The 55,997-nt window shown below is 65.5% G+C and carries 49 protein-coding genes (1 of these 49 only partly in view); 26 read left to right on the top strand and 23 right to left on the bottom strand.

Annotated features, from left to right (window positions below; all coding sequences use genetic code 11):
- From ptsP to ABDB87_RS01950, 6 genes are all read left to right on the top strand, one after another.
- A protein-coding gene (gene ptsP, locus ABDB87_RS01975) for a phosphoenolpyruvate--protein phosphotransferase (protein WP_345923620.1) crosses the window boundary here: on the top strand, positions 1–493 show its 3' end. 1,982 nt of this gene lie to the left of the window's left edge; 493 of the gene's 2,475 nt are visible here — the last part of the coding sequence; its start codon lies beyond the left edge, outside the window; the stop codon is at positions 491–493.
- Positions 494–504: 11 nt separating this feature from the next.
- Positions 505–1,488 (top strand): 1-phosphofructokinase, encoded by a 984-nt coding sequence (gene pfkB, locus ABDB87_RS01970; RefSeq protein WP_345923618.1) that lies wholly within the window; start codon positions 505–507, stop codon positions 1,486–1,488.
- 29 nt (positions 1,489–1,517) lie between these two features.
- Entirely contained in the window at positions 1,518–2,930 is a 1,413-nt protein-coding gene (locus ABDB87_RS01965) for a PTS fructose transporter subunit IIC (RefSeq protein WP_345923616.1), read from the top strand.
- Positions 2,931–4,039: 1,109 nt separating this feature from the next.
- Positions 4,040–4,456: a hypothetical protein gene (locus tag ABDB87_RS01960; protein ID WP_345923614.1), complete on the top strand. Its 417-nt coding sequence runs from the start codon at positions 4,040–4,042 to the stop codon at positions 4,454–4,456.
- Between the two features lie 76 nt (positions 4,457–4,532).
- Positions 4,533–5,654, top strand: a complete 1,122-nt coding sequence (locus ABDB87_RS01955; protein ID WP_345923612.1) for a GGDEF domain-containing protein — start codon at positions 4,533–4,535, stop codon at positions 5,652–5,654.
- 173 nt (positions 5,655–5,827) lie between these two features.
- Positions 5,828–7,414 (top strand): cellulase family glycosylhydrolase, encoded by a 1,587-nt coding sequence (locus ABDB87_RS01950; RefSeq protein WP_345923610.1) that lies wholly within the window; start codon positions 5,828–5,830, stop codon positions 7,412–7,414.
- A 134-nt stretch (positions 7,415–7,548) separates the two neighbouring features.
- Here ABDB87_RS01950 and ABDB87_RS01945 read toward each other — a convergent pair whose 3' ends face one another.
- Entirely contained in the window at positions 7,549–8,904 is a 1,356-nt protein-coding gene (locus ABDB87_RS01945; protein WP_345923608.1) for a DUF1501 domain-containing protein, read from the bottom strand.
- A complete protein-coding gene (locus tag ABDB87_RS01940; protein WP_345923606.1) occupies positions 8,901–10,685 on the bottom strand; it encodes a DUF1800 domain-containing protein in 1,785 nt (594 codons plus the stop codon). Before ABDB87_RS01940 ends, ABDB87_RS01945 begins: the two co-directional genes overlap by 4 nt.
- Before the next feature lie 359 nt (positions 10,686–11,044).
- Here ABDB87_RS01940 and ABDB87_RS01935 point away from each other — a divergent pair, with 359 nt between their 5' ends.
- The gene (locus ABDB87_RS01935; protein WP_345923604.1) at positions 11,045–11,995 is read left to right on the top strand and encodes an MBL fold metallo-hydrolase; all 951 of its coding nucleotides are present in this window, start codon (positions 11,045–11,047) and stop codon (positions 11,993–11,995) included.
- 205 nt (positions 11,996–12,200) lie between these two features.
- Here the strand turns inward: ABDB87_RS01935 and tehA are convergent, their stop codons facing one another.
- Complete coding sequence (tehA, locus tag ABDB87_RS01930; RefSeq protein ID WP_345923602.1) at positions 12,201–13,163, bottom strand: dicarboxylate transporter/tellurite-resistance protein TehA; 963 nt, start codon at positions 13,161–13,163, stop codon at positions 12,201–12,203.
- Between the two features lie 275 nt (positions 13,164–13,438).
- Between tehA and ABDB87_RS01925 the strand changes: the two genes are divergently transcribed.
- From ABDB87_RS01925 to ABDB87_RS01910, 4 genes are all read left to right on the top strand, one after another.
- Positions 13,439–14,029, top strand: coding sequence for a YqaA family protein (locus ABDB87_RS01925; protein WP_345923600.1), 591 nt, complete (start codon positions 13,439–13,441; stop codon positions 14,027–14,029).
- Positions 14,030–14,202: 173 nt separating this feature from the next.
- A complete protein-coding gene (locus tag ABDB87_RS01920) occupies positions 14,203–14,442 on the top strand; it encodes a hypothetical protein (protein WP_345923598.1) in 240 nt (79 codons plus the stop codon).
- Between the two features lie 534 nt (positions 14,443–14,976).
- A complete protein-coding gene (locus ABDB87_RS01915; protein ID WP_345923596.1) occupies positions 14,977–15,351 on the top strand; it encodes an autonomous glycyl radical cofactor GrcA in 375 nt (124 codons plus the stop codon).
- Between the two features lie 646 nt (positions 15,352–15,997).
- Positions 15,998–16,135 (top strand): hypothetical protein, encoded by a 138-nt coding sequence (locus ABDB87_RS01910; protein WP_345923594.1) that lies wholly within the window; start codon positions 15,998–16,000, stop codon positions 16,133–16,135.
- Between the two features lie 126 nt (positions 16,136–16,261).
- On the opposite strand, the gene ABDB87_RS01905 is transcribed toward ABDB87_RS01910, so the two are convergent.
- Positions 16,262–18,331, bottom strand: coding sequence for a cellulose binding domain-containing protein (locus ABDB87_RS01905; protein WP_345923591.1), 2,070 nt, complete (start codon positions 18,329–18,331; stop codon positions 16,262–16,264).
- A 281-nt stretch (positions 18,332–18,612) separates the two neighbouring features.
- Positions 18,613–19,959: an esterase-like activity of phytase family protein gene (locus tag ABDB87_RS01900; protein ID WP_345923589.1), complete on the bottom strand. Its 1,347-nt coding sequence runs from the start codon at positions 19,957–19,959 to the stop codon at positions 18,613–18,615.
- A 207-nt stretch (positions 19,960–20,166) separates the two neighbouring features.
- On the opposite strand from ABDB87_RS01900, the gene ABDB87_RS01895 reads away from it, so the two are divergent.
- Positions 20,167–22,767, top strand: coding sequence for a diguanylate cyclase domain-containing protein (locus ABDB87_RS01895; RefSeq protein ID WP_345923588.1), 2,601 nt, complete (start codon positions 20,167–20,169; stop codon positions 22,765–22,767).
- Between the two features lie 25 nt (positions 22,768–22,792).
- Here ABDB87_RS01895 and ABDB87_RS01890 read toward each other — a convergent pair whose 3' ends face one another.
- Together ABDB87_RS01890 and ABDB87_RS01885 are read right to left on the bottom strand one after the other, a co-directional pair.
- Positions 22,793–24,208, bottom strand: coding sequence for a hypothetical protein (locus ABDB87_RS01890; RefSeq protein ID WP_345923586.1), 1,416 nt, complete (start codon positions 24,206–24,208; stop codon positions 22,793–22,795).
- 134 nt (positions 24,209–24,342) lie between these two features.
- On the bottom strand, positions 24,343–24,726 hold the full coding sequence (locus tag ABDB87_RS01885) for an EthD domain-containing protein (protein ID WP_345923584.1): 384 nt from the start codon (positions 24,724–24,726) through the stop codon (positions 24,343–24,345).
- Between the two features lie 29 nt (positions 24,727–24,755).
- On the opposite strand from ABDB87_RS01885, the gene ABDB87_RS01880 reads away from it, so the two are divergent.
- The 8 genes from ABDB87_RS01880 (at position 24,756) to ABDB87_RS01845 (ending at position 34,373) form a co-directional block, all read left to right on the top strand.
- Positions 24,756–25,172, top strand: a complete 417-nt coding sequence (locus ABDB87_RS01880; protein WP_345923582.1) for a MerR family DNA-binding transcriptional regulator — start codon at positions 24,756–24,758, stop codon at positions 25,170–25,172.
- A gap of 94 nt (positions 25,173–25,266) precedes the next feature.
- Positions 25,267–25,452: a hypothetical protein gene (locus ABDB87_RS01875; RefSeq protein WP_345923580.1), complete on the top strand. Its 186-nt coding sequence runs from the start codon at positions 25,267–25,269 to the stop codon at positions 25,450–25,452.
- Positions 25,453–25,747: 295 nt separating this feature from the next.
- Positions 25,748–27,166 carry a cytochrome ubiquinol oxidase subunit I gene (locus tag ABDB87_RS01870; RefSeq protein WP_345923578.1) on the top strand — a complete coding sequence of 473 codons (1,419 nt, stop codon included), beginning with the start codon at positions 25,748–25,750 and terminating at the stop codon, positions 27,164–27,166.
- A complete protein-coding gene (cydB, locus tag ABDB87_RS01865) occupies positions 27,159–28,160 on the top strand; it encodes a cytochrome d ubiquinol oxidase subunit II (RefSeq protein WP_345923576.1) in 1,002 nt (333 codons plus the stop codon). Before ABDB87_RS01870 ends, cydB begins: the two co-directional genes overlap by 8 nt.
- A gap of 366 nt (positions 28,161–28,526) precedes the next feature.
- The gene (locus ABDB87_RS01860) at positions 28,527–29,762 is read left to right on the top strand and encodes a pectate lyase (RefSeq protein WP_345923574.1); all 1,236 of its coding nucleotides are present in this window, start codon (positions 28,527–28,529) and stop codon (positions 29,760–29,762) included.
- A 165-nt stretch (positions 29,763–29,927) separates the two neighbouring features.
- Positions 29,928–31,616, top strand: a complete 1,689-nt coding sequence (locus tag ABDB87_RS01855; protein WP_345923572.1) for a methyl-accepting chemotaxis protein — start codon at positions 29,928–29,930, stop codon at positions 31,614–31,616.
- 37 nt (positions 31,617–31,653) lie between these two features.
- Positions 31,654–32,841 carry a serine hydrolase domain-containing protein gene (locus ABDB87_RS01850; RefSeq protein ID WP_345923569.1) on the top strand — a complete coding sequence of 396 codons (1,188 nt, stop codon included), beginning with the start codon at positions 31,654–31,656 and terminating at the stop codon, positions 32,839–32,841.
- A 323-nt stretch (positions 32,842–33,164) separates the two neighbouring features.
- Positions 33,165–34,373 (top strand): RtcB family protein, encoded by a 1,209-nt coding sequence (locus tag ABDB87_RS01845; protein WP_345923567.1) that lies wholly within the window; start codon positions 33,165–33,167, stop codon positions 34,371–34,373.
- Between the two features lie 55 nt (positions 34,374–34,428).
- On the opposite strand, the gene ABDB87_RS01840 is transcribed toward ABDB87_RS01845, so the two are convergent.
- Positions 34,429–35,172 (bottom strand): pectate lyase, encoded by a 744-nt coding sequence (locus tag ABDB87_RS01840; protein WP_345923565.1) that lies wholly within the window; start codon positions 35,170–35,172, stop codon positions 34,429–34,431.
- Between the two features lie 243 nt (positions 35,173–35,415).
- Here ABDB87_RS01840 and ABDB87_RS01835 point away from each other — a divergent pair, with 243 nt between their 5' ends.
- Positions 35,416–35,550: a ubiquitin family protein gene (locus tag ABDB87_RS01835; protein ID WP_345923563.1), complete on the top strand. Its 135-nt coding sequence runs from the start codon at positions 35,416–35,418 to the stop codon at positions 35,548–35,550.
- Positions 35,551–35,707: 157 nt separating this feature from the next.
- On the opposite strand, the gene ABDB87_RS01830 is transcribed toward ABDB87_RS01835, so the two are convergent.
- The 12 genes from ABDB87_RS01830 to ABDB87_RS01775 form a co-directional block, all read right to left on the bottom strand.
- Positions 35,708–36,436, bottom strand: coding sequence for a hypothetical protein (locus ABDB87_RS01830; protein WP_345923561.1), 729 nt, complete (start codon positions 36,434–36,436; stop codon positions 35,708–35,710).
- Between the two features lie 96 nt (positions 36,437–36,532).
- Positions 36,533–38,197: an energy-dependent translational throttle protein EttA gene (ettA, locus tag ABDB87_RS01825; protein ID WP_345923559.1), complete on the bottom strand. Its 1,665-nt coding sequence runs from the start codon at positions 38,195–38,197 to the stop codon at positions 36,533–36,535.
- 73 nt (positions 38,198–38,270) lie between these two features.
- Positions 38,271–38,819, bottom strand: a complete 549-nt coding sequence (locus ABDB87_RS01820) for a hypothetical protein (RefSeq protein ID WP_345923557.1) — start codon at positions 38,817–38,819, stop codon at positions 38,271–38,273.
- Between the two features lie 45 nt (positions 38,820–38,864).
- On the bottom strand, positions 38,865–39,920 hold the full coding sequence (locus tag ABDB87_RS01815) for a hypothetical protein (protein WP_345923556.1): 1,056 nt from the start codon (positions 39,918–39,920) through the stop codon (positions 38,865–38,867).
- Between the two features lie 89 nt (positions 39,921–40,009).
- Complete coding sequence (locus tag ABDB87_RS01810) at positions 40,010–40,276, bottom strand: hypothetical protein (RefSeq protein WP_345923554.1); 267 nt, start codon at positions 40,274–40,276, stop codon at positions 40,010–40,012.
- The gene (locus tag ABDB87_RS01805; protein WP_345923552.1) at positions 40,273–40,605 is read right to left on the bottom strand and encodes a GIY-YIG nuclease family protein; all 333 of its coding nucleotides are present in this window, start codon (positions 40,603–40,605) and stop codon (positions 40,273–40,275) included. Before ABDB87_RS01805 ends, ABDB87_RS01810 begins: the two co-directional genes overlap by 4 nt.
- Positions 40,606–40,643: 38 nt before the next feature.
- Positions 40,644–40,796 (bottom strand): hypothetical protein, encoded by a 153-nt coding sequence (locus tag ABDB87_RS01800; RefSeq protein WP_345923550.1) that lies wholly within the window; start codon positions 40,794–40,796, stop codon positions 40,644–40,646.
- Between the two features lie 169 nt (positions 40,797–40,965).
- Positions 40,966–41,283: a hypothetical protein gene (locus tag ABDB87_RS01795; protein ID WP_345923548.1), complete on the bottom strand. Its 318-nt coding sequence runs from the start codon at positions 41,281–41,283 to the stop codon at positions 40,966–40,968.
- A 598-nt stretch (positions 41,284–41,881) separates the two neighbouring features.
- Complete coding sequence (locus ABDB87_RS01790) at positions 41,882–42,502, bottom strand: bactofilin family protein (protein WP_345923547.1); 621 nt, start codon at positions 42,500–42,502, stop codon at positions 41,882–41,884.
- Between the two features lie 300 nt (positions 42,503–42,802).
- On the bottom strand, positions 42,803–44,176 hold the full coding sequence (locus ABDB87_RS01785; protein WP_345923545.1) for a sigma 54-interacting transcriptional regulator: 1,374 nt from the start codon (positions 44,174–44,176) through the stop codon (positions 42,803–42,805).
- Entirely contained in the window at positions 44,173–44,700 is a 528-nt protein-coding gene (locus ABDB87_RS01780; protein WP_345923543.1) for a hypothetical protein, read from the bottom strand. The genes ABDB87_RS01785 and ABDB87_RS01780 overlap by 4 nt, the downstream gene beginning before the upstream one ends.
- Positions 44,697–46,151 carry a sensor histidine kinase gene (locus tag ABDB87_RS01775; RefSeq protein WP_345923541.1) on the bottom strand — a complete coding sequence of 485 codons (1,455 nt, stop codon included), beginning with the start codon at positions 46,149–46,151 and terminating at the stop codon, positions 44,697–44,699. Before ABDB87_RS01775 ends, ABDB87_RS01780 begins: the two co-directional genes overlap by 4 nt.
- Before the next feature lie 208 nt (positions 46,152–46,359).
- Here ABDB87_RS01775 and ABDB87_RS01770 point away from each other — a divergent pair, with 208 nt between their 5' ends.
- The 3 genes from ABDB87_RS01770 to ABDB87_RS01760 are packed head-to-tail and all read left to right on the top strand — an operon-like array spanning position 46,360 to position 50,175.
- On the top strand, positions 46,360–47,625 hold the full coding sequence (locus tag ABDB87_RS01770; protein ID WP_345923539.1) for an RsmB/NOP family class I SAM-dependent RNA methyltransferase: 1,266 nt from the start codon (positions 46,360–46,362) through the stop codon (positions 47,623–47,625).
- A gap of 17 nt (positions 47,626–47,642) precedes the next feature.
- The gene (locus ABDB87_RS01765) at positions 47,643–48,890 is read left to right on the top strand and encodes a mechanosensitive ion channel family protein (RefSeq protein WP_345923537.1); all 1,248 of its coding nucleotides are present in this window, start codon (positions 47,643–47,645) and stop codon (positions 48,888–48,890) included.
- Positions 48,891–48,924: 34 nt separating this feature from the next.
- A complete protein-coding gene (locus ABDB87_RS01760) occupies positions 48,925–50,175 on the top strand; it encodes a diguanylate cyclase domain-containing protein (RefSeq protein WP_345923535.1) in 1,251 nt (416 codons plus the stop codon).
- Between the two features lie 5 nt (positions 50,176–50,180).
- Here ABDB87_RS01760 and leuA read toward each other — a convergent pair whose 3' ends face one another.
- Together leuA and ABDB87_RS01750 are read right to left on the bottom strand one after the other, a co-directional pair.
- Positions 50,181–51,824 carry a 2-isopropylmalate synthase gene (gene leuA / locus ABDB87_RS01755; RefSeq protein WP_345924663.1) on the bottom strand — a complete coding sequence of 548 codons (1,644 nt, stop codon included), beginning with the start codon at positions 51,822–51,824 and terminating at the stop codon, positions 50,181–50,183.
- A 219-nt stretch (positions 51,825–52,043) separates the two neighbouring features.
- On the bottom strand, positions 52,044–52,196 hold the full coding sequence (locus tag ABDB87_RS01750) for a hypothetical protein (protein ID WP_345923533.1): 153 nt from the start codon (positions 52,194–52,196) through the stop codon (positions 52,044–52,046).
- A 188-nt stretch (positions 52,197–52,384) separates the two neighbouring features.
- Between ABDB87_RS01750 and ABDB87_RS01745 the strand changes: the two genes are divergently transcribed.
- Positions 52,385–53,797, top strand: a complete 1,413-nt coding sequence (locus ABDB87_RS01745) for an MBOAT family O-acyltransferase (protein WP_345923531.1) — start codon at positions 52,385–52,387, stop codon at positions 53,795–53,797.
- Positions 53,798–53,801: 4 nt separating this feature from the next.
- A complete protein-coding gene (locus ABDB87_RS01740; protein ID WP_345923530.1) occupies positions 53,802–54,887 on the top strand; it encodes an SGNH/GDSL hydrolase family protein in 1,086 nt (361 codons plus the stop codon).
- A gap of 5 nt (positions 54,888–54,892) precedes the next feature.
- Here the strand turns inward: ABDB87_RS01740 and ABDB87_RS01735 are convergent, their stop codons facing one another.
- On the bottom strand, positions 54,893–55,939 hold the full coding sequence (locus ABDB87_RS01735; protein ID WP_345923528.1) for a dienelactone hydrolase family protein: 1,047 nt from the start codon (positions 55,937–55,939) through the stop codon (positions 54,893–54,895).
- Positions 55,940–55,997: the final 58 nt, after the last annotated feature.

Genomic DNA, 55,997 nt, shown 5'->3' with positions numbered 1-55,997 from the left:
TCTGGCCGAAGTCGAGATGCTGCGTGCAGAGTGCGAACTGGTGCGCAAGCAGCTGGGCGCGCCTGCCGTGCCGCTGGGCATCATGGTGGAAGTGCCGGCGGTGGCGGTGATGGCGGACCGTTTCGCGAAGGTGGTCGACTTCTTCTCCATCGGCACGAATGACCTCACGCAATATGTGCTGGCCATGGATCGCCAGCATCCGCAACTCGCCGCCCAGGCTGATCCGCTGCATCCGGCGGTGCTCGCCCTGATCGGCATGACGGCGCGTGCGGCGAATGCAGCAGGCATACACGCCGGGGTGTGTGGGGGCCTCGCCGGCGACCCGCTGGGCGCGCGCATCCTGACCGGTCTGGGCGTGCATGAGCTGTCGATGAGCGCGCAGGACGTGGCCGCGGTGAAAACCGCGATCCGCGCCGAGCCGCTCAGCGCGATGCAGGCGCTGGCCGAGCGGGCGCTGGCTGCCGGCAGCGCGGCCGAGGTGAGGGCATTGTGAGCGCGGCCGGCATGACTCCTAGCCCCCGCTGCCGCGTGCTGTGCGTGGCGCTCAATCCGGCGATCGATCAGACGATCACCGTGCCCGGCTTTCAGTCCGGCACGGTCAACCGCGCCGCGTCCTCGCGCCAGGATGCTGGCGGCAAGGGCGTGAACGTGGCTTCCTGCCTGGCCGATTACGGCGTGCCGACAGCCGTGGCCGCACTGCTGGGCCGGGAGAATCCGGCGCTGTTCCAGACGCTCTTCGAGGCGAAGCAGATCGCTGATTACAGCCTTTATCTCGACGGTGCCACACGCACCAACATCAAGCTGGTGGATCCGGAGCAGGGCGACACCACCGACGTGAATCTGCCCGGCCCGGCATTCGACGCCGCCAGCGTGGAGTCCTGCATCGCGCGCCTCCTGACCGCGATCACGAAGCAGGCCGATGCGCTCGAGTGGCTGGTGCTCTCGGGCAGCCTGCCGCCCGGCTGGCCGGTAGACGTCTATGCCATTTTCATCCGGCTCGCACGCGAGCTGGGCCTGCGCGTGCTGCTCGATACCAGTGGTGCCCCTTTCGCTGCCGCGCTGGCCGCGGGGCCGGATCTGGTCAAGCCGAATCGCGACGAACTCGCGGCGCACCTGGGCCGCCCGCTGCCGGATCTCGCCGCCACGCTCGCGGGCGCCCGCGAGCTGCTCGCAACGCACGCCGGGATCGCCCGCGTGGTGGTGTCGATGGGCAGCGAAGGCGCGGTGTTCGTTTCGCGCGACAAGGCCGTTCTGGCGCAGCCGCTGAAGGTGGCGGTGACGAGTTCGGTCGGCGCCGGCGACGCGATGGTCGCCGGTCTGGTCGCCGCCGCGCTGGCCTCCCTGCCGCTGGGCAATACCGCGCGTCTCGCCACCGCATTTGCCGCGGGCAAGCTCCAGCGCCCCGGCCCCCATCTGCCTGCGGCTGCCGAAGTACAGGCGCTGGCACAACAGGTCGGTCTTGTTCCCCTGAACAACCCGCCGGAATAACAAGCACTTCATCCGCAAAGGAGACTGACATGGCAAACATCGTTGCGATCACCTCGTGCCCGACGGGGATCGCTCACACTTTCATGGCGGCCGAGGGCCTGGAGCAGGGGGCCGGCAAGCTGGGCCACGGCATCAAGGTCGAGACCCAGGGCTCGGTGGGCGCGCAGAACACCCTGACCGATGCCGACATCGCGGCAGCCGAGATCGTCGTGATCGCGGCCGATACCTCGGTGGATCTCGCGCGCTTCGAAGGCAAGCGCGTTTATGAAACCAGTACCAAGGACGCGATCAATGACGGCGCCGCGGTGATCCAGACCGCGTTCGAGCGCGCAGCCATCAAGGGTGCGGCGCCGCTTGCCGCTGCGGCCGCACCGGCGAAGGCTGCGTCTGATCAGTTGCTGGACGCCAAGGCCCAGAGCAGCGCCTCGCGCACCGGCTTCTACAAGCATCTGATGACCGGTGTGTCCTTCATGATTCCCTTCGTGGTCGTGGGTGGCCTGCTGATTGCGCTGGGCTTCGCCCTGGGCGGCATCTATGCCTATGACGACGCGCACAAGGGCACACTCGCCGGCAATCTGTTCTGGATCGGCAAGGCCGCGTTCCAGCTGATGGTGCCGGTGCTGGCGGGCTACATCGCCTTCTCGATTTCGGACCGGCCCGGCATCGCGCCGGGCATGGTCGCCGGCGTGATTGCCGACACGGTCGGTGCGGGTTTTCTGGGCGGCATCATCGGTGGCTTCATCGCCGGCTACACGGTCCGCGGCCTGAACCAGACCATCACGCTGCCGCGCACCTTTGACGGCCTCAAGCCGGTGCTGATCCTGCCGCTCTTCGGCGCGGCGATCACCGGCCTGCTGATGTACTTCGTGATTGCGAGCCCGGTGGCGGCCGCGCTGGCGAGTCTGTCGGAGATGCTCAAGTCGATGCAGGGCAGCAGCGCGATCCTGCTCGGCGCGCTGCTGGGCGGCATGATGGCCTTCGACATGGGCGGCCCGGTCAACAAGGCGGCCTACACCTTCGGCACCGGCTTGCTCGCAAGCCAGGTGTTCGAGCCGATGGCGGCGGTGATGGCCGGCGGCATGACCCCGCCGCTGGGCATCGCACTGGCCACCCTGCTGTTCCGCAACCGCTTCTCGGCAGACGAACGCGAAGCCGGCAAGGCCGCGGCGGCGCTGGGCATTTCCTTCATCACCGAAGGCGCGATTCCCTTTGCCGCCAAAGACCCCTTCCGTGTGATTCCGGCGCTGATGCTGGGCTCGGCCGTGGCCGGTGCGATCTCGATGTATGTGGGCGTGCAGCTGCATGTGCCGCACGGCGGCATCTTCGTGCTGCCGATGCCGAACGTGGTCTCGCATGTCATGGCCTATGCCTTCGCGATTGCGGTGGGCACGGTGCTGACCGCCCTGGCGCTGTTCGCGCTGAAGAAGCCGGTCAAGGCCTGAGTCTCCAGGCGGTATCAAGCAAACAGGCGGCCTGCGGGCCGCCTGTTTTCGTTTGGGCGCTGCGGAGGTCCTCGCCTCCCGGCGGCCCCTGACGCATCGCCCGGCGAGGCTGCGGATTCGCCGATCAAACCGGGCGCGGATGGGCGCGCGGCCATGAACGCTGCGGTTCCGGGGCCGGCGTTTGCGCGCTTCCTGATCCGCGCGCGATGCTCTCCTTGCCGGCAGGAGTCGGGCTCATGGCCCCCGCATGCCGGTACGCCCGTGTGAGCTCAGGGCTGCTCCCGGTCGCCCGGCACCGGCCGCAGCCGGTGCTGCCGCCTGCCGCGCGCCCCCCCCGCGGATTGAACCTTGCGGACTTTCCATTGTCATGTCCCTGCCCTTGGCTCCGGTTGCCCCGTGGACGATTTTCGCCGGATTTTCCGGCGGCTGATCTGCTGCCCGGTTTCTGAGTCGCCCTTTTTTTATTCTCGTGCAGCCCGGGGTGATCGAATGATCCGGGGCCGGATTTTGATTTCATTTTTATCCGGTTTCATGTGAAAGATGCCGGTTATGACCTGATTTTCCGGATGGAAATAATAATTTCCTGTTTATGAATTCAAGTCCGGCATGCCGGATTCCATACGCATGCGAATGCTTTGGAATAAACGAAAGTGATAATTTGTGGAATGCCACAAACCGGACAAATGCAACAAGCATTAAATCGCCGTAAACGAAAAAATCGCAAAATCTGTCACGTCCTGGTGTTGGTAGCCGTTTGCATTCCCGCTTCCAGCGTAGCAACATCAAATCACCCCGACCCCTTGAGGAGAGCCCCATGCCCTGCAATCTGTTTGTTGTCGTCGAACTCAATGACGGGAAAAAGGAAACCTTTTCGATTCCCGTGAATATGGACAGCGCAATTTACGAGAAAAAAAGAATGCAGGAGTTATTCAAAAGCAATTACGTCATATTTTCGACCGACGACGATATTCTTGCCTATCCCTCCACTTCGATCCGGAGTATCCGGATGTCGAAATTCCTGAATTCCATTGAATCAAAGGAAATAGACACATTCCTGCCTCTCTCGTCATTCAAGAACGTGCATCAACATTGACGGCGGAGGTGATGTCATGCAACAGATCAATGGCTTCCAGTCGGACAGCGTTTTCGGCAGTTTCTTCTCCGGCGGGGTCCTGTCCCTCTTCTATCAGCTGGGGGTGTCACCGCCCGCGCCGCAGGATGTGTTCGTGGTCCGCTATGTGTGCGACATCGTGTCGGTCGAGATCACCCGCTGGAAAACCGGCGCGGTGGAAACGGCCAGGTTCCTTCGCCAGGGCGAAGGTTTCGAGCAGTTGAGACCTTTTGATCCGAAGAGCATGCCCAAGGGCAATCGCAACTTCCTGATCCGGAAACTCTATGCCAGCGATCTGAGCCAGAAGGAGATCGCGGACCTCATGAAGGTGACGCAGCAGACCGTATCGAATGTCTGCAAGCCGGACACGCCGCCGCTGCCGATCAGCCTGCGCAGCAGCCAGGGCAGCCATTGAGCATGGCACGCGCTGCGGTCGCTTCGCTTCTTCCCGGGCCGGGATCCCTGCAGGCATGACGCATCTGATGACAGGCATGAGTGCGCTCGCATTCGGCACGGTGGCCGCGCTGGCGATCCGGGCCGGGAAAGCGGACGGGCTGAAGGCGCTCACCGCGGGCCTGCTGCTGAAGTCCGCAGGCCACTTCCTGCTGGCCGGGCTGGGGGAGGATTGGCCACGCCTGGCCGTGGTGGCCAGCGGCTGCTCCGAAGCGCTGTTCTTCTCCTGCCTCATGCTGGCAGTGGCTGGTCTTCGGCAGGAGCGCCCCGGCGTGTTCTGGATCGGCTATCCGGTGGCGGCCGTCGGCCTGGTTCATCTCATCTTGCCGGGGCTGCCCGGGCTGCTCGTCGAGCATGCGGTGCTGATCCTTCAGGGACGCGTCCTGCTGCATGTATTGATTCGCCACGCCGCGCGGCGGCGCGGCAGGGGGCACTACCTTGTCATGGCCGGTGTGAGTCTGAACGTGCTGCTGGTTGCGGTCCGCGGGACGCTGGGCTTCAAGGGCTGGATGGAAGGGAGCGCTGCGGTGAGTGATCTTTCCCTGCTTCAGGACATCGGTTCGCTGGGACTCGTCTGCCTGTGTCTGATCGTCAGCGGCTTCCTGCTCTGTGCGCGCGAAGCGGCAGAGGAGCAAGCCCGTCGCGACGTGGATTCCGATCCGCTGACCGGCTGCCTGAGCCGGCCGAAGATTCTGGAGCGGGCGCTGGGCGAGACGCGGCGCTGGCAGCGCTACGGACAGGCGTTTTCGCTGGTGGTGATCGACCTCGACCACTTCCGCGCGATCAATGACACGCGTGGCCATGCCGGCGGCGACGAGATCCTGCGCGAATTTGCGCAGCGGCTCCGGCAGGGCATCCGCGAAACCGATGTACTGGGTCGTTGGGGGAACGACGAGTTCGTGCTGGTGCTGCCGGCAACTACCGCTGCCGAGGCCTGTCTGCTGGCGGAGCGGATTCGCGATGCCATCGTGGGGCGTCCGCTCTGCGGCCTGCGGGTGACGGCCAGCATCGGGGTGACGGCCTGCCGGCCCGGGGAGAGTTTCTATGAGTGCTTCCTGCGTGCCGATCTGGCGGCTTTTCGCGCCCGCACACAGGGGCCGGGGAGGGTGGTGCTGGCCGACGAGGCCAATGATCCGGCCGGGGTGCCGGCGGCAGGCTGAAGCGCGCGGCGCCCGCCCGTGCGGCCTTTCCGGCGCTCCGTCGCCGCGTGCGGCCGGTCGTCGGTCATGCTCTTGTGGCGGATCTCTCATGCGTCGAGCATATGTCCGCAAAGATGTCGCGCCTTCCTCGGGAGGGCTCGATCAGAAGCTTTCACGCACCCGGGAGACCCGACTTGAAGACACCCCTGAAATACATCGCGCTGGCGACGGCACTGATGCTGTCGGTTGGCGCACAGGCCGCCTCGACGCCCTTCCAGATCACCGACAACATGATGCCCGGCTGGAACCTCGGCAATGCGCTCGACTCCATCGGCGGCGAGACCAACTGGGGCAACCCGAAGACCACCCAGGCCATGATCGATGCAGTGGCCAAGGCCGGCTTCAAGACCATCCGCGTGCCGGTGTCCTGGGACGACTATGTCAGCGGCTCTGGCTACACGATCAGCACGACCTGGCTCAATCGCGTGGAGGAAGTGGTCAATTACGGCCTCAAGAACAACCTCTATGTGATCATCAACGTGCATCACACCCAGAATGGCTGGCTCAACACCACCTCGGCCAACGAGGCGGCTGCCAAGGATCGCTTGAGCAAGTACTGGCAGCAGATCGCGACGCGCTTCAAGGGCTATGGCGACAAGCTGATCTTCGAAACCATGAACGAGCCGCGCAACGGTGACGACTGGTGGGGTACGGCCGAGACCTTCTCGGTGATCAACAGTCTCAACAAGGCTGCGCTGACAACCATCCGCGCGACCGGTGGCAACAACGCCACGCGTCTGGTGATGCTGCCGACCTATGCGGCTTCGGCCTATGACTGGCAGCTCGATTCCTACACGCTGCCGTCCGACTCGATGATCGCCGTCTCGGTGCACGGCTATCTGCCTTTCGCCTTCGCGATGGAAGTGCCAGGCACCTCGACCTTTACCGACACCGCCGCCATCGATGGCCTCTTCTCGCGCATCAACACGCGCTATGTGGCCAAGGGCATTCCGGTGGTGATGGGCGAGTGGGCGACGACGGACAAGAACAACCTCTCCGAGCGCATCAAGCACGCCGAGTACTACATGAAGGCGGCTGCCAAGGCCCGCGTGCCGGCAGTGGTGTGGGACAACAACGTGTTCTACACCAATAGCGGCACCACCGACGTGATGGGCCTGCTCAACCGCAGTACGATCACCTGGGCCTATCCGGAGCTGATGACGTCCATCATGCGTGGTGCTTCGACCTGGTCGTGGAGCAGCTCGTCGTCCTCTTCATCATCGGCGGCGTCCTCGGCTGTATCGTCAGCCGCCTCGTCTTCGTCGAGCAAGTCTTCCTCGTCTGCCAGCAGTTCGGCTGCCGCATCGAGCTCCGCCGCATCGAGCAAGTCGAGTGCTTCCTCGAGCGTGGCAAGCTCCTCATCGAGCAAGTCGAGCAGTGCTTCGAGTGCCAGCAGCGCTTCGTCGAGCAAGGCGTCGTCGTCCAGCTCGGCCGCGAGCAGCTCCAGTGCCGCGAGTTCCGCGGCCGGTGGCGTGACCGCCAGCTATGTCATCAACAACGACTGGGGCGCGGGCTATTGCGCCAACATCACGGTGCGCAACGGTACATCGGCCGCGGTGACCTGGAACGCCAGCCTCACAGTGAGCGGCAAGGTGAATCAGCTGTGGAATGCCACCTGGTCGCAGAGCGGCAGCATGCTGGCTCTGAGCGGCGCGGGCTGGAACAACACGCTGGCTGCCGGGGCGAGCGCCGGTTCGATCGGCTTCTGTGCCACCCGCTGAGCGCAGCAGTCTACGCCACGGATAAGCCGCCTTCGGGCGGCTTTTTCATGGGCATCGCGGGGGCTGAACACCCGTCAAAAAAATGCCCGCAGCATGCTGCGGGCCAACCCTTGGGGAAGGGGAGTGTGGAGAAATCAGAGAAAGCCGAGCTTGCGGGTGGAGAACTGCGCGAGCTGCGGCAGCATGGTGAGGATCTGGCTGTCGCTGAGCCCCATCCAGCTCGCCAGCGTGGCGACATACTGGTCGACCGAGGTGGTCGGAATGAAGCGCCCCTGCCATTCCCAGCTGTTCACGCCGTAGTCGTCCGCGCCGCCGAGCACATGGCTGGGGAAACTGCCGTAGGTGGCGCCGCCCTTGACCGCGGCACCCAGCACGAAATGGTTGTTGCCCCAGCCGTGGTCGGTGCCGGCGCTGGCATTGGGTTTGAGCGTGCGGCCGAAGTCCGACAGGGTGAAGCAGGTCACGCTGTCTTCCAGGCCCAGCTGCGCCAGCGCGGTCTGGAAGGCCACCAGCGCCGGTGCCAGTTGCGCGAAGAGCGTGTTCTGGCGGGCGAGGTGATCGTTGTGGGTGTCATATCCGGTTTGCGATACCACATACACATGGCGTGAGCCGCCCACGGTGGCGCGCTCGCGCAGCATCTTGGCGACCTGGTAGAGCTGCTTGGCGATGGGCGTGTTGTAGTCGCCGGTGAGGTTGCCGAAAATCGTGTTCAGCGGATCGGCCGGTGTATTGGCCGGGCTGATCTTGATGATGTTGCCCAGCGAGCTGCTGCGCGCCAGGGCGGTTTTCTGGATGTTGGCGAAGGCCGATACCAGCTGGTTGCTGCGCGCGGTGTTGGCCATCGTGTCGAGCGCGCTGCGGCGCTTGGCGTGCGTGCCGGTAAACGTGCCCTGCGGCGCGAAGGTCGAGCCGGGGCCGGGCAGGGCGAGGGTGCTGCGGGTCGGGCCGATGCCGATCCGGCCGGCGTCACCGAAGGCGATCACCGGGTCGCTGCCCAGGCTCTCCATCAGGCGGCCACCCCAGCCGGTGCGGCCCAGCACCGAGGCGCCGCCGGATTCCCACAGGTTCTGCTGGTCGGAGTGGGAGAAGAGGTTGTCCGGCAGCGTGGCGCTGCCCGCGGCGAGCTGGGCCCGGGTGGTCGGTTTCGCAAGCGGGCCCACATTGAACACCGGGGCGAGCCGGCCCTTGCTCCAGTATTGCGCCAGCGGGGCGAGCGCGGGGTGCAGGCCGAAGTTCGAACCGATGGGCGCCAGGCTGGCTTTCGGGATCGCGAGGCTGCCGCGCACGGCGGCATAGGCGTCGTAGGCCGCGTCGATCGGCACGATCATGTTGTTGCCGTCATTCCCGCCATAGAGCGCGATGCAGACCAGCGCGCGATAGCCGCTGGTGGTCTGTGCATGCGCCGGGCTGGCAAGCAGCATCTCGAGGCCGCCGAGCGCAGTCAATGCACTGCCGCCGGCGAGGGACTTGAGGATCTGGCGTCTGTTCATCGTTGCACCTGGTATTCGGGGCTGGCAAGGATCAGGTAGAAAGCGGCGCGGACGCGGTCGGTGCGCCAGCTGCTCGAAGTGGTGCTGACCGGCCAGGCCGAGACCGCATCGACGATGGCGGCACGGATATCGGCGGGCAGGCCGCCGGTCACGAGCAGCTTTTCGATGTCGGTGACCAGCGTGGTCGCGTTGTCGGCCTTGGCGAGCCAGCCGCTGATGTCGGCCTGGGTGCCGGTGGCGCCGGGGAAACTGCCCGCACCCAGCCCGCCCCAGTAGAGCAGCGAGTTGGAGAGGTTGTAGCGGGCCAGCGTGCTGTTCGGGTTCTCGATCGCGAAGGCCGGGCCGACGAGGCTGGTACCGGCGAGCGGGAAGTCGGGCGGATAGAAGTTGAACACCGAGTTCGCATTGAAGATGGACTGCCCGAACTCGTCGCCCCACCAGTAGAAGAAGCCGGCGCCGTCGGTGCTGGTATTGAGCGCCCGCATCATGCCGCCGATGAACTGGGCGGGCTCGCGCAGGCGACCGTAGTCGGCCGCGCTCTTGCTGTCACCGCGGGCTTCGCTGTCGAGCAGGATCGCCGCGAGCAGGGCTTTCATGTCACCACGCTGACCCGTACCGATGCCGTAGGCGGTGCCGCTGGCGAAGGCTTGCGATACGCGGGCGACATAGGCCGGCGAGGGATTGCTGGTGACCAGATGCTGGATCAGCTGCTTGCCGAGGAAGGGCGCGATGTTCGGGTGCCGGAAGAGCGCATCGAGCACCGCGTCCATCGCCTGGTCCGGCGTGTGGCCGGCGGCGAGCTCGCCGCCGCCGGGCAGGCTGCGCTTGGCATTGTCATGTTGCGCCGGCACAGCCAGCAGCTGGCCGCGGTAATAGGTCGGATTCTTCCAGCCGGAGCTGCCCCAGGGGCTCACGCCGCCTGCGGGATAGGTCCAGCCGGTCAGCGCGAAGGCGACTTCGCGCACGCCGTTGTTGTCATAGGTGGCCTTGCAGCTGCCACCGACCAGCGAGCCATCGGCATTGAGTTCGCAGAGACCGATGGAGAAGAGCTGCATCAGCTCGCGCGCGAAGTTCTCGTTGGGCGCAGTCTTGTCGTTGTTGGCGAGGTTCAGGTAGTCGGCCATTGCCGGGTTGCGGGCCACCGCGCCGAGCAGGCTGCGCACATTGCCGAAGGCGTTGTCGAGCAGCATCTGGTGGTAGTCGCGCAGGCCGTAGGTGCCGCTCACTTCCGCGTTCGAGATCACGAAGATCTGGCCGAGGGCGAGCCCCACGCGCTGGCGCAGCTGGTCCTTGCCGTACACCGCATTGCGGTAGAACTCGCGCGAGATCGGCTCGGCGGAGTAGTACTCGGTCCAGCAGTTCTTCTGGTAGTACTCGCTGGGGAAGCTGTACTCGGCGCAGAAGTCCTTGAGGCCCCTGGTATGGACGTCGGTGGAGTAGCCGGTGGAATAGTTCGGCCCGGCGGCCATCATCTGGGCGACCAGCCAGTTGCGGAAGCCGCTGCCGCGCACGGTGGCGAGATCGGTGGCCGTGGGGCCGAAGGTGGCCTGGGAGAGGAAGCGCACGGCGTCGGCTTCGGTCGGCGCGGTTTCGCCGGCCGGCAGCGGTGCCGGCTCGGGCAGGGTGCCACCGGAGGAGGATGAAGACGATGACGAAGACGTCACCGGACTGCTGCCCGAGGCACTGCCACCACTGCTGCCACCGCCGCCACCGCCACAGGCAGCGAGCAGGCTCAGGACCAGCAGGGGCACGCTCAGGCGGAGGATTTTTTCCGCATTCATGGATCTTGCTCCAGACAAATTCCGGCCAGAGCGTAAATGCAAAAACGCGTAAAAAATGCGCAAGAAATCGCATTCCGGATCGATGGTGAACGCTTCGTGATGAACGCCGCTAAAGCCGGCGCGAGCGGTGTACAGCAGACAGCCCCCTGAGCTGCCTGTCCGGTTCAAGGCACGATTGCTTCGCTGCATGAGCACGATGCGTGAATCCGTGCGGCCGCCTGCACTACACTGCCGGACGGTCTGGGCGGATGCCTCAAGACCCTGAAATTGAAAAGGTTTTGCAGCGTCGCCCGGTTCCGGGCGGGCTTCACCGGGCGCCCCTTGAAGCGGCGCGCCCCTTACCTCGAGGAGAGCAAGGCATGACAATGATGCGCAGCACAGGTCTGGCGAAATGGGGTTTCATCGGGGCCGTCGTGACGGCACTCATGGCGGGCTGTGCCAGCGCGCCGCGCGCCACGCCGGTGGCCGAGGGTGTGTCCCGGGTGGAACTGGGCAAGGCCAGCGTCACGATGATCAGCGATGGTCATGGCTCGCGTGCGCTGGACGACAAGTTCGTGCGCAATGCGACCCTGGCCGATGTGCAGGCCACGCTGAAGGAAATGGGCCGGCCGACCGACCAGCTCTCCATCGACTACAACACGCTACTGGTCGACATTGGCGGCCAGCGTGTGCTCTTCGATACCGGCAACGGCGAGTTCGGTGGCGCGGGCAGTGGCAAGCTGCTGGAAAACATGAAGCGCGCCGGGATTGATCCGGCCTCGGTCAATGCCGTCGTGATTTCGCACTTCCATGGCGACCACATCAACGGCCTGCGCAACAAGGCGGGCCAGGTGGTGTTCCCCAACGCGAAGATCTATGTGCCGGCGCCGGAATGGGCCTGGTGGATGGACGATGCGCGCTATGCCGCCACGCCCGAAGCCGGGCGCGGTGGTCTGAACACCGCCCGCCGTGTCTTCGCGCCGCTGGCCGCAAGCGCGATCCGTTTCGAACCGGGCCAGGAAGTGCTGCCGGGCGTGCGCTCGATCGCGGCCTATGGTCACACCCCGGGCCACACGGCCTTCCTGATCGACGGTGGCGAGCGCAAGCTGCTCTACTGGGCCGACACCACCAACGTCGATCTCTTCGTGCGCCGGCCTGATTACGCTGTCATGTTCGACATGGATGCCGACATGGCCCGCGCCACGCGCTATCGCATGGCCGACATGGCCATCGCCGAGAACCTGCTGGTGGCCGGTTACCACCTGACCGGCCCGGGCGTCGGAACGCTGAAGAAACTCGACAAGGGCTACGACTTCACGCCGCTGCACTGAGCCTGCAGCACGCTGTCCGAAAGCCCCGTCACACCCGGTGTGGCGGGGGACGCCACTCAGTCAGGCAAGAATCGCCCTTCGCCCTTTTCCCTGAGTTCGTCGAAGGGCTGAACGGCGATTTTTGCGATGGGCCTCCGCCGTTCAGGCTTCGACAAGCTCACCCCGAACGGCTTTGCTGACGGGCATTGATGCGGCGGGGATTTTTTTATCCGCGTGGCAGCAGCCGGCCGCTCGCCAGCAGGTGCAGGGTGCGCAGCAGGAGCAGTGCGATCAGCAGATTGGCCAGCCAGAAGAGCCCGAGGGCGAGCAGCCGCACCAGATCGTCAGTCGTGGCTATCGCCAGATGCAGACCGGTGGTGGCCATCGCGGTAATGCCGAATGAATAGGCCCAGTAGCCGGGCGAGAAGGGCTGCTGCATCACCCAGGGCAGCAGCCGGGCGAGAAAGAGGAGCTGCAGCACGCCATAACCGAAGAGCAGGTGCGCGAAGACATCGATCTGTCCGCCATTGACGGCCAGCCAGGCCAGGCAGGCGACAAAGGCCGGCGCGAGCTGGATGCCGATCACCGGGCGCTGCGGGGCCGGCAGCTCCGCCTCGTTGCGCAGGCGGTGCAGGATCAGCGGCTCCAGCATCAGCCAGGAAAAGAGCCCGGCGCCAAGGAACAGCATGCCGAGTTCGCGATGACCATAGCTTGCCAGGCCGATCGCGCTGATGAAGTTGCTCGCCACCGTGGGCAGATAGAAGCCCGGCGTGGTCGCGGTGGACACATGCCGGCCGCGCCACAGCCCGGCGTTGCCCCAGGCCGCAATCCCGAGCTGCAGCAGCACGCCGCCCACCAGCAGCACGCGCCCGACCTCAGGCAACCAGGGCAGCAGGCCGATGGCGACCAGGATGGTGGTGGCCGGGAAGAGGCTCACGAAGCTGCCGGCATGCGGATCATCGAGTTCGCCCCGGGCGAGGCCGGTGTGGCGCAGCCACTTGTAGCCGAACGCCAGGCTCAGCAGCAGCCACACGCCGATCGCCAGCCCGACGATCAGGTCTCCCGCGAGGCTCGGGATCTGCCACAGGCTGGCGGCGTGCCGCCAGGCATTACCGATGCCGAAGATGCCCAGCACCATGCCGAAGAATGCGGCGGGAATCCGTTCGGGGCGAAAGCGCGACTGCGTCATGACGGGGAGGCCTTGAAGTGGGAGGGAAAGAGGGCGCCATGATGCATGAGCCGTCCGGATGCGCGAAGCGCGCAGATCAAGAAGCCGGCGCACCGACTTTTTTACCCCGTTGTCCAGGTGCCGGCGACGAGGCTGCAGGGCTTGCAGGCTTGCGCGGGGCGGGCGGCAGACAAGGGGCTGCGCGGCCCCGCGGAATCTTTTGCGTGCCTGCCGGTCGAATGCGCCCGGACATGCGGCACAGGCCGCGTGTGCTTGCGGTCTTTCCAGGTATCCGAATGAAACTCTTCTCCCCCCTTTATCGGCGCGCCATGGCCTGGTCGCGTCATCGCCACGCCCGCTGGTATCTCGGCACACTGAGCTTTGCCGAATCCTCCTTCTTTCCGGTGCCACCGGACGTGATGCTGGCGCCGATGTGCCTGGCTGCTCCGCAGCGCGCCTGGCAACTGGCCTTGCTGACGACACTCACCTCGGTGGCAGGCGGCCTGCTCGGCTATGCCATCGGTCACTTCGCGACCGACGCGATCCTGCCCTGGCTGGAGCAGAGCCGTTACTGGCCGGCCTATCAGACCGCGGTGGAATGGTTCAGCCGCTGGGGCGTGTGGGCGGTGTTCGTGGCGGGCTTCTCGCCGATTCCCTACAAGGTCTTCACCGTGGCGGCAGGCGCCCTGTCGATGGCGCTGCTGCCCTTCACGCTGGCCTCGCTGGTCGGACGCGGCCTGCGCTTCTTCCTGGTCGCCGCGCTGATGGCCTGGGGCGGGCCGCGCATGGAAGCCTTCCTGCACCGCTATGTGGATCGCATCGGCTGGGCCACGGTGGCGCTGATCGCCTCGGGCGCCGCGCTCTGGTCGCTGGGTGCTCAGGCCTGAGCCGGCTTGGTGTAATCCCCCATGCCCGCTCCGGGCCGGTCTTTGCGTGAGCGCAAAGCCCTTGCCGGGCAGGGCTTGCATGATCGCTTCATCGACCGCTCGCGGGCCGGATCGGCAGGGGCCGGTCGGCAGACGCGCCGGCGCACCGGCGAGGCGATCGCAAGGAGGCAGGCATGGCAGACGAAGTGCTGACGAAGCTTCGCGGGGGAATGCTGCATTACCGCTATGTGCGGGATGACGATGTGGCTACCGTGATCGAGAGCCACTTGCTGGCGGAGATCGCTGCGCCTTACCGGCAGCGCTTCCGCGACGAGATTGCAGAGCAGAACTGGATCGTGGAATACGGCCGCAAGCTGGCCGATGCGCCCTTCACCGCGGATTTCGTGATCTGCACCGCAGACGCAGCGATCTGAAAAGAAAAAAAACGGGCATGCCACCGCGGCGCATGCCCGTTGCCACAAAAGGTGGCTACCCTCTTAAAGTGTTGGCCAGGCGTTGCGCACCCGTATCATGAACGGGCCATGAAACCTGTGCCCGGCAGGCGGTGCGCCTTGCAGCGCAGCCAGGGCAAGCCTGGCGGGGAACACGCTTTTCATGTCGAGGTCCTTGATCGGGGAGTCTGGTGCGGATTCGTTCCTGATGCGAGTGTCATTCGATGAACTGCGGTTTAGCGGGGGCTGAATGGCTCTAAGGCTTCCCGGCGGATTTGAGTTTTCTTGACCGGACGGTCGCTTGCGCGGGATGCGCGGAAAGGGTGCTCACCTGTCGTGGAAGGACCACTGTCGGGCCGGGCGGTGGCGCGCGCTGCGGATTTTCTGCGCTGGGTCATGTGAAGGCGTCGCGCGCGTTGTCCCGCGCGGCACGCTCTGTCAGGATCAAGACTGCGGCAGGGCGCTTCCCCGGCGCCGGCTGCGCGAGAAAAACCGCTTCCTGATGGAGAAAAAACAATGCAGGGCTTCCAGATTCTGGCTTCCGCCAAACCTCATCTCGTCAATTCGATCTGGCTGTCTGACGGCATCCAGGCGCGTTGTGTCACGATCCGCGAGAACGCATTCATCGCGGCGGACGACGTGCTGCCGGTCAGCGAGCTGGACATCCAGCAGCGCCGCATGGTCGGCGTGGAAGGCGAGGGCATCAAGCACGGCGGCTTCCATGTGAACATCAATGTGCTGACCGAGGAGACGCTGCGCGACGCGATGGCGCATCCCGAGCAGTATCCGCAGCTCACGATCCGCGTTTCCGGTTATGCGGTGAACTTCATCAAGCTCACCCGGGAGCAGCAGCTCGACGTGATCAACCGTACTTTCCATTCGGCGCTCTGATTGCGTCGCAGCGCCTGCCGGGGTGGATCCGGCAAGCTGACAGGCCCGCCTCGTGCGGGCTTTTTCATGCCCGGGCGCAGCATCGGCGTGCGCCGAAGCAGATTGCAACGATTCGATCTGGCAGGCGGGCGGTGGCGGTCTGCCGGGGCGCAATCCCTTGCGGCGCCGCGGCCTGGCGGCCGCCCGGGAGCCGCTCGTTCTGTCTGCCGGGTCGTCCGGTTCTGATCTCCGGCATTGCATCCTCCGGCGTCGAGGCATAGGCTCTTTCCTGCCTGCAGCGAGACCTGACACGCCGCACTGCAGGCGCTGTCCAGTTTTCAGGAATCATTGTCAGGATCATGCCAGTTTGTTCCGGAATGACGATCGCCAACTCGCAGGCGGTTTGTCCGGATGTCTTTCCCAGCGCGCCGTCTGTGCCCTTTCCCGGCGTAGCAGAACTCTGCAGGCCGTCGCCTGCCGCCCGGCTGTGCCGGCCCCACGCGTCTTTCGCAAGCTCCTCCTGTCTTCCCCGTTTTCCGGCTTCATGCTTTCGGCATGTCGCTGTCTGTCTTCGTTTCCGGTGTGGCCCTCATGCTCCGGCATGTGTGCCCATCCATCTTCTGGCGCCTGTTGCGCCAGTCTTCTCACCTTGTTCAAGGAGAACATCATGAATGCCGACAAGAACCAGAGCCGTCAGGCCCGTTCGATTTCCGCCGCCGAAGTGGGCCGCATGATTCACGACCAGTGGGTGCAACATCGTCTGGCCGAGCTGCGTCGCCGCCAGGAGCAGGATCGCAAGCACTGATCCGGGATTCGCGGATGAGGGCGTGCCTGCACGCTGCCCGCGAAAACGGATGGAAAAAGCCCGCCGAACGGCGGGCTTGTCATGTCTGCGGCCGGATGGCTGAACCCGGCCGCGGATCAGGCGGTGTTACTGGTAGTACTTGTCGTAGAGCGGGGCGGTGCCGCTCACGCCTTCGAGCAGATGCACGCGGTAGTCGTACTTCGCCTTGCGCGTGGTCTCGCCGTTGTAGACGTAGTCCGTACTGGTCGCGATACCGACGACCACGCCGTTCTTCGGCGCCTTGCTGAGATCGAGGCAGGATTCGCCGCTTTCCACCGGTTCGCTGTAGACCGCCGTGCCGTCTGCCGCGCGGTAGGCCAGCTGGAAGCGCATGTTGTTGCCCAGCGGCTGGAAGTTCACCCGCACCTTGTTGCCACTCACCTTCAGCGGAATCTGATTGGCACCGGTCCAGCCCGGCAGTGTGTCGGTGGCCGGGATCAGCGTGTTGCCGTTCTGCGTGGTGGCGGCGTAGAAGCTCAGCTTGTGCGAGGTGGCGCGATAGATGCCGCCGCCCGAGCCTTCCGAGCTGATGGTGCGGCCCCAGTTGTCGTTGATGGGTACCTTGAAGCCATTGGTCCATTCACCGAAATCCACCATCGCTTCACGCGCGCGGTACTCGGTCACCAGGCGGCGGGTCTGGGCGTCACCCAGGCCTTCGGAGAGCGAACGCACCACATGGTTCTGCGTGCCCTTCTTCCAGATCCAGGCGTTCGAACCCTTCGAGAGGTAGAGCGCGATGAAGTGCGAGAAGGCCGCGTTGTACTGGTTGCCGCCGAGATACTCGCGCCAGGTGCCGATCTGCTGGCCGCTTGCATTTGTCATGTTCACGCCCTCGGCATTCGGGCCGCCGAAGCTGCCGTCCTGCAGCCAGCCGCTGTAGCTTTCGATCGGCATGTGCGGGGCGAGGAAGGAGGTGGCATCCAGGAAGCCCACGCCGCGCGAGCCGGTGCGGTTGCCCGTCATCGTCATCTGCAGCCAGGTGTTGGAGCCTTCGTTGAACCAGGCGGCCTTGTTGCCCATGCTGGCCATGATCGCGTGGATGTATTCATGCGTCACGCCGTTGTACTCGCTCGCGCTCACGACCGGGTAGTAGGACAGCAGCACCATCGGATAGCCGCCCAGGCCGCTCTGCCAGCCACCCTTTTCGGTGTTGCTGGCGCTGTCGGTGCACAGGCCCGAACCGTAGAGATAGATGTTGCTGAAGTAGCCGTTCTGCTGGAGCTTGTCGACCGGCCAGCCCATCACGTTGTGGATGTAGTCGGCATCGGTGTTCATGTGTTTGAGCAGGGCGTCGATATGCGCATCGGTGATCGCCGGGTTGCGGTTCTTGCCCCAGATGAAGGCGAAGCGGCCCGAGGTGCGATAGCCGGCGACCTGGCTTGCGTTGCAGCCGAGGAAGACCTTGAAGGTGGCGGGATTCACCGTGGCATTGGTGGTGTCCGTCTTCATGTCGTAGTTCAGGTCCGGCGTGTACTTCGGCCAGGTGTAGGCGTTGCAGCTTGCGGTGCTGCTTGACGCTGCGGACGAGGCAGCCGAGGAACTGGCGGCGGACGACGCGGTGGAAGACGACACGCTGGCGCGCGAGGACGAAGCAAGCGACGAAGACGCCAGCGAGGACGAAGACGCGCGGCTCGAGGCCGCAGCACTGCTGGCCACCGAGCTGCTGCGCGAAGAGGCCACGCTGGAGGCGGCCGAGGAACGTGCGGACGACGCGCTGCTGGCGACCGAGGCGCTTGACGACGACGCCCGTGCCGACGATGTGGCAGAGGACGAGGCGCGCGACGCGCTGGAGGATGCGCTTGATGCGGAGGCGCCACGCGTGGCGCAGAAGCCGGGCGAGCTGATGCTGCTGTTGGCCGGGATGCTCTGGTTCCAGCCCATCCCGGTGAGGCTCACCGTGCTGCCGCTTTGCGACCAGCTGGCGTTCCAGAGCTGGTTCACACGGCTGTCGGGCAGCGTGAAGCTGCCGCTCCAGCCATCGATGCGGCGGGTGCCGGGGTTGCGGACGGTGATCTCGCCGCAGAAGCCGCTGCTCCAGTCACTGGTAATGCGGTAGCTCACTTCGACGGCGCTGGTCTGTGCCCAGGCGCTGCCGGCCGATGCCAGGCCCAGCGCGAGCGCGCCGAGCGCAGTCTTGACTGCGATTCTGATGGTCATGTTCTCTCGATCTCCAGGAATCTCCCGGTCAGCGCTCCGGTGTGTCGTGTTGCACACCTGTGACGCGCCATGCGTTGGTCCGGGCGTGGCGGTATCCTGGGGGCTGGCGCCGGTAATCCCGTGTGACAGCCGATGCATCCGGCATAGCGGCGGACGAGTGGCAAGCGGATCGGCAGAAATGACAGAAGCTTGAAAAGTGAGTCCCGCCCTTTGAGGCAGGGCAGGCGTTTCGTGCAGCAGGCCCCCAGCTGCCATGTTGGCGGCCGGGGGCTGACACCCGCTCAGCGCGCGCGCAGGAAGTCCTTCGCCTCGATCAGCACGAACTCGTTGTCATCCGCCCTGTTCGGCTCGCGGCTGCTGGAGAAGGGCAGGTTGTTGTCGTTGCCGACGATGAGGTGATCGGCATCCACCACGTCCACGTTCTCGATCGTGAAGAAGGGGAAGCTCAGCACGCCGCTATCGAGCGGCTTGCGCGCCAGATGCTTCGGGTCCGCAATCGCCATCAGGTCGAGGTAGCCGATCTTGCGCACCGGGCCGCCGGCGTTCGCGTCAGTGAGCTCGATCTTGTAGACACGCTTGAACTTCGCCGGCTCCCTGAAGCACCGGCTGGTGTCTGTCGCATCCGCCGGGCAGGCGCGGGTGAGCGTGCCTTCGGCGTTGTCGCGCTCGATGACGAGGCCGGTCGTAGCGTCGATCATGTTGAAGTCACCGATCGCGAAACCGTTCTGTTCCAGCGGATATTTCCAGTGGCGGCCCGTCCAGCGTTCGCTTGCCACATCGAACTCCAGGATGCGCAGGTACTCGCGGCCCTCAAGTTTCTCGTAGTCCTTCGCCTCGGCATTCCACAGCGCGCCTTCCAGCAGCGCGTAGAGCTTCGAGCCATCGGGCGAGGACGCCATGCCTTCGAAGCCCTTGGAGCGTCGCACCTCGAAGCTCGGGGTCTGGTTCGGCGCTCCGGGCGAGCTGACTGCGGGATTGTCGGGCGAGCGCACCGGCTTGCCCTCGACCAGGGTGTCGAACACCGCCAGCACCCTGCCGGAGAGATCGGCCTTCACCAGCCAGGGCCCGAATTCGTCGCCGATCCACAAGGCGCCACCGGCGAACTGGAAGCTTTCGGTATCCAGATCGGAGCCGGTGAGGTAACGCGTCTTCGTGTCTTCATGCACGATGCGGAAGGGGATTCGCCGGTCCGGGTCGTGCAGGAATACCGTCTTGAGATGCACGGCCTTGTTGGCGGCAAAGTCGAAGCGGTAGTGATTGAGGTAGAGCATGCTGTCGGGCGAGTTGGCCTTTGCGCCGAAGCCGTTGTCGGTCAGCACCCAGTAGCTGCCATCCTTCATGTGGCGGATGCCGGAATGCCCCTGCACCGGCTGGCCCTTGAAGGGCAGGGAGACGCCGGTCGGGCGGCCACCGGATTTGCCCTCCACGCTGCCAGGCTTTTCGACGCGCACGCCGGTGGTGAATTTGCCGCTGACGCGAAGGTCGGCCGGTGCATCGGCCGGTGCCGCGATGAAACGCTGCGCCGGCATGACCAGGTGACCGGCAAGCGTGGCCGGGTAGGCCACCGGCTCATCGGCACAGGCAGGCAGCGCGAGGCCGGCCAGGATCAGGAACAGGGCGGAACGCATCACGGATTCTCCTCGTAGTGGAAAACCCGTCCTTTTACGCGAGCGTCATGACAGCCAGATGATCGGGCTGTCTGCAGGGGCGTTTGCGGCCGGCTCAGTGCTGCCGGACCGGCCCGGACCAGGCATGCCCCGGCAAACCCCGACTCAAGTCCGGCGCCGGAAATCCGAAGAATCCCGCAATGTCTGCCTCCTGCGCCTGCTGTGCCCATGTCCGCGCCCCCGAAGCCCATCCGCCGCCTGCTGTCCGCCCGTCTGGCGCCTGCCGGCGTGCTCTCGCTCGTCATGGGCCTCGGGATTGCCTGCCTGATCCTGCAGAGCGTGGTGCATCTGTGGTCATCGCATGAGCATGCGCTGGAAGAGGCGGCCGACAGCCTGAGCGGCCTGTCGGCAACGCTGGCTTCCCGGCTGGACGCGACCCTGCGCCCGATTGACGCCTGCACCCGCAGCACGCGCCAGAGCCTGCAGGGTGTGGGGCCGGTGCTGCCGCGTCTCGCGGATCGCACTGACCACAGCCTGAGCCTGCAGGAATGGGCACGCACCGGTCTTGCCCAGTGCGTGGCTTCCTTCGACGAACTTGCCGACATGATGGTGACCGATGCGAAGGGCGAGCCTCTGGTGCGCGTGCGCGGAGAGGCTGTCGGCCAGGCCGTTGGTGAGGTGCTACGGAAACTCGGAGAATCGCCGGACGATGTGCTGTGGTTTTCCGGCGTGCTGATGACCCGGGACCAGCCGATGCTGGTGGCTGCCTTGCCGGTGCGCGCGGCCGATGGCGAAGTGATTGCGCAGGTGGCCGCGGTGATCCGGCTCGATCGGGTGGCCGGGCTGTTCGAAGCGGTGCGCCCGGCCGACGGCAGCGTGATTGCCCTGCGCCGCAGCGACGACACCCGGTTGCTCGTGCGCGTGCCGCCCCAGGAGGGCACGCTGGATCGTGGCGTTGCCTACCGGCTGGCGGACGAGCTTCGGGCGGGCAGTCGCAAGGGCTTGCTGCCCGAACTGCGTTCGCCGGTCGATGGGGTCACGCGGGTGACGGCCTATCACCGGCTGGAAACCTATCCCTTCTATGTGGCGGCCTCGCGCTCGCGTGCCGAGATTCTCGATCGCTGGTTGTGGCATGCGATGGCCGACAGCGGCATCAACATCCTGCTGATCGCGATGCTGTCTTTCGGTGCGCATGCGCTGGGCCGCCGCGAGCGGAACTTCCGCGCGCTCTTCGACGCGGTCAGTGACTTCCTGTTCGTGCTCGATGATCAGGGTCGGGTCATTCACTTCAACCGGAGTGCGCGGCACCGCCTCGGCATGCGGGCCAGCACCCTCCTGCAGCAGCCCTTTGCCTCCCTGCTTGATGACGCGGACGCCGGCGTGCTGGAACGCGCTGCGGCGCTGGCGCAGGATACCGGCTGCCCTTGCGCGCTGAAAAGCGACCACGACGAGATGCTGCCGGTCGAGCTCCGCCTCATGGCCGGCAAGTGGAATGGCCTGCCGGCCCGCTTCGTGCTGTGCCGTGACGTGTCCGAACTCATGCAGCAGCAGAAGCTGCTGGAGCGGGAGGTGGAGCGCTACCAGCTGGCGCTGGAGCGCACGCGTGACGGCATTTTCCTGATGCGGCTCAACGGTGACCTGATCGAATACAACTCCGCCTTTCGCGACATGCTGGGCTACAGCGACGAAGAAATGCTGCGCCTCAACGTGACGGACTGGGATGCGCGTTTTCCGCCAGAGGAGCTGCGGCGCATTGTCGGCGCGGGCGGGGCGGATCATCTGCTGATCGAGTCCCGTCACCGGCGGCGCGACGGCAGCGAGTTCGACGTGGAGATCGGGGCCTGTGGCGTAGCGTGGAGCGGCGAGAAGTTCCGCTTCGGCACGGTGCGCGACATCTCCGGGCGCAAGCGCGCCGAAGCCCGCCTGCGGCTCTATTCGGAAGCTTTTCATCATGCCGCCGAGGGCATTGCGATCACCACGCCCGACGGCACGGTGCAGGAAGTCAATGACGCGCTCTGCGAGATCATGGGTTACCGGCGCGCCGAGCTCATCGGTCGCAATGACCGCCTCTTCTCGGCGGAGGACACCAGCGATGCGCGTTTTGCCGAGATCATCCGTACGCTTCACCGGCATGGATTCTGGCGCGACCAGATCATGGTCCGCCATCGCGACGGCAGACGCTATCCCCAGCAGCTCACGCTCAGCGTGGTGCGCGACGAGGCGGGCAAGGTGACTCACCACGTCGCGCTCTTCTCGGATATTTCCTCGCTCAAGGAAAACGAGCGCGCGCTGCAGGACCTGGCGAATACCGACAGCCTCACCGGGCTGCCGAACCGCGCGCTGCTTGCCACCCGGCTCGCGGCGGCGATGGCGGAAGCGCGCCAGCGCGGGCGCGCGCTCGCCCTGGCCTATCTCGATCTGGATGGCTTCAAGGCGGTCAATGACCGGCACGGCCATGCGATGGGCGACCGGCTGCTGGTGAGCATGGCGTCGCGGCTTGCGCAGGTGCTGCGTCAGGGCGATACCCTGGCGCGTCTGGGTGGGGACGAGTTCGTGATCCTGCTGCCGGATCAGGCGAAGCAGGCCGACATCCTGCATGTGCTCGAACGTGTGCTGGCCGAAGCCTCGCGCCCCTTTCTGATTGACGACATCCTGCTCCAGGTGTCGGCCAGCATCGGCGTCAGCCTTTTTCCGCAGGACGAAGTCGAAGATGCTGAAGGCCTGCTCGCCGGGGCCGACCAGGCCATGTACAGGGCCAAGCGCAGCGGCAAGAACCGCCTGGTGTTTCTCGACCGGGGCGGGCAGATGCGTGACCCCGAGGGCGGCTGAGCGCCGCGTCGCGGGCCCGGTCCGCTCAGCGATCGAGTGCCCGGATCAGCGCGTACTTGTGCAGGTTCACGCTGCGCGCGGCTTCTGTCAGCGCCGGGTAGGGCCGGTAGGCCAGGTCGAAGAAACCCTTGTTGGCATCCAGGTTCGAGGGCTCGGCCTTCGGGTCGGCGGGGTCATTGTCGAGGTAGCGGAACCAGTGCCAGCCCACCACCATGCGGCTGGCCATCAGATGCAGGGCGAAGTGCTGGTAGAAGGCGCCGCGGGCGGCCTGGTCCGGCACCACCCAGCCGGCGCCGGTGGAGTTGGGCAGCCCGCTGTCCTCGCCTTTCACATACCACTCGGTGATCAGCAGCGGCCGGCCCGACCATGCCGCCCAGTTCGCCATGAGGGCCGCGTCCGGCGTCCAGGTGCGGTAGTAGTTGATCGAGATCGCGTCCAGATGCCGGCCGGCGGCTTCGAATACATGCGGATTGCGCAGCTCGGCGCCATGAAAGCGCGAGCCGAGGTAGAGGTGATTCGGGTCGGCATGGCGGATCGCCCGGCTGACGATGCCGGCATAGGTGTCATATACATGACCCGCCCAGCGCAGGCGGTCTTCCTGCGTGATCGCGGAGAGGTCCGGCTCGCGCCGCTGCTGGCGCGCGGCCAGCCAGGCGCGGGCGGCGGCAAGGTTCGGGTCGCCGGCGGGCAGCTTCAGGAAGTTGTCGAGCGTGCGTTCGCCCAGTGGCAACTCGTTGTCGGAAAACCAGCCCAGCACGGCGGGGTTGTCCGCCTCCGGGCTCAACCGGCGGGCATAGTCGTTGGCGAAGGTTTCGAAGCCCGGATCGAATACCGGAATCGCGTCCGAGCGGTAAGCGGTGTGGCCCGGTACCACATGCGTACTGCCTTGTGATTTGGCGAAGTCGCTCATGAAATTCACGATCCGCGCCTGCGCGAGTTTCGGTCCGCTGCGGCCCAGCTGCGTGCTGTCTGACCAGGCGCCGGTGCCGTTGAAGCCCTGATCGCGCAGCCATTGCGCACTCTGCTGCGCCCAGGTCTGCATCGAGTCGAAGCGATTGGCGAAGGCCGCGCGGGCCGCCTCCGATGTGCCGGGGCGCACATCCACCACGCCGACATGGATGAAAGGCTGACCCTGCGGATCGATCAGCCACCAGCGCGCGCCGGTCTTCTGCAGGCGGAAGAATCCGCTACTCCGCTCGGCCGGCAGCTCCAGCGTCCCGCCCCATTCGTCAACACGGTCGGCGGGCAGACGGGGCACGCGAGCCGGGTCCAGCACATCGGCAGTTTGCAGGCTGACCGGGCCGCCGGGGCGCTGACGCACTTCGACCCGGGTGGCCAGCGTACCGGGCAGGCTGCCGGCGGGACGGGGTGCCGGGCGCGGCAGGCTGGCACAGGCGCCGAGGGCAAGTGTCACGAGCCAGAGTGAGCATCGGTTCATCATGCGGCCTTTGCTGAGGAGTCGGGGATGGCTGCATGATAGGTCGGCCGCCGCCCGGCGCTGTCAGCCGCTGCTGACGTCTGGCTGCCTGCGCCGCCCGACCGGTGGCCTGCCGTGTCAGCCATGCTGTGGCGGGCTCATGACGCCGGAATGATTTCGCGCTCGGTGGCATACCACAGCAGCGAGCGAGAGAGGTCGACGAAGCGGCGTTCGTCGTCCATCAGCACGGGCAGGGCGGCCGCGCCTTCCGGGCTTTGCCGCAGCGCGGCAAGTTCTTCGAGCGAGCATGCCCACCACAGCTCGCCGAAGCCGTCGAAGTCCGCCGGCAGCGTGCCCCGCGCGCTCTGCAGGGCCTGCTGCACTTCGGGCCGGGGCAGGGGCGGATTCTGCACATAGCGCACGATGCGCAGGGTGGCGGCATGCTGGCGGACCAGGCCGGCATGCGTGCCGATCCAGTACTGGTCGAAGGCTTCGCGGCTCAGTTGAGGCTGGCGGCGGACACACATCACGAGTTTGATCATTGGCGTGGCTCCTGCGAGGAAGAGCGTGCATGCTGGAGCCTGACACCGGTGTGAGGGTCAAGCCCGCGCCGGCAGGAGGACAGGGGGAGGGGCGGGAGATGAGGATCGGGGAGTTGTCGAAGCGCACCGGGGTGAGCGTCCGCATGCTCCGACATTACGAGTCGCTCGGTCTGCTCGCGCCGGCCCGGACCGCAGCGGGTTACCGCTGCTATGGCGAAGATGCTGGCGTCATCGTGCGCCGCATCCTCGCCCTGAACGCGGCCGGCTTGCGGCTCGATCGCCTTGCGACCCTGCTGCCCTGTGCCGAGGGGAGTACGACCGCCTTCAGGGCCTGCCCGGCGCTGCGCGAGCGCCTGCAGCAGACACTCACCGAACTCGATGAACGCATTGCCCGGCTCGGTGACAGCCGCGAGGCCCTGGTCGCGCTGCTTGCCGCACTGCGCTGAAGGCGCCGGATCCGCTGGCGCAGCCGTCCGGCCGGACCGCTATGCTGAAAGATCCCGCTGGTCCGGCGGGGCCTGCGGACACCAAGGAGCCGACATGACACATTCACCACCCCGCCCCGAATCCACGCCCCGCCCCGGCCGGCAACACGACACCGGCAAGCCGCCGGCCAGCGAAGACCCCATCGATCTGGCGACCGAGTCGGTGGCGGGCGAAGAAGATCCTGGCGCCGCACTGGCTCCCGAGCCGGTCGGCACACCCGCCCCGGCCAAACCCGCCTGAAGCGCAGGCGGCGCGATCCTGAACGCGCTGCCGGTGCCGCCAGAATCATCGGCCGGGCGATCTGTCCTCCCTTTCCTCGTCGCCTGGCGCTGCACCTCACCTGATGGCAGACGGGGCTGCCCGGCTGCCGGCGGGCACGCGGCTTGCCGGCCCCGGGGCGTCAGGCACGCTGCCCAGCGGATGCCTGATGCCTGCCCGGTGCCCCGGGCGCGCGGCCCCGGGCAGAGGAGTTTGCGGTGAGCCTTTCACAGTGTGCGCCCTGGTGCGCCGAGCCCGCCACGCGGAGCGCGCGGTGATGGATTTCTCCACGCTTGATCTCGCGCGGATCCAGTTCGCCTTCACGGTGTCCTTCCACATCGTTTTTCCGGCGATCACGATCGGGCTCGCGAGCTTCATCGCGGTGCTCGAAGGGCTGTGGCTCAAGACCGGAGACCCGGTGTATCTCGCGCTCTGCCGCTACTGGACCCGCGTGTTCGCGCTGTGCTTCGCGATGGGCGTGGTGTCGGGCGTGGTGATGAGTTATCAGTTCGGCACCAACTGGAGCGCGTTCTCTAACTTTGCCGGCAGCATCACCGGCCCGCTGCTCACCTACGAGGTGCTGAGCGCCTTCTTCCTCGAGGCCGGGTTTCTGGGCGTGATGCTGTTCGGCTGGCAGCGGGTTGGCGCGCGTGCACATTTTGCGGCGACGCTGGCGGTCGCCGCGGGCACGGTGATCTCGATGTTCTGGATCCTGTCGTCCAACAGCTGGATGCAGACGCCCGCGGGCTACCGCATCGAGGCGGGCCGCGTGGTGCCGGAGGACTGGATGGCCATCGTGTTCAACCCCTCGTTTCCGCACCGCTTCCTGCATATGGCGCTCGCCGTGTTCATCGCGTCGATGCTGCTGGTGGCGGCCACATCAGCCTGGCATCTGCTGCGCCAGCGCGAGCACCGGCCGATGCGGATCTCGCTGCGGATGGCGATCATCGCACTGTGCGCACTCGCTCCGATGCAGGCTTTGGTGGGCGATGCGCTGGGGCTTAATACCCTGACGCATCAGCCGGCAAAGATCGCGGCGATCGAGGGGCTTTGGGAGACCGAGCGGGGCGGCACCGGGCTCACGCTCTTCGGCTGGCCCGACATGCAGGCGGAAACCACCCGTCATGCGATACGCATACCGCATCTGGGCAGCCTGATCCTCACCCACAGCTGGGAGGGCGAAATTCCGGGCCTCAAGCAGTTCGCTCCGGAAGACCGGCCGAACTCGACCATCGTGTTCTGGAGCTTCCGGGTAATGGTGGGGCTCGGCATCCTGATGATCCTCCTGGCCTTCGCCGGGCTGTGGCTGATCCAGCGCGGTCGCATCCATGTGTCGAGACCCTTTCTGCGCTGTGCGGTGGCGATGGGACCGGCGGGGCTGGTGGCCTTGCTGGCGGGCTGGATCACGACCGAAGTCGGCCGCCAGCCCTGGGTCGTCTACGGGCTGATGCGCACGGCCAACGGCATCTCGCCAGTCACGCACCAGCAGGTGAGCGTGTCGCTGTTTCTGTTCGTGATGGTGTACTGCGTGGTGTTCGGTACCGGCATCTACTACCTGCTGAAGCTGCTGCATGCCGGTCCGCAGCATGACGAAACCCCTGCTGCGCCTTCGAGCGAGCCGGCGGTGGCAGGGCGTCATCCGCTGCAGGGCGCGGCGCTCGAGAAGGACGCGTCGCAAGGAGACGGACATGCTTGATCTGCCACTGATCTGGGCCGCCATCATCGCGCTGGGCGTATGGATGTATGTGGTGCTCGACGGATTCGATCTGGGCGTCGGCATCATTTTTCCCTTCTTCCCCGACGACACGGACCGGCAGGTGATGATGAACTCGGTGGCGCCGGTATGGGACGGCAATGAAACCTGGATGGTGCTGGGCGGCGCGGGGCTCTTTGCCGCGTTTCCGGTGGTGTATTCAGCGGTGTTCCCCGCGCTCTACCTGCCGCTGGTGCTGATGCTGGTGGGCCTGATCCTGCGGGGCGTGGCTTTCGAGATCCGGGCGCGTTCGCGTCGCAGCCGCCCGCTCTGGGATCTGGCTTTCAGCGGCGGCTCCATTCTCGCCACCTTCTGCCAGGGTGTGGCACTGGGGGCCTTCATCCAGGGGATCCGGGTGGTGGACCGCGAGTTCGCCGGCGGGCCGTTCGACTGGCTCACCGCGTTCAGCCTCTTTACCGGCTTCGGCCTGCTCGCCACCTTCGCGATGCTCGGCTGCGGCTGGCTGGTGTTCAAGACCGAGGGTGAGCTGCAGCGCCGGATGCGTCGCCTGATGCCGGCATTCAACCTGGTGCTGCTGGCGGTGATTGCGGGCGTGAGCCTGTGGACGCCGCTCATTCAGCCCACGATTGCCGAGCGCTGGTTCGGCCCGGCACTGGCCTGGCTCTGGCCGGTGCCGCTCGCGGTGCTGGCCTGTGCCTGGGGACTGCATCGGGCGCTGAGCGGGGGCGCGGAGCGCAGGCCCTATCTCCTCACGCTGGCGCTGGTTACGCTGGGCTATGCGGGCTTGCTGATCAGCATCTGGCCCAACCTGATCCCGCCGACGATCAGCCTCTGGGAGGCCGCCGCGCCCGAGAGCAGCCTGCGCTTCACGCTGGTCGGCGCGCTGGTGATCCTGCCCCTGATCCTCGCCTACACCGCCTGGGCCTACCGGGTGTTTCGCGGCAAGGTCAGGGCAGGGGATGCGGGCTACCACTGATGCGCGAGCACAAACGCATCATGCGCATGGCATGGTTCGCCGGGCTCTGGCTGCTGGGTGTGCTGTCGATGGGCCTGCTCACCGGTCTTATCCGCCTCGCGATGCAGGCGATGCGCTAACCAGGCCAGCTCCTGGGGCGGACCGACAGGCTTCTCTCCGCGTTCCGATCTGTTGTTACGCGGTGTCCTGAGAATCGGATGTCATATGACGTCCGCCCGGCGGCTGTCGCCTGCGCTTTTGGTCAGTCTGTCTGGCATGCCTGCGATCAGGGTCATAGGCTTCTGCCGGGGCCGCGCATTGCACGGCTCCTGACAAGAAGAGACCGTCCTGTCCGGACGGCCATTCCATTCCAGGAAGGAGACAGACATGCACTACAGCAAACTCGCCCTGCTGGCCCTGATGGCAGGCATGGCGTTCAGCGCTTCGGCGGCCAACCGGCCATCCGGCTACACCACGATCTGCACCGAAGGCAAAACCTGCAGCGTGGCAGCCAATACCACCGTGGCCTATGGCCGCGCCGACAGCTTCACCTACAAGGTGCTCTCCGGCAGCTTTGTCTGCAGCGAAGCGACCTTCGGCAGCGGCACCAAGGTAGCGGGTGGCACCAACGAGTGCTCGATTCCGAGCGGCAGCACCTCGTCCAGCGCGGCGTCTTCATCGTCTGCCGCAGCCAGCAGCAGCTCATCGAGCAAGGCTTCCTCGTCTTCGAGTGCCGCGGCTTCCAGCAGCTCCAGGGCCTCCAGCGCCAGCTCTTCGGTGACCGGCACGGTCACGCTACCGGCCTGGCCCGGCTGCCCCGCCTATGTGAATGCGAGCGCGGCCGACACCGTGCCGCTCACCACCAGCATCACCGTGCCTGCCGGCACGACCTACGATGCGGGCGGCAAGCGCTATCAGCTCTCCGATGGCGGCCAGGCCGAAGGTCAGCCACCGGTCTTCCTGCTCGAAGAGGGCGCCTCGCTGCGCAACGCGGTGATCGGCAACCTCGCGGCCGATGGCGTGCATTGCAAGGGCAATTGCTCGGTCTACAACGTGTGGTGGGAAGACGTGGGTGAAGACGCCGCCACCGCACTGGGCGGCCCCGGCACCACGATGCGGGTCGACTGCGGCGGCTCATTCCTCGGCACCGACAAGACCTTCCAGCATAACGGTCAGGGCACGCTCTACATCACCCGCTTCGTGGCCGACAACTGGAAGAGCAAGGGTGGCAAGTTCTACCGATCCTGCGGTGACTGTACCGGCAACAAGGGTCCGCGCACCGTCATCATCGAGAATTCGCGCATCCACAACCACCAGACCATCGTGGGCGTGAACAGCGCCTATTCCAACGGCTCGCCTGCCGACAAGGCCACCCTGCGCAATGTGCTGCTGCTGCGCTGGAACGGCGAAATCGAGGTCTGCTCCACCTTCACCGGCGTGGAAAAGGGCTCGGGTTCGTCGAGCGAGAAAGGCGCGGAGTGGAACACCACGACCTGCAATGTGAGTGCCACCGACGTGACTGCCATCGACAAGACCGGCGGCAGCAAGAAAACCGGCATCGCCCCTGGAAACGGCCCCGACCCGGCACCGGTCAACCGCATCCAGGAAAGCTGGACTTACTGAGCCGGTCTGCTGTCCTGACAGGCACACGAGCCCGCCGCCCAGGCGGGCTTTTTGTTTCGGGCCGGGTGTCCGGCCCGAGATCATCAAGTTTGCCGACGCTGCATCCGATATTCCTGTCTGGGCACGGGGTCGTCCGTTACCGGCTGAGAAGCCAGGGAGTCCGGCATGCAAGGCAAGAGTGTGTGGGTGACATACGGCGTGGTGTTGGCCGTGATGGTGACGCTGGCCGGCTGGCTCGCGCATGGCGGGCTGGATGGGCGTTTCCCACTGGCCGGTGCGGTGGTGGGCGCGCTCGGGGCCTGGGGCGCACGCCGTTTTTCGCGCACCCTGGGGCGCAGTGGCGCCATTGCCACGGTGCTGGATGCGATGAGTGCGGATGGAGATCTGACCCGCCGGGTGGCCGAGGGCGAAGGTGAGTCCGGCCGGGCAGCCGCGGCGGTCAATCGCTTCGTGATGGCCATGCAGGGCGTGCTCGGCAAGATCGTTCAGGATGCCCAGCGCGTCAGCGATTCATGCTCCGTACTGCGCAAGGAAACCGACGGCGTGCTGGCTGCCGGTGTGGCACAGTCCGCTGCCGCGCAGACGACCAGCCAGGCGATCCTGCACATGCGCGAGCAGGTCCGGGCGGCCAGCAGCGAGGTGGCTGCGGCCGGTGTGCTGGCCGAGCAGGCCTGCTCGCTGGCGGAGGAGGGCGACCGCACGGTGCGCGAAGCGCAGGCAAAGATCGAATCGCTCGCGCAGACCGCGGTCAGCTCGGCCGAGCGGGTGAGCCGTCTGGGGGAGCGCAGCAAGCAGATCGCCAGCATGATCGCCGAGATCCATGAAATCGCAGACCAGACCAATCTGCTCGCACTCAATGCGGCCATCGAGGCTGCGCGTGCCGGTGAGCAGGGGCGTGGCTTCGCGGTGGTGGCGGACGAGGTCCGCAAGCTCGCCGAGCGCACGACACGGGTCACGACCGGCATTACCGGCATCACCGACAGCATGCGCAACGACACGGCCGAAGCCATCGAGGTTATCGGCAAGGGCAGTGAGCAGGCGCGGGAGGGCGCGCACAGCACGCAGCGCGCGGCCGAAGCGCTGACCGCGATTTTCTCGGGTGCCGAGCGCACCCGCGATCAGGTGCAGCGCATCGTGGAAGACATGGACCGGCAGGTCGCCGCCAGTGAAGCGCTGGATGCCGAGGTGCAGCAGATCCTGCGCCTGGCACAGGAAAATGCCGAGCGCATCGAGGTGGCCGCTTCCCACCGGCGCACGCTGGAGCAGCTGGCGGCCAGCATGAGCGAGGTGCAGTCGGTCTATCAGCTCGGCGAGGAGGGCAAGCGCGCCATGCGCGAGCATGGTGAAGTGCCCGGCGTGGCACGCGAGGCGGCGAAGAGCGTCGGTGAAATCCTGGAGCGTGCCGTCAATGACAAACGCATTACGATCGAACAGCTTTTCGATACGCACTACCGGCGCATCGAAGGCACCGATCCGGCCAAATTCCACACCGCCTTCGACACGCTGACCGACGAGCTCTTTCCCACCATCCAGGAGCCGCTGCTGGAGCGCTACCCCTATTTCATCTACGCCGGCGCGGTCGATCAGCGTGGCTACTTCCCGACCCACAACAAGCGTTTCTGCCAGCCGCTGACCGGTGATCGCGCGCGCGACATGATCGGCAACCGCACCAAACGCATTTTCGACGACCGCGTAGGCAGCCGCTGCGGCGCCCACGAGTTCGACTTCCTGACCCAGACCTACCGCCGCGACACCGGCGAAGTCATGTACGACATCTCCGCCCCCATCCACGTCTTCGGGCGCCACTGGGGCGGCTTCCGGATCGGTTTCCGGGCGCACGGCGTGGCGAAGTGAAGGCCGCTGCCGGCAGTCTGGTTTTCGAGGAGCGACCATGATGAATACAGACAGCCGGTCTGCCGCAATCACCCTTGCAACCGGAGGATTCCGGGGTGGCGCCTGCCGTGCGGCCTTCACGCTCGCCATGCTGCTCGTGGCAGGTGCGGCCCAGGCCGCAGGAGCGGTTGCCGAGGTGAATCCGGTGCGGCATTCCGGCGGCTTCGCGAAGCAGAAGAACAATCATGTGTTCCCGGCCAGCACGACGCCGGTGCTGCTGATGCCGCGTGAAACGCTGACCGATGCGGAGCAGAAAATCGTGCAGCAGGCCGAGCGCCTGGTGGAGGCCAACGCCACGACCGCGCTGCTGCTGGTCGATCACGGCCGGATCGTGTTCGAACGCTACAAGTCGCCCGCCGACGGCCAGTCTCCGCTGTTTTCGCAGTCGATGAGCAAGAGCCTCACGGCGCTCGTGATCGGCAATCTGCTCTGCCAGGGCAAGATCGCCTCGCTTGATGACCGTGCCGACAAATATGCTGATGTGCTGGCAGGAAGCGTTCAGGGCGAGGCGACGATCCGGAATCTGCTCACGATGAGCAGTGGAGTGAAGGACGCCATTTCTTCCGGCCAGCAGTATGAAGGCGAGCAGCTCGATCTGGCCCAGCAGCGCAGGTCGTCGATCGATGTCATCCGTCAATACGGTCTCCGCGATACCGCACTTTCCGGGCAGCCCCAGCCCTCCGGACAGGAGTTTCGCTACAACGCGGTGGACACCTATGCGCTGGCGATCGTGGCAGATGCGCTCGGTGGTTTCTTCAACGCCTTCGATGAAGCGGTGTGGCAGCCTGCCGGCACTGGGCAGCCTGGCTACTGGATTTTTGACAAGAGCGGCGCTGCACAGAGCGCATCGGGCTTCAGTGCGAGCGGTCGCGACTGGGCACGTCTGGCGATGTATTCGCTCAGGCAACTCAAGGCGGGCTCCGCCTGCATGCAGCAGTTCATGAAAGAGGCCGGCAGTGCGCAGTTGAAGAACTCCCTCAAGCGCGTGGGGGCGCGATTCCCGGCCTACGGCTACCAGATGTGGGTGGGGGACTTCGGCGGCAAGCCGAGTTACTGGTGGGTCGGTTACGGCGGCCAGCGTGTCGGCATCCAGCCGGACACCGAAAAGATCCTCGTCCTCACCAGCTATCGGGAAGACTACATGGACGCGGTGTACAAACTCTTTACCGAATTCCAGAAGCCGTAGGCGCACGCCATTCATGCGTGCAGGACTTCCCGCTGGGTTCCCCAGAAGGATGCCGTGTGCGCTGCAGCAAAATCCGCTTGACATGCCAATGGCAAGCCTTTTATCGTGCAGGCCTTCACCGATTCACCCCTTCTTTCCGGAGATACCCATGCCCCATACAACTGCCAGGGAATTCCTCAAGCGCTGAACGCGCCGGCGGTGGCATGTGCCTCCACCCGGTTGCTTCGGCACCGGGCCAGGAGAGCGGGAAGAAGTGTTCCGGTCGGAACAGCAAGCCCTGGCTTCACAGCCCGGGCTTTTCTGTTTTTACCGGAGTAAATGCCATGCCCATCAGCATGACTTTGAACAAGGGCCTCGTACCGGTGAAGGTATGGACGTCCGATCTCGAGCACGAGGCGCTGGCCCAGTTGCTCAATGTGTCTCAACTGCCCATCGTGCGCCATCACGTGGCCGCGATGCCCGACGTGCATGCCGGCATCGGCGCCACCGTCGGGTCCGTCATTCCTACCGCTTCGGCCATCATTCCCGCCGCGGTGGGCGTCGATATCGGTTGTGGCATGAATGCCGTGCGCCTGTCTCTCAAGGCGAGCGAGCTGCCCGACAATCTCGCGCGGATCCGCAGCTGCATCGAAGCGGCTGTGCCGGTCGGTTTCGAGCAGCACGCTGCCAGCAAGATGAAAGGCAGTGCCCTGCAGCGCAAGGCGCGTCGCCTGTCGGACCGGCTGGACCAGATTGTGGCGCGTCACCCCGGCATCATGAAGATGCAGCGACGCTTCCGCGACACCTGGATCTGTCAGCTCGGTACGCTGGGGGGCGGCAATCACTTCATCGAACTGTGCATCGACGAGGCACAGCAGGTATGGGTGATGCTGCATTCCGGCAGTCGCGGCATCGGCAACGTGATTGGCCGCTATTTCATCTCGGCGGCGCAGAAGGACATGCGGCGACATTTCACCCGTCTGCCCGATCAGGACCTCGCCTACTTCAGTGAAGGCTCCGAACTGTTCGACGACTATGTGTTTGCCGTCGACTGGGCGCAGGACTACGCGATGGAGAACCGGCGGATGATGCTGGACCTCGTGCTCGAGGCCATCCGGCCGATGCTGCCGGCATTCCGGCTGGAGAACGAGGCCATCAACTGCCACCACAACTATGTGGCGCAGGAAACGCACTTCGGCGAGCGCCTCTTCATCACCCGAAAAGGCGCGATCCGGGCGGGTGAGGGAGAGCTGGGCATCATCCCCGGCAGCATGGGAGCGAAGTCTTACATCGTTCGCGGGCTGGGGAACGCAGAGTCCTTCTGCTCCTGCTCTCATGGCGCGGGCCGGCGGATGAGTCGCAGCGAAGCAAAACGGCGATTCGACCGTTTCGATCTTGCGGCGCAAACCGAGGGCATCGAGTGTCGAAAGGATGGTGGGGTGGTTGACGAAATTCCCGCCGCCTACAAGGACATCGACGAGGTCATGGCGCATCAGCGCGATCTGGTCGAAGTGCTGCATACCCTTCGCCAGGTTCTCTGCGTGAAGGGCTAGCCATCATGCCGGCAGCATTCCCGTTTCGACGGGGCTGCCGGCTTTTTTTGCTCGGTCAGAACGACTTCACGTCACTCTTCGATATGTCGCAATACGCCGAGTTCCAGAATTCCCCCTGATTCACCTGCTTCGCGCCGGCGTTTTCCTCGGCCTTGGTTATGCCGGTGGCCTGTACGCAGACCTTCGGCGCGCCGAGCTTGTAGCCCTTGATCTTCAGGTTGCGCACCGTAGCCTTGTCGCCGTAGTTCGAGTTCAGGCGCAGCACATAGCCGGCAGTCACGCCGTCCGGTTTGACCACCGGGCCGTTGATGGTCACGTTGCTGGCGATCAGGTAGCGCGGCCCGCCGTTGTTTTCGCAGTTGCCACAGGAGGCCCACAGGCGCTGGATGCGGTCGTAGGTCTGGAAACCATCGAGGTTGATCGTGCCGCCCTTGCCGTTGTGCTGGAACACCTTGTCGTCCGCCGTGGTCGCCGAGCCGCCAACCACTTTCATGATCTTGCCCGTGCCGCCCAGCATCGTCGCCGCATCTTCACAGACGCCATCCCAGACGACGTTCGTCAGCGTGCAGCTGCCCACGCAATGCACGCCATCGGCGGCGGCACCTTTTTTGATGTGCACATTCTTCAGGCTGGCTCCATCGGCGAGCACGAAAACCGGCTGCTGCGATTCCGACTGTCCGTCGCAGGATGTGCCGACCGTCGCACCCCCGTAATCCTTCGTGCCGGTGATCGTGGTGGTGGCCGACGCCGTCGTGAGTGAAGCGGCCAGGCAAAGGCCGAGCAGAAGCTTGCTGTACATGGTTTGTCTCCAGTGTTCTGGTTTTTTGTGTGCAAGAGGCTTGCAGGCCGCATTCTGAAGACTGGCGCGGTGCGGTGCAAATGATTGATGCGGCGACTGAAAGTTTCAGGCGTCATGTCTTTGGCATTGGTGCGGCTGAAGTCGGCAGAAGCAACACACTGCCCTGCATTTGACGCTGGTCGCGAAGTCACGTCGCTAAACCTTCATCCTTGAGCCGCCACGCAAGGCGCTTGGACAACAACGATGCCGTACGCGGTGTTGGCGAAGTATTCCGAAATCAGCCGGGAGCAGAGCAAGTTCGGCGTGGAGCGCAAGCTTGTGCGCCTGGATACGGTGGCGCTGCGTGAGGGCGAGCGTGTCGAAGTCTGTCGCCCCTGATGGCTGACCCGAAGGAAGTGCTGTGCAAGCGGGCAGAGGAAGGCAAGGCCATGAAGAAGGGGGTGCGGCGAGCTCTGACCGGCGTAGCAGGGCGCGCCCCCTCGGGTTCGTGTCTGCCCTTGCCTGGTTTCCGACGCGGGCTGGAAGCCAGCCGACCCTAATCGAGATGCACGTCCAGCAGCGCTTGCGGCAGGCTCTTGCGCAGCTTGTCGGCCTTTTCGGGCTGAGACAGATACTTCACCAGGCATTCGCTGCGGGCCTTGCAGAAATCCCCGAAGGGGTCGGTTCCAGGCGCTATCGGTGTGTGCTCATCCTGGATGTAGTCCTGCTTGACCGGGCAGTGCGCCTCGCTGAGGATTTCGTCGGTAAGCACACGGTCGCCGAAGCTGATGGCTGAGACCTTGGCTGATTCCAGATAGTGGACGATCTCGATGTCGCCGCAGTAGTCCTGGGAAAATTCGCCAACTTGCACGAGTGCCTTGCGCCAGTGCGTTCCGGCTGCTGTTTCGACGGCGTAGATGCTGGTGAAACCTGCATTGAGGTCGGCCAGCGCGAAGGTCCGGTCGCTCGGGTCATGGCGGTCCTGCATTTGCGACAGATACGCGGCCGTCAGGTGGAGGCTTTGGCCGTTAGCGAGCGGAAGCATGAAAGTCCGGAGCCCCAGGTTTTCATCGAACGAGCCGGTGCTGTCTTCGTAAGGGAGACTGGCGCCCACGGATTGTGGGTAGGCCGGCACTGGCGGGGACGGTGGGAATTCGTCCTTGCTCTCAGCGGCGGGAGTGGTGGGAGGGAGCTGCTTGTCCCGACAGGACGCAGTGATTGCCAAGAGCAGGCTACAGGTCACGATGACCGGGACTTTGCGCCAGAGCGCCGGGTTGCGAAACAAGTGCAGCCTCCTGGAAGTGCCGGTTTGACTTGTCCTTCGCATGACGCGGCGCCACTCCGGAGAGGGGCGCCGCGTCACCACTGCGGCTGATCAAGCTCAGCGGCTGATCGGCTTGTAGCGGATGCGGCGGGGCTTGGCCGCTTCTTCACCCAGACGCTTCTTCTTGTCTTCTTCATACTCGGTGTAGTTGCCGGCGAAGAAGGTCCATTGCGATTCGCCTTCGCAGGCGAGGATGTGGGTGGCGATGCGGTCGAGGAACCAGCGGTCGTGCGAGGTCACCAGCGCGCAGCCGGAGAACTCCAGCAGCGCGTCTTCCAGCGCGCGCAGGGTTTCCACGTCCAGATCGTTTGAGGGTTCGTCGAGCAGCAGCACATTGCCGCCCTGCACCAGCGTCTTTGCCAGATGCAGACGACCGCGCTCACCACCGGAGAGTTTGCCGACGATCTTGGCCTGGTCGCCGCCCTTGAAGTTGAAGCGGCCGATGTAGGCGCGGCTGGGCATCTCGAACTTGCCGACGGTCAGCACGTCAGCACCTTCGGCCACGGCATCGAACACGGTCTTGCTGTCGTCCAGGCCTTCACGGGTCTGATTGACGGCGGCGATCTTCACGGTGGAGCCAAGCACGATCTCGCCGGAATCCGGTTTCTCCAGCCCCTGGATCATGCGGAAGAGCGTCGATTTACCGGCGCCGTTCGGGCCGATCACGCCAACGATGGCTCCGGGCGGAATCTGGAAGGAGAGGTTGTCGATCAGCAGGCGATCGCCAAAGCCCTTGGATACGCCATTGAAGTCGATGACCTGATTACCGAGGCGCTCGCCCGGCGGAATGAAGATTTCCTGGGTTTCGTTGCGGCGCTGGTACTCGACGCTGCTCATTTCTTCGTAGCGGGCCAGACGCGCCTTGCTCTTGGACTGACGCGCCTTGGCGCCCTGACGCACCCATTCCAGTTCCTGCTTCATGGCCTTGCGGTGGGCGTCTTCCTGCTTCTGCTCGGTGGCCAGACGCGCCTCCTTCTGCTCCAGCCATTCGGAGTAGTTGCCCTTCCAGGGAATGCCTTCGCCGCGGTCAAGTTCGAGGATCCATTCAGCGGCGTTGTCGAGGAAGTAGCGGTCGTGGGTGACGGCCACCACGGTGCCGGGGAAGCGCACCAGGAACTGCTCCAGCCATTCGACGGATTCGGCGTCGAGGTGGTTGGTCGGCTCGTCCAGCAGCAGCATGTCCGGCTTCGAGAGCAGCAGCTTGCACAGCGCCACGCGGCGCTTTTCACCGCCGGAGAGCGGCCCGATTTTGGCGTCCCAGGGCGGAATGCGCAGCGCGTCGGCGGCGATCTCGAGCTGGGTTTCCACGTCCGCACCGCTGGTGGAAATGATGTTCTCGTACTTGGCCTGCAGCTCGGCGAGCTTGTCGAAGTCGGCATCCGGCTCGGCGTAGGCGGCATACACCTCTTCGAGCTTCTGCTTGGCTTCCATGACTTCGCCCAGCGCGGATTCGACTTCCTCGCGCACGGTCTTGTCCGGATCCAGCACCGGCTCCTGCGGCAGGTAGCCGATGCTCATGTTCGGCTGCCATTGCACTTCGCCGTCGTATTCCTTGTCGACGCCGGCCATGATGCGCAGCACGGTCGATTTGCCCGAGCCATTGAGGCCCAGCAGGCCGATCTTGGCGCCGGGGAAGAAGGAGAGGGAGATGTCCTTGATGATCTGACGCTTGGGCGGAACAACCTTGTTCACGCGCAGCATCGACATGACGTACTGGGCCATTGTGTGCAGTCCGGGGAAAAGATGGATCGGAAACGCGCCATTTTACTTGGCGCGGGGAGCGAGGGCGAGCGCTTCAGGCTGCGCCCGGTGAGACCCGGCGGGCATGGAAGCCGGCACGGTAGCGAACCTTGCTGCCGCTGAAGGCCAGCGCCGGCAGGCGGCCGTGCAGGGTGGCAACCGGGAGATGGCGGATCTGGATCAGGGCATCGTTGCGCAGATGGCGGCTGATCTGGCGCGCAAAGCCGAGGCGGGCCGCGAGCGGCAGACTGGCCGGCGCGAAGCGGCGGGCGCAGGACGCCCAGTGCTGGCGCATGGTGGCGCGCAGCTCGCGCAGGGCGGCATCGTGGATGTCGAGCTGCCAGTCCTGCTCCAGCAGGGCGACCAGCAGGATGCTGTCGGCGCGCAGATCGTGATGCACCCAGGTGCGGGCGAGATGCAGGCGGCCACTGCGGGTGCGCTGGTGCCAGTCCGGGCTCGTCACGCGGATGACGTCGGCTTCGGGCTGCGGGCCGGGCTGGCCGGCGAAGACCAGCAGGTAGGGGCTGTCGGCGTCGAAAGGCAGGTCACGCTGCTGCAGGCAGTGCAGCGTGTCGAGGTAGAGAAAGCTGGCGGGCGCGGGCATGGCCGGATTATGCCGCAGGAATGATCCGGCCCCCGCCGGAACGTTTCAGCGCGGGGCGAACTCCCGCATCAGTTGCTGGCCCTGGTCATTCAGGAAGGGCGCGACGGTTTTCCAGGGCAGGGTGTGCTGGTCGACACAGCCGATCGCCACATGCGCAACGCCGGGCTGGAAGACCATGCCGGCCGGCGTGGGCCAGCTGACCCAGCCGAAGGACTGGCGCACGGCTTCGAGGCATTCCGGTTCGCCCTTGCGGTAGGGCGCGATCAGCAGCTTGCCCAGCGCGCTGCCGGCGGAAATTTCCCTGGCATACGGCGGCTTGAACCAGTTTTCGGGCTTCAGCTCGGTGCCGCTGCGGCGATCCAGCACCACGGCGCCGTCACCGCCGTCGGGATGCGCACCGCCGCAGTCCGTGGCGCTTTGCCAAGCGAGCACGACGAAAGCCGGTGAAACATGAAGCAGCTTCTCGTGGCTTTCGAAGGACCACATGTCGCGCGAACCGGGCTCGCGATCCGCGACGCCCGCGCGGCATTCGAAGCGGGCGGCGAGTGATTCGTCCAGACGTTTTTCCAGCGCCTGACCGAGCGGAGACGGCTGTGTTTCGATCAGCCGGACGCCGCTGACCGCGCCCTTGAATGCAGAGACTTCCTGCCAGCGCAACCCGCCGGTGTCCTGTGCTGCGCCGGCTTCGCGGGGCAGGGCTAGCAGTCGTGGCTGCAGGAAGGCGGCATCGCTGCAGGCGTCCTTCCCCGAGGATTTGTCGGCGAGGGCAAGGCGTGCGAGGCGGATCGGCGTGGCGGACTTGCCCTTGCTGGTCGTCCAGTCGCCTTCGAGCGTTTCGGCACTGATCTGATTCAGTGTCCAGCGGCCGGTGAGCCGGGCGCTGCCCAGGCTCTCTTCGCGCCATGTGTTGTGGCCCTCGGGATTGAGCACGAGATCATTGTCATGCTTCAGGTAGTAGTAGAGCCCGCTGCCATCGGCATTGAAGCAGGCGACCGCATCCTGCTTGCCGATGCGACCCTGCCAGAGTCCTGCAGGCGAGGGGCTGGCCTGAACAGCGGCGGACAGCAGGGCGAGCGTGAGAAGGCTGACGAGGCGGGGCATCGGTAGGCGTGCGGTGTGTGTGGGCGGGCTTGCAGTATGCACCGTGCCACACATGCCAGGCCGGTACAGCGGCCCGGCGGGCAGACGGGTCAGCCCGGCGTGGCGTTTTCGCCGCCGGGTTTGCCTTGATCCGTGGCCCGCAAACCGCGTGGCATCTTGCGGCGCTCGCGGATCTGGATGGTTTCCTGCAGGTGAAACGCTCCGGCGATTTCGCCGGCCTTCAGGTCGCTCACCACGCCGTAGCGTTTGCCGTCAGTGCCGGTCTGGATGCTCACATGCAGCGGCTTGTCGCTCGGCCAGTCAGGCTTGCAGGCAAGGAAGGCGGACAGAATGCGGGACTCGAGGCTGTCAATCATCGTGCGAGCCTCCATGATTCGGAGCGGAACCCGTCGGCATCCAGACGACAGCTGCCCGGGCCCAGCCGGCGCTTCCATGCTGTCTCGGCTTCGCGATAGTCGGCACGGCGCTCGGTGATGATCGAACCCGGGATCACGGCAAAGCCCGTTGATCGAAGGGCGCGGATTTCCTCGCTGATCCGACGTTGCACCGGGCGGGTGGTGATGCCGCGTTTTTCGCAGCGCACGCCGGCCGCGTTTCCGATCCTGTAGGCGTATATCCATCCGGCATGCGCCGGGAGGCTCGGCAGGGCGAGCAGCAGACCGCAGGCGAGGCGAGCGGCTCGCACGACGATTCCCGGAATGCGGAAAGTGCGCTCGGGCGGCCTCACCGGCTTACCGATCCGGATGCGCTCGACACGGCAGCGGCTGCCTGCGCGCTGAAGCCGGATGACCCCGTCTCGGCGCGTGCAGGCACGGTCAGCGTGAGCAGGACGATCAGCAGCAGGAAGGAGGCGAGCAGCCACGCTACGCCGCGCATGTAGTCCGGACGCTGCCGACGGGGGGGCCGGATTGATCGACACATAGTGGAGGTTGCCGCGCATGTCAGTGTTCCTTAGCGGATGGCCCTGAGGATGAACCACAAGGCAAGCAGGATTGCGAAAGTCGGGTGGATGAAGAAGGCGATGATCAGAATGAGAAACCGCATGTCATTGATTCCTGCCTCCCGATGGGGCGTCAGGGGAGCGGCGCACGCTCAGATCACCTGCGCTGCCTTTGACGATGAGCGCGTGCTCGCCCCGGCCCTTGCCGGCAAGCGGCTGTGCAGGCACTGACACCTCAAGGCCGGCCGCGTGGGTCTTGCCGGCCCAGGCGATCAGCATCAGCCCCGCGGCGATGGCCACCAGGGCGCCGAGGGTGTGGAGCACGAGCCGGTAGGCGCCACGGCGTTCGGCCTCGCGCCGCTCGGTCACGCGAGCCTGTACATGACCGATGTTTTCGGGTCTGCGGCTCGGCTGCCTGATCATTGGCTGAAGTTCAAAGGGGCTAGGGTCGTGTCTCATCGTTCAGCCTCGGGCTGTTGGATCGATGGTACGAACCTTAGGCCGGATATCCGGTATCAGATAGCGTAGTTCTGCCTCAGTCTGTTACGCGCCGGTCATGTCGATGCAGGATGCGATGGCGGCTGTGCGGGCGCAGGAGGTCGAGTTGCGTGGGGCGGTCTTTCGGTTCGGATGCCATGGATGACTGCGTCATTTCAGGCGGATAGCGAGCCGGCCGGGTGCCGCGCGGAGACGCGTCGGCTTCATGCTGTCTGCGGTGAGTTGCACTGCAGGAGGCTGCCCGCGCCCGGCCGGTGTTGCAGCACTGGCGGGCGGGCAGAGGGGCGCGTCGGTTGCTGGCGCTCACCATCGGGGGCGTTTGCGGCAGGAGGAGGATGCCGCGCATGCCGCCGGAAGTCGTCGCCTGGCGTCAAGCATCTCGGGTGTGCGTCGGCGAAGAGCGGTTTTGCAAGAAAAAAAGACCCGGCGTCAGGCGCCGGGTACAAGAAAACTCGCAGTGGGGTGGTGACTGTGGGAAGTGTCCGGGCAGCCGTGGGAGGACGGTCTGGCGGCCCGGACGACTTCAAGCCACCGAACTGAGCAGGGATACTTTTGTCCGGTCGGCCTCCTTTCCTGGTTGATTCGGGGATTCGCTCCGGGCCGAGGGCTCCAGAGCCTGGACTTCGCCACTGATCTGACCGCCCGCTTCGATGAGCAGGCTGCCGTAGCGGATCGTGCCGCGAACACGACCGGTGGCATGGATGACAAGTTTTTCGCGGGCAGTGAGCTCGCCCTCGAAATTGCCGTGGATCTCCGCCACGTCGATGCTGACCTTGCCGGCGAACGCGCCCTTTTCGGCGATGCGCAGCACACGGCTGTCCATCGTCGCCTCGACGCGTCCTTCGACCACCAGGGTGTCGCAGTCGAGAATCTCGGCGCCCTTGAGTTTCACGTCAGGCCCGACGATGAGGCGGCTGGGGGAGTCGGTCTGGACTTCGGGCTTGGTGACGGCGGCGGGGGTGCTCATGGGGCTCTCCGGTGCGGTGGTGCGTTGCGGGGCGCTGGCGACAGCTTCGGTGGCAGGGCGTGACGATTTGTCTGCACGCGGCTGGAGAGGGGGATAGGCGCCCGGCGTGTGGGTCACGCGGGTCTGCTTTTCTGGAATCGGGTCAGGGCTGCGGGATTGCAGGACTCTGGGAAACATCGGCTCACTCTCCTTTGTTCGGTTTCGCTCGGGGGCTGTGAGGGCTTGCATTCAGCCAACGGGAATCCTGTTCGCAGCGAGTGTGCCAGTTTGTGAAAAGCCTTTTATTTCAGTGTCTTGGGGTGTTTATGGTGTCGTGCGGAGGGCTCGGTGCTGTCGTCTGTCGGCGACAGTCTGAGGAGGTGCCCGGCGCAAAGCCTGATGGGGTGGGGCGGGGCGCTGTCGCAGCTTGGCGACAGCCTGGTCAGCCCGCTACGCGCCGGCCGCCAGGCGCGGGCAGGCAGGGGCGGTCCGCAAGGCTCAGTGTTCGCCGCTTTCGGGCTTGAAGGCGCCGGCCTCGAGGTGGTGGCGCGAGAGCAGGCGGTAGAACTCCGTGCGGTTGCGCTGGGCGAGCCGGGCTGCCTGGCTGACATTGCCCTCGGTCAGGCGCAGCAGGCGGATCAGGTATTCGCGCTCGAATCGGCGGCGTGCTTCCTCGAAGGACTCGATGGCGCCTCCGTCGCCTTGCAGCGCGCGCAGCATGAGGCTGGCCGGAATCACCGGTGTGGTCGACAGCGCTACGGTCTGCTCCACCACATTGAGCAGCTGTCGCACGTTGCCGGGCCAGGGCGCGGAGACGAGCAGGGTCATCGCTTCCGGCGAGAAAGTGTTGACCGGGCGCTGGTAGCGCGCCGCGAGCCGCTGCAGGAAGTGCTGGGCCAGCAGCGGGATGTCTTCACGCCGCTCGGCGAGCGAGGGGATGGTCAGCTCGACCACGTTCAGCCGGTAGTAGAGATCCTCGCGGAAGCGGCCTTCCGCGCGCGCCATGTTGAGGTCGCGGTGGGTGGCCGAGATGATGCGCACATCGACCGGAACACTGCGCGTCGCCCCGACCGGGCGGACTTCGCGTTCTTCGAGCACACGCAGCAGCTTCACCTGCAGGGCTGCCGGCATGTCGCCGATCTCGTCAAGGAACAGGCTGCCGCCGCGGGCCGACTGGAAGAGCCCGTCGTGATCGCGATGGGCGCCGGTGAAGGCACCTTTTACATGGCCGAAGAGTTCGGATTCGAGCAGCTGCTCGGGGATGGCGCCGCAGTTGATCGCCACGAAAGGCCGGGCCGCACGCGGACTGGCCTTGTGGATCGCGCGGGCGGCGAGTTCCTTGCCGGCGCCGCTGGGGCCGTGGATGAAGACGCTGACTTCGCTGGCGGCTACGAGTCTGGCCTGCTGCAGGAAGTCTTCCATGATCGCGCTGCGGGTCAGGATCGCCGAGCGCCAGGATTCCCCAGCCGGCTCGCTGCCGCCGCCGGCCTGGCCCACGGCACGCTGGATCTGGGCGATCAGCTCGGCCGCGTCATAGGGCTTGGTGAGGTAGCCGGACACGCCGCGCCGGGTCGCTTCGATGGCTTCCGGAATGCTGCCGTGTGCGGTGAGCACGATCACCGGCAGCGAGAGATCCTGCTGGCGGACGGCATCGAAGAGCGCGAGCCCATCCATGCCGGGCATGCGCAGGTCAGTCACGACGATGTCCGGACGCTGCGAGGCGAGTGCCGCGAGCGCGGATTCGCCGCTGGTGCTGCAGCGCGTGTCGAAGCCGCTCGCCTTGAGCCGGATCGAGAGCAGGCGGAGCAGGTCGGGGTCGTCGTCAACCAGCAACACCCGGGTGTTGCCGGCAAGGTTTTCGGCGGTATTCATGGATTCTTGGGGCGCTCCTGGATGCGCAGCTCGATTTCACGCAGGGCATCGAGTTTCTGCTTCATGGCCTCCGCAGCCTGCTGCTGCTCGCGGAGTTTCTGCTGGGTGGCGGACTGGTTTTCATCGGCGCGACGCAGCTCATGAAGCAGAGGCAGCAGGAGTTGTGCCAGCGGATGCAGGCGGCCGCGGCCGGTGCTCTCGCCGGGCGCTACATCGAGCAGGGCAATGGCGCGTGAGCGATCGCCCGCGGGCGGTGCGGCCAGCGCCAGCATCAGGGCGAGCTGCAGGCGGTTGATCTCGGTGCGGTGGGCGGCGTAGGCCTTGCCCAGCACCTCGAGCTCGGCGGCCTGCTCGGCTGCGCTCAGGGTGCGGTAGCGGCCGGCGAGGGCGAGGTAGTCCGGCTCGGCCGGCGTGGGTGGCAGCGAGATCAGCGGGGGCGGCGTGGCGGAGCGCTGGGCTTGCAGGCCGGCGCAGCCGGTGAGCGTGAGCAGGAGCAGCAGGGCCGGAAGGCGAAGGGCTTTCATGACAGGTTTCCGTTGGCGGGCAGGCTGACGCGGGCGAGGGTGCCGCGTGGCGGGTTGGGCAGCAGCTCCACACTGCCGCCATGCAGGGCGACGAGTTCGCGCACGATCGAGAGGCCCAGGCCGCTGCCCTTGACCGCGCTGCCTTCGGGCGGCGGCCCCTGCACGAAGGCGTCGAAGATCCGGGCGCCCAGCTCGGCCGGCACGCCCGGGCCGCTGTCGCGCACCTCGATCACGATCCGCTGGCGCACGGCACGCGAGGCGAGTGTGATGCTGCTCTCGGCCGGGGCGTACTTGATGGCGTTGGAGACGAGGTTGTCCACGATCACGCGCAGCTTGTCGCGGTCCGCCACGAGCGGGTGGCCATCACTGCCGATCTCCAGCCGGATGCCGCGTGCCGAGGCCGCCAGCTTGTGGTCGGCGGCCACCTGCGCCAGCACTTCGCCGGGCTGCAGCGATTCGCGCTGCATATGCACCGGCGCCGAGCGCAGGCCGCTGTAGTCGAGCAGGTTCTCGATCAGCCGGCGCAGGCGCTGGCAATTGCTGGCCAGAATCGCCACCACCTCCTGCTGGCCGGACGTCAGCGGGCCGATGAGCTTGTCCTGCAGCAGGGCCGTGCCTTCCTGCAGCGCGGTGAGGGGCGTCTTGAGCTCGTGGGAGACCTGATGCAGCAGGCGCGTTTTCTGCGCGTCGAGCGCCTGCAGGCGGTTGCGCAGCCAGTCGAGCCGTTCGCCGAGCACGACCATGTCACGCGGTCCGGTAATGCTGACGGGCGTGTCGAGCCGCCCCTCGCCCATGCCGCGCATGGCACGCTCGAGCTGGCGGAAGGGGTGGCGGATGAGCACGGTCAGCAGCACCGCCAGCAGCAGGCTGGCCGGCACCAGGGTCAGCAACAGGCGCAAGAGCTGGCTGCGGGCCGCAGCGGCTTCCTGCTGCAGGGTGGCGATGTCGAGCTCGATCCGGCTGTCCGCGTCGCGGACGATGCCCGCCGCCGCTTCGTCCAGCCGGGCAAAGCCGCCTTCGACCCGTGCCTGGCGCTGCCGGAGCTCGGTGCTGGCGGTGTTTTCCAGACTCTGGCGGATCTGCGCTTCCTCGTCATGCAGACCGTGCAGCGCAGCCTCGATGCCCAGGATTTCCGCATGCTTGGCGAGCCGTGTGCCGGTGGCCTGGAAGGCTTCCCGGCGCAGGTCATAGGCGGTGAGCCCGGCGGCGTCGCCGAGCACCAGTTGCTGGCGGGCGAGGCGCTCGAGCGCGGTGAGGTGGTCAGCCAGCGCCCGGCTGTCGCGGGTGATTTCGGTCGCGCGCAGGATGGCCGTCTCGCTGCGCAGCGAGATCCGGTTCAGCGAAAAATACGCATCCAGCAGCGCGAGCACCGGCGGAAGGGCCACCAGTACGAAGCCCAGCAGCAGGATGCCGGGCAGTGAGAGCGGATAGGAAGGAGCTCGCAGGCGCATGGGAGGGCAAGGCGTGGGTTGGCCCGTTGGCCTGCCGGGCCGCCGGGAAGGAGGATGTCTTTCCTTGTAGCAAATCGGGCGCGCGTGCGCAGCCAGGAGCGGAGGAGCGCCGCCGCGCGCTGCCGGCCGGCCATCGCGTGCCCTTCCGCCTGCCGCCGCGGCGCGCGTTCTCTCGCGGCGAACGCGCTGAAAATGGGATAATGGCAGGATGACTACGAATATTACCCCTGCCCAGCTGGATGCCGCCGCGGAAGTCCTTGAGGATGTCCTGCGCTTCCAGTACCCCGCCGACAGCGTGCTGTCCGGTTTTTTCCGTGCCAACAAGAAAATCGGTGGTCGCGACCGTGCCTTCATCGCCGAGGCCGTGTATGGCGTGCTGCGCAATCTGCGCCAGCTGCAGGCCGTGCTGGGCGAGTCCACGCGTTCGCGCAAGCTCGTGCTGGCCTGGCTGCTGCGTGTGGAAGGGCTCTCGCAGCGCCACCTGGCGCCGCTGCTGTCGAAGAACGAGGCGGAATGGATCGTCGAGGTGAAGTCGGCCGGCTGGACCGCCACGACCCTGGGCGAGCGCACCAACATGCCGGACTGGCTGGCCGCTCGCCTGGCCGCACAGTACGGCGAGGCCCGCGTGCTGGAACTGGCCCAGGCCTTCAACCGCCCGGGGACGCTCGACCTGCGCGTCAATCCGCTCAAGGCCGAGCGTGACGCCGTGCTGGCGCGTTTCCGTGAAGAAGGGATCGCCGCTTCGGCCTCGCCTTACTCGCCGCTGGGCATCCGCATGGACGGCAAGATCGCCCTGCAGAAGCATCCGCTGTTTCTCGACGGCAGCATCGAGGTGCAGGACGAAGGCTCGCAGCTGCTGGGCTTTCTGGTGGCCCCCAAGCGCGGCGAGATGGTCACCGACTTCTGCGCCGGCGCCGGTGGCAAGACGCTGCTGCTGGGCGCGCTGATGCGCTCGACCGGTCGCCTGTATGCGTTTGACGTGTCCGAGAAGCGTCTGCAGAAGGCCAAGCCCCGTCTCGCGCGCGCCGGACTCTCGAACGTGCATCCGGCCGCGATCGACAGCGAGAATGACGCCCGCATCAAGCGCCTGGTCGGCAAGATGGACCGCGTGCTGGTCGACGCGCCCTGCAGCGGCTTCGGCACCCTGCGTCGCAACCCGGACCTCAAGTGGCGTCAGACCGAGCCCGGCGTGGTCGAGCTGACCAGCAAGCAGGCGAGCATTCTTGCGTCAGCTTCGCGTCTGGTGAAGAAGGGCGGCAGGCTGGTCTATGCGACCTGTTCGCTGCTCGAAGCCGAGAATGACGCCATCGTGGATGCCTTCCTCGCGGCGCATCCCGAGTTCCGCCAGATCCCGGCGAACGAAGTGCTGGCACAAGCGAAGATCGGGCTCGATACCGGTGAGCGCCTGCGCCTGGATCCGGCCACGCATGGCACGGATGGTTTCTTTGCCGCGGTGCTCGAACGCACGGCCTGATCCCGGAGCAAGCGTCGATGGATTTTCTGGATGATGTCATCGCACTGCTGAGCCACCCGGCGACGCTGCGCGAGATGGGGACGCTCTTCGTTCTGCTCGGCAGCGCCTGGCTGATTGCCGGCTGGCTCAAGCCCAAACCGGGCGTGATCACCAAGCTGCGCGGCCTGCGCTCGGTGGCGTTCCCGATTCTGGGCATCCTGTCTGTCGGCGCTTTCCAGATCTATGCCGTCAATACCCATTGGCGGCTGCACTTTGCGCCCACCATCGTGAGCCTGCTGTGGGCGATGATCGGTTTGCGCATCGTCCGCTTCGTGCTGCAGCGGGCCTTCCCGCGTGCGCACTGGGTGCAGACCTTCGGCCGCGCCGCGGCAACCGTGGTGTGGACGCTGCTCGCACTCGATCTCTTCAATGTGTTGCCGGAAATCATCGATTGGCTCAACGGCTTCGTGATTCCGATGGGCAAGAACCACATCACCCTGTGGGAGATCATGCAGGGCTTCGGCTCGGTGGCCGGCTCACTGCTGGTGGCGCTGTGGCTCGGCGGCCTGATCGAGTCGCGCCTGCTGGCCATGAAGGGCGTGGATTCCAGCGTGCAGGTGGTGCTCTCGCGCGTGGCGCAGGCGGTGCTGATCCTGATGGCGGTGCTGATCGGCGCCGAGCTGGTCGGGCTGGATCTCACCGCGCTGTCGGTGTTCGGCGGCGCGCTCGGCGTGGGCCTGGGGCTGGGCATGCAGAAGATCGCGAGCAGCTATGTGTCGGGCTTCATCATCCTGCTCGACCGTTCGATCAAGATCGGCAACCTGATCCAGGTGGGGAACGATCGCGGCGAAGTGCTCAACATCACGACGCGCTATACCGTGCTGCGCTCGCTGGCAGGCGCTCACTTCATCGTGCCGAACGACACGCTGGTGGGCTCGACGGTGCAGAACGATTCCTTCGTGACGCCCAACACCCGCGTCGCGGTGCAGGTTCAGGTGGCTTACGGCACCGATGTGGAAGCGGTGCTGCCGATGCTGCAGGAAATCGGTGCCCTGCCCGAACGCGTGCTCAAGGATCCGGCTCCGATGGCCTATCTCGTCTCGTTTGACGACAGTGGCATGACACTCGAGCTGGGTGTGTGGATCGCCGATCCTGGAAACGGCACGATGGGTCTGAAATCCGATCTCAACCGTGCCATCCTCAAGCGCTTCCGGGAGGCCGCGGTCGAGATTCCGTTTCCGCAGCGTGAAATCCGTCTCCTCGGTACGCAAATAGCTGATTCATAAAGGGCTTGTGGCGTGGAACTTGCCTGACCCAGGCATGAAAGCGGGCTATGATGAACCCGCCTGTCGTGTCTCCGGGTCGCGCATGCCTTCCAGCCAGTACAGCTCACTGATGCACCCTTTCACCCTGGGTTTCCGTGACCGGAACCTGGAGCGGGCGTTCGTGGCCTGGAATCTGCCGCGCACGCTGGACCAGGGGCGGGTGGCACTGTTCATTGGCGGCCTGATCTACCTGATGATGGGCTGCCTCGACAATCTCTTCGTGCCGGTCGAACGCCAGCAGGACGTCTGGGCGATCCGTCTGGGCACCGGCTGGGTGCCGCCCTTCCTGCTCCTGCTGAGCTATTCCAGATGTTTCGGACGCGCCTGCCACGTTCTGCTTGCCAGCAACGGGCTGGTGGGCGGACTCGGTCTGGTGGCGATGATTTCCGTCCTGCCGCGCGAATCAGCCGCCTATTACTACCCGAGCCTGATCCTCATCACGTTCTACATCTACAACTTCAGCGGCACGCGTTTCATTCACGCCTTCTGCGCCGATCTCGCGCTGATCGCGAGCTACAACTTTGCGCTGGGCCATCTGGGCGGCATGCCGGTGCATGTGCTGGCGAGCCAGGATTTCTTCATTGTTTCGGCCAATCTCATCGGCGGCGCGGCCGGCTACATGGCCGAGTACCAGCGCCGCATGCTGTTCCTGCAGAAGCGGGATATCGAAGCAGAGCGCCAGCTGCATCTCGATCGCTCGATGCACGACCGGCTCACCGGCCTGCCCAATCGCGAGCTGCTGTACGACCGGATCAGCCAGGCGCTGAGTTTTGCGCTGCGCGAGGGCACGCACAACGCCGGCTACTTCATCGATCTCGATGGTTTCAAGCAGATCAATGACCGCTTCGGTCATGAGGTGGGGGACCGTGTACTGAAGCTCGTCGCCCAGCGTCTGCGCGAGGTCGTGCGCGAGGCCGATACGGTTTCGCGACTGGCAGGGGATGAGTTCTTCGTGCTCGCACGCGGACTGGAGAGCGTGGGCGAGGCGAGGCGCCTGGCGGTCAAGATGCTGGCCAGCCTGTCACGCAGCGCACCGGATCTGCCCGACGGACTGCGCCTGTCTGCCAGCGTGGGCGTCTGCCTGTTTCCCTGGCCGGGCGTGAGCGTGGCCGGCATCATCGATCAGGCGGATCAGGCCATGTATGAGGCCAAGCGACTGGGCAAGTCCTGCTACGCGATTGCCGGAGAGCCCGTCGATGGCGGACAGGGCAAATGCCTGTCCGCTACCGCGCCGGGCGAGCACTGAGCGGCTCAGCTGGCCCGGTTGGTCGCCGAGACCAGCGCCTTGAGTGACGCCTCCACGATGCTGGTCGAGCAGCCGGCACCGAATACCGTGCCCGGGCGATCCGGGACGGTGATCTCGACGAAGGCCATCGCGCGCGCATCGGAGCCGGCGCCGATCGAACGTTCCTCGAAGCTGTGGATGGCCGCATTGGCCGCCAGGGCATCGAGGGCGGCCGCAAGGGGTCCGTTGCCGCAGCCCTTGATGCTGCAGATCGTGCCGTCGCGTTCTATTTCCAGCGCGATGCCGTGCTGCTCGCGGCTTTCATCCAGGCGGTGATCCAGCAGACGGACCGGACGCTCCGCCTCGAGGTAGGTGGCGCCGAAGAGTTTCCAGATTTCCTCGGGCGTCATCTCGGCGCCGGTGTCGTCCATGTGCTGCTGCACGACGCCGGAGAATTCCACCAGCATGCGGCGGGGCAGGGCGAGGCCGTAGGCGGTTTCAAGCAGCCAGGCAATACCGCCCTTGCCGGACTGGCTGTTTACGCGGATGACGGAGTCATAGCTGCGGCCGAGGTCGCGCGGGTCGATCGGCATGTAGGGCACTTCCCACAAGGCGTCGTCTTTCTGCACCGCGAAACCCTTCTTGATCGCGTCCTGATGCGAGCCGGAGAAGGCAGTGAACACCAGGTCGCCCACATAGGGATGGCGCGGATGGATCGGCAGGCGGGTGGACTCCTCCACTACCCGGGCGATCTCGTTGATGTTCGAGAAATCGAGGCCCGGATCGATGCCCTGGGTGTAGAGATTCAGCGCCAGGGTGACGAGATCTACATTGCCGGTGCGCTCGCCGTTGCCGAAGAGGCAGCCCTCGATGCGGTCCGCCCCCGCCATGACCGCGAGCTCTGCGGCAGCGACTGCGGTGCCGCGATCATTGTGCGGATGCACTGAAATGATCGTGGCATTGCGTCTGCTGAGATGGCGGCACATCCACTCGATCTGGTCGGCATACACGTTCGGAGTGGCGCCTTCCACCGTAGCCGGCAGGTTGAGGATCATCGGCCGCTCGGGGGTGGGCTGCCACACATCGGCGACGGCCTCGGAAATTTCGAGCGCGAAGTCGAGTTCGGTGGAGCTGAAAACCTCCGGGCTGTACTGGAAGACCCACTCGGTTTCGGGGCGTTGGGCGGCGAGATCCCGGATCTTCTTCGCGGCATTGACGGCGATTTCGATGCAGCCGGCACGATCAACGCCGAACACTGTGCGGCGGAAAACCGGTGCCGTGGCGTTATAGACGTGCACGATGGCGCGCCGGGCGCCTTTCAGGGATTCGAAACTGCGCTCGATAAGGTGGTCGCGCGCCTGGGTCAGCACCTCGATCGTTACATCCTGCGGGATGCGGTCTTCCTCGATGAGGCGACGTACGAAATCGAAATCGGTCTGGGAGGCAGCGGGAAAGGCGACTTCGATCTGCTTGAGGCCGACGCGGGTCAGCATTTCGAAGAAAGCAATCTTGGTGTCGACCGACATCGGTTCGAACAGGGCCTGATTGCCATCGCGCAGATCGGTGCTCATCCAGATCGGTGCGCGGGTGATGGTCTTGCCTGGCCATTGGCGGTCGGCAAGCTCGACGGGGGCGAAGGCGGCGTATTTGGTGGCGGGATTTTTCAACATCGACATGATCTGTTGCTCCATTGCGTTCGGAATTCGGGTGAGGTGACCGGAATCGGGGCGACGGGCAGCCACGAAGTCATGGCCCGGCGCCCGGGGCGCAGTCGCAGCAGGGAAGCAGACAGAGCAATCATGGAAATCTTCCGCAGGAAACGGACGTGCAGACGCACGGAATCTGCCTCGGGGGCAGGGAAACGTAATCGGAGCGAAGGGGGAGGGGTCTTATCTGCGCGGGCGGCGCAGCAGACGCAGCTCGTCGGACTTGATGCGCAGCGGTTGCAGGCGGCGAGCCTGACGATCGCGCAGGACCTTGAAGAGTTCAAGGCCCAGACCGAGGGAGAGGAGCAGAGCGAGGGCGAACGAGAACGTAGCCATGACTGAACCATATCCGGGCGGCCTGCGTTGCGTCAAGCGGGGGCGGATTGAATTTCACAATCCTTTCCATTGCACCTCAGGCACCCGCCTGAATGAAGACTTGTGTGGCAGCCATCCGAAGTGCGGGTGGGGTTTGGTAAGATCGCGCACCGTCCGCGCTTCACGAGCCCGCTTCCCGGCTGCCTTTCATGCTGTTTCCCACTGTTGAATACGCCCTGTTTTTCATGCTCGCACTCTGTCTGGGCTGGGGCCTGCTGCGCTGGCACCGCGCCCACAAGCTGGCGCTGCTCGGGTTGAGCTATGTGTTCTACGGTTTCTGGGACTGGCACTTCGTGCCCATGCTCTTCGGCCTCTCCTGCTGGGCCTGGCTCTGCACGCGCGGCATCCAGCATGGCCGGCTTCGCCGGCTCTGGCTGATACTCGGCGCCGGCGGCAGCCTGGCGCTGCTGGCCCATTACAAATACACCGCCTTCTTCCTGCAGAACCTGGCTGATCTGGCTTCCGGACTGGGTTTTCGCCCCGGAATCGAAGTCGAATCCCCGATGTTGCCGCTCGGGATTTCCTTCATGACCTTTCATGCCATCTCGCTGATGATGGATGCCTGGCGGCACAAGCTCGAAGACAAGGTCGATTTTGCCGACTCCCTGCTCTACGTGGCTTTCTTCCCGCAGTTGATCGCAGGCCCCATCCTTCGCGCTTCGAGCTTCCTGCCGCAGCTCAGGCAGCGTCCGGATCCGGCCCGCATTGAAACCGGTCGTGCGCTGCTGCTGATCGTGGTCGGTCTGTTCAAGAAAGTGGTCATCGCGAACACGCTGGCCACGCTGCTGGTGGACGACGTGTTCGCCAATCCGGCGGCCATGAGCGCCAGCCAGGTGCTGCTGGGTATCTATGGTTACGCGGCCCAGATCTATTGCGATTTCTCCGGTTACACCGATATCGCGATCGGATGCGCGCTGCTTCTGGGTTACCGTTTTCCGCTCAACTTCGATGCGCCTTATGTCTCGGCGTCTCCCCAGGAATTCTGGCGGCGCTGGCATATCTCGCTGTCGAGCTGGCTGCGTGACTATCTCTACATCCCGCTGGGCGGCTCGCGCAACGGTGCGTGGCGTACGCAGCTGAATCTGGTCATCACGATGCTTCTCGGTGGCCTGTGGCATGGCGCTGCCTGGAATTTCGTGGTCTGGGGAGGCTGGCATGGTCTGCTGCTGGCCGGGCATCGCCAGTGGGAGGCCCTGTGGCAGGGGCGAGACTGTGCCTGGCGGGCGTCGGGCTGGTGGAAGTGGACGGCGCGCGTGCTGTGCTTCCATGCCGTTTGTCTGGGCTGGATTTTTTTCCGGGCAGCCAGCTTCGGTGAGGCATGGGCTGTCCTGAGCCGTCTGTTCGAGGGGGTGTGGTCTTCTGATCTGGCGCCCGGTGTGCTGCTGTGCGCGTTGGCCGGCATCGGTCTGCAGTTCCTGCCGGACCGCTTCCTGCTCCGCATGCAGCTGATGTCGATGCGCCTGCAGCCCGTCCTGCACGGGCTGGCTTTTGCGCTTGCGCTCGTGATCATCGAAGTGCTGGGGCCCAGTGAGCCGGCACCTTTCATCTACTTCCAGTTCTGATCCGATGCTGCACCGTTTCCAGCCCGTCTCACGCATGTTCCTCACGCTCGCCGTTGCTCTGCTGGCAGGCGTCGTACTGGAGGCAGAGGGCCTCAAGATCTGGGCCGAGCGGCTGGAGCTGGGAGCGCTCCGAACGTTTTCGGTGCCGGTCACCGAGCGCTGGCATGAGTTTGCGCAGCGCTTCGGCGCCGAGCAGCCGCGCCGTCTGGCCCTGACGCTGAAGGCTGACTGGGCCGACGGGCTGGCTCCTTCCCCGGCCGCTGGTGTGGCGGAGGTCGCAGACCGGGCAGCGCCGCCCGCCCCTCAAGCGCAGACGGCAGATCCTGAAGCTGTTGCTTCGAGTCCTGTCGCGACCGCCTCGGCTGTGCAGGAAGCCGGCTCGCCGCAACCGGTGTTGCCGGGCAGTGCTCCGCTGGTGCTTGGCGTGCCCGCTTCGGCAACCCAGATCGTCCTGGCCGGCGACTCGATGATGGCGGTGGGGCTCGCCCCGGTCCTGCGGCGTGGTCTGGGCGTGAATGTGGTCAAGGCCTATCGTTCCGGGACCGGACTTGCCCGGCCCGAAGTTTTCGACTGGCTGGAGCAATACCCCAAGATGGTAGCTGGCGCCAATCCGGTGCTGGTGATCTGCGCCCTCGGCGCGAACGACGGCCAGAACGTGCAATCAGGCAAGAACGTGCTCACCTTCGGCACGCCGGAATGGGACGCTTTCTATCGCGAGCGCCTGACCGCCTATCTCGGCTTGCTCACCAGGAATGATCACAAGGTTCTCTGGATCGGCATGCCGCTGATGCGCTCGCCCGCCTTCGCCAAGAAGATGAAGCACATGAATGCCCTGGTCCAGGATGTGCTGAAGGCCTACCCGCAAGTCAGCTGGCTGGATCCGGATCCGGCGCTCGGCTACGACGAGGCGGTGTTCGCGCAGTACAAGCCGGATGCGCGCGGCAAGATGATCAAGCTGCGCGCGGATGACGGCATCCACATGACCGATGAAGGTGCAGCTTTCCTGCTGCCCGGCATCCGGACCTGGATGCAGCACCAGTTGCCGCAGCCTGAGCGCACCGTAGCTGTGAGCGCTACCCCAGGAAGCTAGAACGATCAGTGCCTGCAGGGGTCTTCGATGCGGGCCTCGGCAAACGGCTTGCCGCTGGGCCAGGTTCCGAGGTAGCGATTCTCCGGAGCGGTCCGGCTGAACAGTATCGAGACGTCAGCGCCCGTCGACACATGATCCAGCAAGCCGAGGCTCAGACGCCAGAAACCATGGAAGTCGAGCTGATTCAGCGAGGCTGAGGCTTCGAAGTCTTCCGTGCCGGCGATCTGAGCGGGCACGGCTGCCGAGCTGTCCGGGAAGTCGTAACGGCTGTCCGGCGAACCCGGGGCGCCATGGCCGGCCATGACCTTGCGCCCTTCGTCGGTGTCGGAGGGCAAGAGCATCAGGTTCCGGTGCTCCGCTGGCACGTGACAAAGGCGCGCCGCAATGGCGCGTGCCGTCGGCACGCCGATGCCGGTGTCTGCGGCACCGCTTACCATCAGGACGGGAAGGCGGGACGGGAGGGACTCGACTGGTCCGATGATGCTTGCAGCGCGCTCTCCGTGCGCCACATGATGCGCATCCCCCGGAGACACCAGCATGAGCGCGGTGGGCGCTGGCAACCCGTAGCCGGCCGGATCGAGGGCGAGATTGAGCGATATCGTGGCACCCATCGAAAACCCCCAGTAGAGCACCTTGTTTCGATCGATGAGGCCCGGATTCATTGCGTCCAGCACGGTCAGCGCGCGGGCGGCGGCATTCGCCGCCTTGCGGGTGATCTGCTGAGGCGCGGTTTTGTCACCATCCTGATAGACCGGGTAGATCACGACCGAGCCGCGTCTGACCATCAGATCGATCAGCCCACCGAAGTTTTTCGGATTCATGCCCAGCCAGCCGTGATTGAAAATCACCAGGGGCAGGCCCGCCGCCGCGCGGGCCGGTTTGAATACGTAAGCCCTGTCGGATGCATTGCCGACGGCCATGACGTCCACATCGGTGTAGCGGCGCTGCTGCTGCCAATAGGCCGGGCTGAACGAGGCAGGCTGCGCGATGACGCTTGCGCCCGGCAGTACGAGGGCCAGGGTCAGAACGAAGCGGGGGATGAGTCGTGGCATGGCGGCGGGAAAATGGGTAATGCGTGGAGGGCAGGACTTTACAAGCCGCAGCCTCCAG

It is taken from the genome of Uliginosibacterium paludis, assembly GCF_039631355.1.
GTDB classification, from domain to species: domain Bacteria; phylum Pseudomonadota; class Gammaproteobacteria; order Burkholderiales; family Rhodocyclaceae; genus Uliginosibacterium; species Uliginosibacterium paludis.
This window is presented reverse-complemented; position numbering and strand designations above follow the sequence as displayed.

Excerpts from the sequence above, each read along its gene's own strand:
- ABDB87_RS01750 (WP_345923533.1), bottom strand. The coding sequence starts at position 52,196 with ATGGCTACGTTCTCGTTCGCCCTCGCTCTGCTCCTCTCCCTCGGTCTG.
- ABDB87_RS01810 (WP_345923554.1), bottom strand. The coding sequence starts at position 40,276 with ATGATTGACAGCCTCGAGTCCCGCATTCTGTCCGCCTTCCTTGCCTGC.
- ABDB87_RS01745 (WP_345923531.1), top strand. The coding sequence starts at position 52,385 with ATGCTGTTTCCCACTGTTGAATACGCCCTGTTTTTCATGCTCGCACTC.
- ABDB87_RS01895 (WP_345923588.1), top strand. The coding sequence starts at position 20,167 with ATGTCCGCGCCCCCGAAGCCCATCCGCCGCCTGCTGTCCGCCCGTCTG.
- ABDB87_RS01785 (WP_345923545.1), bottom strand. The coding sequence starts at position 44,176 with ATGAATACCGCCGAAAACCTTGCCGGCAACACCCGGGTGTTGCTGGTT.
- cydB (WP_345923576.1), top strand. The coding sequence starts at position 27,159 with ATGCTTGATCTGCCACTGATCTGGGCCGCCATCATCGCGCTGGGCGTA.
- ABDB87_RS01905 (WP_345923591.1), bottom strand. The coding sequence starts at position 18,331 with ATGACCATCAGAATCGCAGTCAAGACTGCGCTCGGCGCGCTCGCGCTG.
- ABDB87_RS01840 (WP_345923565.1), bottom strand. The coding sequence starts at position 35,172 with ATGTACAGCAAGCTTCTGCTCGGCCTTTGCCTGGCCGCTTCACTCACG.
- leuA (WP_345924663.1), bottom strand. The coding sequence starts at position 51,824 with ATGTTGAAAAATCCCGCCACCAAATACGCCGCCTTCGCCCCCGTCGAG.
- ABDB87_RS01920 (WP_345923598.1), top strand. The coding sequence starts at position 14,203 with ATGGCAGACGAAGTGCTGACGAAGCTTCGCGGGGGAATGCTGCATTAC.
- ABDB87_RS01955 (WP_345923612.1), top strand. The coding sequence starts at position 4,533 with ATGAGTGCGCTCGCATTCGGCACGGTGGCCGCGCTGGCGATCCGGGCC.
- ABDB87_RS01900 (WP_345923589.1), bottom strand. The coding sequence starts at position 19,959 with ATGCGTTCCGCCCTGTTCCTGATCCTGGCCGGCCTCGCGCTGCCTGCC.
- tehA (WP_345923602.1), bottom strand. The coding sequence starts at position 13,163 with ATGACGCAGTCGCGCTTTCGCCCCGAACGGATTCCCGCCGCATTCTTC.
- ABDB87_RS01965 (WP_345923616.1), top strand. The coding sequence starts at position 1,518 with ATGGCAAACATCGTTGCGATCACCTCGTGCCCGACGGGGATCGCTCAC.
- ABDB87_RS01910 (WP_345923594.1), top strand. The coding sequence starts at position 15,998 with ATGAATGCCGACAAGAACCAGAGCCGTCAGGCCCGTTCGATTTCCGCC.
- ABDB87_RS01780 (WP_345923543.1), bottom strand. The coding sequence starts at position 44,700 with ATGAAAGCCCTTCGCCTTCCGGCCCTGCTGCTCCTGCTCACGCTCACC.
- ettA (WP_345923559.1), bottom strand. The coding sequence starts at position 38,197 with ATGGCCCAGTACGTCATGTCGATGCTGCGCGTGAACAAGGTTGTTCCG.
- ABDB87_RS01760 (WP_345923535.1), top strand. The coding sequence starts at position 48,925 with ATGAAAGCGGGCTATGATGAACCCGCCTGTCGTGTCTCCGGGTCGCGC.
- ABDB87_RS01735 (WP_345923528.1), bottom strand. The coding sequence starts at position 55,939 with ATGCCACGACTCATCCCCCGCTTCGTTCTGACCCTGGCCCTCGTACTG.
- ABDB87_RS01885 (WP_345923584.1), bottom strand. The coding sequence starts at position 24,726 with ATGATCAAACTCGTGATGTGTGTCCGCCGCCAGCCTCAACTGAGCCGC.
- ABDB87_RS01860 (WP_345923574.1), top strand. The coding sequence starts at position 28,527 with ATGCACTACAGCAAACTCGCCCTGCTGGCCCTGATGGCAGGCATGGCG.
- ABDB87_RS01800 (WP_345923550.1), bottom strand. The coding sequence starts at position 40,796 with ATGCGCGGCGTAGCGTGGCTGCTCGCCTCCTTCCTGCTGCTGATCGTC.
- ABDB87_RS01925 (WP_345923600.1), top strand. The coding sequence starts at position 13,439 with ATGAAACTCTTCTCCCCCCTTTATCGGCGCGCCATGGCCTGGTCGCGT.
- ABDB87_RS01875 (WP_345923580.1), top strand. The coding sequence starts at position 25,267 with ATGACACATTCACCACCCCGCCCCGAATCCACGCCCCGCCCCGGCCGG.
- ABDB87_RS01880 (WP_345923582.1), top strand. The coding sequence starts at position 24,756 with ATGCTGGAGCCTGACACCGGTGTGAGGGTCAAGCCCGCGCCGGCAGGA.
- ABDB87_RS01890 (WP_345923586.1), bottom strand. The coding sequence starts at position 24,208 with ATGATGAACCGATGCTCACTCTGGCTCGTGACACTTGCCCTCGGCGCC.
- ABDB87_RS01770 (WP_345923539.1), top strand. The coding sequence starts at position 46,360 with ATGACTACGAATATTACCCCTGCCCAGCTGGATGCCGCCGCGGAAGTC.
- ABDB87_RS01935 (WP_345923604.1), top strand. The coding sequence starts at position 11,045 with ATGACAATGATGCGCAGCACAGGTCTGGCGAAATGGGGTTTCATCGGG.
- ABDB87_RS01790 (WP_345923547.1), bottom strand. The coding sequence starts at position 42,502 with ATGTTTCCCAGAGTCCTGCAATCCCGCAGCCCTGACCCGATTCCAGAA.
- ABDB87_RS01855 (WP_345923572.1), top strand. The coding sequence starts at position 29,928 with ATGCAAGGCAAGAGTGTGTGGGTGACATACGGCGTGGTGTTGGCCGTG.
- ABDB87_RS01765 (WP_345923537.1), top strand. The coding sequence starts at position 47,643 with ATGGATTTTCTGGATGATGTCATCGCACTGCTGAGCCACCCGGCGACG.
- ABDB87_RS01945 (WP_345923608.1), bottom strand. The coding sequence starts at position 8,904 with ATGAACAGACGCCAGATCCTCAAGTCCCTCGCCGGCGGCAGTGCATTG.
- ABDB87_RS01850 (WP_345923569.1), top strand. The coding sequence starts at position 31,654 with ATGATGAATACAGACAGCCGGTCTGCCGCAATCACCCTTGCAACCGGA.
- ABDB87_RS01820 (WP_345923557.1), bottom strand. The coding sequence starts at position 38,819 with ATGCCCGCGCCCGCCAGCTTTCTCTACCTCGACACGCTGCACTGCCTG.
- ABDB87_RS01940 (WP_345923606.1), bottom strand. The coding sequence starts at position 10,685 with ATGAATGCGGAAAAAATCCTCCGCCTGAGCGTGCCCCTGCTGGTCCTG.
- ABDB87_RS01815 (WP_345923556.1), bottom strand. The coding sequence starts at position 39,920 with ATGCCCCGCCTCGTCAGCCTTCTCACGCTCGCCCTGCTGTCCGCCGCT.
- ABDB87_RS01915 (WP_345923596.1), top strand. The coding sequence starts at position 14,977 with ATGCAGGGCTTCCAGATTCTGGCTTCCGCCAAACCTCATCTCGTCAAT.
- ABDB87_RS01835 (WP_345923563.1), top strand. The coding sequence starts at position 35,416 with ATGCCGTACGCGGTGTTGGCGAAGTATTCCGAAATCAGCCGGGAGCAG.
- pfkB (WP_345923618.1), top strand. The coding sequence starts at position 505 with ATGACTCCTAGCCCCCGCTGCCGCGTGCTGTGCGTGGCGCTCAATCCG.
- ABDB87_RS01775 (WP_345923541.1), bottom strand. The coding sequence starts at position 46,151 with ATGCGCCTGCGAGCTCCTTCCTATCCGCTCTCACTGCCCGGCATCCTG.
- ABDB87_RS01740 (WP_345923530.1), top strand. The coding sequence starts at position 53,802 with ATGCTGCACCGTTTCCAGCCCGTCTCACGCATGTTCCTCACGCTCGCC.
- ABDB87_RS01960 (WP_345923614.1), top strand. The coding sequence starts at position 4,040 with ATGCAACAGATCAATGGCTTCCAGTCGGACAGCGTTTTCGGCAGTTTC.
- ABDB87_RS01870 (WP_345923578.1), top strand. The coding sequence starts at position 25,748 with ATGGATTTCTCCACGCTTGATCTCGCGCGGATCCAGTTCGCCTTCACG.
- ABDB87_RS01845 (WP_345923567.1), top strand. The coding sequence starts at position 33,165 with ATGCCCATCAGCATGACTTTGAACAAGGGCCTCGTACCGGTGAAGGTA.
- ABDB87_RS01795 (WP_345923548.1), bottom strand. The coding sequence starts at position 41,283 with ATGATCAGGCAGCCGAGCCGCAGACCCGAAAACATCGGTCATGTACAG.